Consider the following 57671-nt stretch of genomic DNA (forward strand, 5'->3'; position numbering starts at 1 on the left):
TGGACATGCTGGAATTGCTGCGCCTGCAGTCCCAACCTGCGCGCTTTGTCTTCAGCGGCAGCATTGCCGTGTATGGCGCGCCGCTGCCTGACGTGGTGGACGACGCCACGCCCATGCGCCCCACGCTCAGCTATGGCGCGCACAAGCTGATCGATGAAATCCTCATCAAGGATTACAGCCGGCGCGGCTGGATCGATGGCCGCATCCTGCGCCTGCCCGGCATCGTGGCCCGTCCGCCGGCGCCGTCCGGCCTGCTGTCGGCTTACATGAGCGATATCTTCTGGCGCCTGGCGCAGGGGCAGCCGTTCGTCTGCCCCGTTTCGGCGGAAGCGGTGTCGTGGTGGATGTCGGCGCCCTGCTGCGTCGACAACTTGCTGCATGCGGCCGCGCTGGACCCGGAACAGGTGGCGGCGCGCCGCGATTTCACGTTGCCCGTGTTGCGCCTGACCATGGCGCAACTGGTCGACGGCCTGGCGCGGGAATATGGGCAAGACCGGCGCGCACTGGTGTCGTACCAGCCCGACGCCGCGCTGCAAGCCGCATTTGGCAGCTACCCGCCGCTCGACGCGGCGGCCGCCGAGGCGGCCGGCTTCCGGCATGATGGCGGCGTGGCGGAGTTGATCCGCAACGCGCTGTCGCCATCGCACTGACACGCTGATGTGACCTGGCGGCCGGCGGGCCGCCATCTGTCAACTGAAGCAACTTTGAGTTTTGGGCGTCCAAGCTCAAGCGCCGGGTGACGCTGTCTCACCCGTTCCAAGTCAGGCTTTGGACGCTGCTTGAAAGCAGTTCCCGGGTGCTGAGCTATTGCGAGCGTCCGGCGTACTGGCGCCACGCCGATAGTCGGCAGCTGGCCGACTTTTGGGTCAAGGTCGGGCCGCGCGAAATATGCTGGATCGTCATGGCCGAGCCGCAGCCGGCCAGGGCCGGCGTTCTGAGTGGTGACGGCGATATCGTCGTGCGGTATGTTCACAGCCAAAGTCTGGCCTCGCACGGTATTTGGATCGACAACTGGATGCGCATCTTGCCCTATCTCTGCTCCAATGAGCGCTTTGTCAGCCCAAGGGTGCTGGCCGATGTCGAGCGGGCAAATCGAACGCGACTTTCAGCCGCATGACACGGTGCTGGTCCCCACCGCTGTATTCATGCTGCTGCACAAAGGGCGAATCAAGGCCGGGGCCTTGCGCGATCAGCCGCTGGGGCCTGCGATTGTATTGAGGAGGACGGCCACATGACTACCCGCCGCAGCGACGGCGCGACGGATCGCGCCGACCCCACGTTGTGGCCGACCGTGGCCTGCGCCCGAGCTCACCGACGCGCAACAAAAATCTTCCGGACCCGTGAAGAAGCCACGCTGCGGTAGTGCCGGCGCGAGACGCTGCGCTCCATCGAGGCTGCCACCGGGGTACCGTTCAGCGCCATGCGGCGACTGTATGAACGCTGCCTGCAACCCCATGCCGACGGGCGTTTGCAGGGTTTGCGCGCATTGATTCCATACAAACGCGTCAAGTTGTACCGGCGCTCGGCCAAGGTGGCTCGAGCGGGTGGTGTCGGCAAGGCTGGCGCATTTCAGCAACTGCTGGACCGTCATCCCGAGCTGGAAGCCTTGATCGTCACTGAACTGCGGGCGCACCATGTTGTGTTGAAGGAGGGCTCCCAGGGCCTGGTTGTTGGTGGACTGAGCGCATTGCACAAACGCTTTCGGCAACGCTGTCTTGAACTTGGACTGACCGAGCGAGACTATCCGTTGGTTCAGGCCGAGCAAGGTATCCGCAGCCTGGCGGTGGCGGTCAAATCCATCGCCGCGCGCTCATTCGAACAGGCGGCACGCGCCGCGCTTGCGCAGAAACGATCCGGCGGCGTACGGCCGGACGCCGCTGGGCTGCCATTGGTGGCGGCGATTCCGTTCGACGCCGTCGTCGAGGAATCGTTCGAAATCGAACGCGTGTGGCTGCTCACCATCATCGACATCTGCAGCCGGGCGGTGTTGGGTTGCCACATCGTGCTCGATCCGGAATACAGCCGCTTCGACGTGCTCAAGACGGTCGAGCGTGCCCTGGTTCCGTGGCGCCCTCCCGCGTTGACCATTCCAGGTCTGCCCTATACCACGGGCGCAGGCATGCCGTCCGAACGCCTTCCGGAACTTGGTTATGCCGTCTGGAATTGGTTCCGCTTCGACAACGCCAAGGCCAATCTGGCGGCGGATACCTTGCGGGTGCTCACCGAAATTGTCGGCTGCGGCGCCCATGCCGGCCCGGCCTATCGTCCCAACGAGCGGCCCCATATTGAATGCTTTTTCGGCACACTGGCATCGGTCCTCTCGCACCGGTTGCCTGGCACCACCGGCGCTGGCGCCAGCGATCCCCGGCGACGCATCGCGGAACTGACGGCCACTTCGGCGGCCGTGGTGCGACTCGATGAGTTGATGGAACTGACCGCGGTGGCGATCGCCAACTACAATGCCGCGTCGCATACCGGCTTGGGCGGTCGTTCACCGCTGGAAATGCTGGGCTATTACGTCCGCGAAAAACAGATTGCGCTACGCTGGCTGGCCGAGCCCATGCAGCGTAACCTGTGCCTGCTCCAGCACGAGCATGAAGGACACGTGCGAGGCAGTGTCGCCGAGGGCGTGCGGCCCTATATTCACTTCTTCGGCACGAACTACATCAGCCACAGCCTGGCCGGGCGGGCGGACTTGATCGGCAAGCCGGTGCGGCTTTACTTCGACGCCGAGGATATTCGCGCGCTGCGCGTGTTCGACACGGCCGGACGGGAACTGTGTGTGGTGGAGGTCCAGGCGGCTTGGCGCTATACCGCCCATACCCTGCGCATGCGCAGGGAAATCCTAGCCCTGGTGCGTGCGCGCAAGTTGCGCATCCAGCACAATGAGGATCCGGTGCAGTGCTATCTCGACTTCCTGCGCGACGGCGCGGCCAGCCGACGTCGTTCCGCCAGCAAAGCGGAGCTGGCGCGCCGTGCGATGAAGGACGCCACACCAGCGCCCACGGCGCCGCCCGGCCCGGCCGGAAATACGCCGGCCGAGCATGCCGAAGTCCCCCCAGGTCCCTGCTGAGAAAAGCACAATATCCCAAGGTCCGGTCAAGGGAAAGCGGCCCACCATCGGCGCCGGCCAGGTATTCTCGCGTTAGCCATATGACCAAGGAAAAATCAAACGCGGCGAACGATGGGAAGGCGATCGCGCGCCCCATCGCAATCGACCGCCACCCCTTGAACAACCGCACCTACCGCGTCGCCACGACGGCCATCGAGGACTGCTGGGAGCTGGTGTCCAGGTGCCTGCACTACCGGATTCCCGGTGCACTGATCTATGGCGAGACCCGCTTCCGGTTAATTTGATTAAGCGTATTGGTGAATATTGTAATATTAATAATTTAGTTGCCGCGTATACTCCGACGCATCTCGGCGCCCGTTATACGTGCTGCCCGGAGCTCTGTGGTAGAACGCCGACGTTGCGGTAACCGATAACGATTTTTCTTCGTCATTGCGCAAATCCGTTTCGGGTCGCGCCATCTGTTTTGCCGCCTGACTCCCGGGAGTTCGTATATCGCGCTCTTCGGTCCCTCCGTTTCCATCATCGATGAAAAATAATCGACGGGTTTGTTGCCCGTGGCCGACTTATGTCGTGGTGATCCGGTTCCATGAAAAGGAAGTCTCGTGTTCAAAAAAATAGTGTATGTAACAGGATTTTTATTCCTGGCTCAAATCACGCATGCAATCGCCTCCGATGAGGTGCAGGCGGCGCCCCCCCAGACGTTGCGTGACCTCTTCGCCGCGACCCCGCAAGTGGAATGGGAAAAATGTTTTGCCCTGCCCGACGCCAAGCCAAAGGAGTGCGCCGCCGATCCGGATACGGATGAGTGCAAGGCGGCCGAGCAGAAGCCCAAGGATGGGACGGAATTCAAGTATGTGCGTCGAGGAACCTGCATCAAGCAGGGCGGAAAGTCGATGATGGCTCAACGGCATGAACCGCAGAAGTGACCGATGACCTGAGTGTCCATCAAATCCGTCCGCCATTTAATCCGCAGGCCCGATGCGACCTTGTGATGGTCCCATCGATGCGAAATCCGATCAGGGATATGAAAAAAATAATGAAACGCCGTCCGTGCGTGCGCGCCGCCGCAATCGCCGTTGTTTTAATTTGCTCGAACCTTACTGCGTCCGCTGACGAGGTCAGTTTGAACCCATTAACCCCCCAAAAAGTTGAGGTAACGGGAGAGCGACCAAAGAAGGACGCAGGATCGGACAGCGATGCGCTGTTGGCGTATGCGATTCAGATTGCCCCAGGCTGGGCCACCAACAACTCGCAGTATGTTTACAGCGTACCGCAATACAATAGCTCCCTGGAACCGCCGTCTTGTCCGGTCGCGGGGCAACAGACTGTTCCGAGCACCAATCCGAGCACGACGCGTCCAGTGGTCATTGCTACCGGCGAAAAGTTCAAGCTCGAACGGGATTTCGTGGCGGGGACATCGTCCGGGCTGTCGATGGAGCGCACCTATCGAAGCAAGTCCAAAGGGGGCAAGATGTTCGGGCCCAATTGGGTAGCGGGGATCGAGTACCCGGACCTGATATTGGGTACCAACTCGATCACAGCCACCGATCAGATGGGGGCGCAGTACGTCCTGAACAAGCAAGCACCGCCGCCCGGCGGCTTCCCTGGGGGAATTAGTGTCTATTCCGGTTCGTACGGCGACATAGTCGCGTACCCGAACTCGGGTGGTTACATCCTCACCAAGGGTGACTACAAGTATTATTATGATTCAAACGGCCTGATTAACAGACTTGCCACAGCAAACGGCACTGTACTACTCAATTTCGGCGGGAATGTGATCGTCAATGGCGCCGGGCAAGCCATGCAGCTCACCTGGTCGAACGGCCGGGTGACGCAGATAACCGATCCTAATGGACGGGTCTGGCAATACGCCTACAACGCCAACAAGATGCTCGTGAAGGTCACCGCCCCGGTGGACCCGGCGAGTGGCGCACCCGCCGATTACCGGGAGTATTTTTATGAGGACGCCGACCCGACACTGCTCACCGGCATTGCAATCAATGGGGTACGCTACAGTACCTACCGGTATGATGCCAACAAGCGGGTCATCGACAGCGCCCTGGCCGGCCGCAATGAATTCGAAACCTTCGTCTATGGTACGAATTACACGGACGTTACCGATGCCCGTGGCCAAACGACGCGCTACACCTACAACGACTTCAACGGCTCCAAGCGCCTCGCATCGCAATCGCGCAGCCAGACCGCCAACTGCCCGGCGGCGGCGTCGCAGATTTTCTATAACGCATCGGGAGACGTCGACTATTCCCTCGATTGGGAAGGCAACAAGACGCAGTTCCAATTCGGCTACAACAAAGCGCTGGTCAGCGTCACGACGGCGGCCGGCACGGCCAACGCGCTGACGACTTACAACACCTGGAATGGCGTCTTACTCGCCTCGACGGACTATCGTGACGCCAACGGCGCCATTTACCGGCGCATCGACTACACCTATAAAGATTCGGGACTGGAGTATGGCCTCTTCGACACCGTGACCGACGCGGACCCGGCCAACTCGACGCAGAGGAAGATCGGCTATACCCGGACGTTTTATCCCGACGGGTCGCCCGCGACGCTCACCACGACGTATTACCTGTCGAGCGGTAACGAGACGGAGAAGGTCACCTATGACGCGTTCGGCAACGTGACGAGCCGCACCAACCGGCTGGGACAGTCGGTGACGTACAGTGGCCACGACAGGCTGGGCTATCCGGCGCAGATGGTGGACGAGAACGGCATCACCCACCTCTACGTGTACAACCCGAACACGACGCTGAAGTCGGTGACCGACAAGTTGCCGACCGGCGACCGGATCACGACCTACAGCTATGACGGCGACCGCCGGCTGAAGGACATCGTCTATGCCAATGGCACGGCCACGCGATATCGCTATGATGCGAGCGGACGGCTAATGCAGGTCGGCGACGCCCAGAACCGCTTCCAGACGATCTCCTATACGGCGTCGACCGGCACCACGGGCACGACGTCCGCCCGGTTCACGCCAGGTCTGAGCGGCAGCACGCCGACGGCGGTGGCCGCCACGGCTTTCACCTCGACGTCGAAAGCCGACACGCTCGGCCGCACCTATACGGTCACGGGCAACAACGGCCAGAGCACCAATCTGCGCTACGACCGGAACGGCAATCTGAAATCGATCAGCGATGCCAACGGCAACTCGACCACGTTCGAATACGACGCCCAGAAGCGCCAGACCAAGGTGACGGTGCTGCCGGAGGGCAGCGTGACGCAGCGGCATTTCAATGCGGCCGGCAATCTCGACTGGGTGCGCGACGCCCGCGGCCTGCAGACGAACTACGCGTACAACGGCTACGGCGAGGTGACCAGTGTGACCAGCCCGGACACCGGCGTGACCACGTACACCTATGACGACATTGGCCGCCTGTCCACGGAGTCGCGCGCGAACGGCGTGGCGATCACCTATACCTGGGACGCGCAGGGCCGGATCAAGACCCGCGCCAGCGGCGGCGTCACGGAGACCTTCAACTATGACGAAGGAACATACGGCAAGGGGCGTCTGACCAGCATCGCCGACGCCAGCGGCTCGACCAGCTACACCTATACCGCCGCGGGAGAACTCGCGACGCAAAGCACGGTGATCGGCGCGCAAACTTACGCGACCAGCTGGACCTATGACGCGGTCGGGCGGACGCAGACCATGACGTACCCGTCGGGCTTCAAGCTGACCTATGCGTATGATGCCTATGGCCAGTTGAGCAATATAACCAGTAGCCTGGCCACCTGGCCCACGATTGCCGACGGCTTCCTGTACCAGCCGGTGTCGGGCGCGCGTTACGCCTGGCGCTTCGGCAACAACAAGGCGCGCCTGCTGACCCAGGACACGGATGGCCGCCTGACCAAGATCGACAGCCAGAGCGTGCACCAGCTCACGCTGGGTTACGATCCCGCCGACCGTCTTAAAACCCGCACCGACGGCGTGGACGCGAGCAAATCCGACACGTTCGGCTACGACAGCGCCAGCCGCGTGACGTCGGCCTCGCGCACGCCAAGCGGCAGCGAGAGCTTCAGCTGGGACCTGGTGGGCAACCGCAGTTCGCACACCGGGCCCCTCGGCAGCTTCAACTACACCAGCGACACGGCCAGCAACCGTTTGACCTACTGGGCCAGCACCACCGGCGACCGCTACCGTAATTTCGCCTATGACAGCGTGGGCAACCTGTCCTCGGAACAGCGCAAGAACGGCGCCGTGCTGTCGACCGTCGGCTATGATTACGACGTGTTCGGCCGGCTGAGCGCGTTCAAGCAGAACGGCGCCACCGTTGGCGGCTACAAGTACAACGCGTTCAACTTGCGCGCCGAGAAAACCACGGCGGCCGGCACGGTGCAGTATGTGTACAGCCTCACCGGCAAATTACTGGCCGAGACGGGCGCTGCGGCCACAGAGTATGTCTGGCTGGGCGGGGAACTGCTGGGCATTGTGCGCGGCGGGCAGTTCTATGCCAGCCACAACGACCAGGTTGGGCGTCCGGAAGCGCTGACCAACAGCGCCGGTGCGGTGGTGTGGCGGGCCAACAATACCGCGTTCGACCGCACCGTCACGGTGAATACCGTGCCGCTGAATATCGGTTTCCCGGGGCAGTATATCGATGCGGAATCGGGGCTGTGGTATAACTGGAACCGGTATTATGATGCGTCGCTGGGAAGGTATATCCAATCTGACCCAATTGGACTCGACGGTGGGATGAATACCTATGCATACGTAAGTGGAAATCCTATTACACGAATTGATAGATTCGGTTTGGAAGAAGCATCAACAATCGCATGTAACGGGAGTGGTGGTTATATGATCATAAATAATGATCACGGAGTGAGTCGACCATGCACTGAAATTCATGAGCAATCCCATATTAATGACTGGAAAAGGCGATATGGGGACGATTCTTGCAAAGGGAAGCCTAAAGGTTTCATTCCTACCGATTCAGTTAACGGTGATAATTATCGAGATTTCTTACGCGACTCCGAGTGCAGGGCATATGCAGCGGAAAAAACGTGCGACCAAAAATGCAATGACGGTGGAAAAGCCATGACACAGCAAAGGCAAGGGACAGCGAAGAACTATTGCGAAACCTACGATTCTTGGAAAAAGCCTTGAATTTAAATTGGCAATGTTTTCAGTGTGGGGCAAGGAAGCTGTCTGTTCCGAATTTAAAGGGCGGGGAAATTGAAATGAGATTTCAACTAGTGTGTCTCTTAGTATTTTCTATGATTTCTTTCAGCTATGCGGAGCCGGCCATAAGTGAGTGTCGCGTCAATACGCTTGCTGCAGCAGAAAAGATATCGCTCATTGCATTCAAGAAGTATACGCAGAGAAAGATTAAAAACATTAAATTTAGATTGATCGAGGAAAATTCAAGTGAGTTTGTTTTTTCTTTTGAGAATATTGATGTAATTCCTCGCCCAGGGTCTGATTACTACGTTGTCGTTAAGAAGTCGACAGGGGAAGTGGAGATTAGTATGGGAAAATAGTGGTTCAAAAAGACGGTGTATCGTAACTGTGACGTGCCAAAGCACTGATGCAGTGAGCTTGTGTCGAAGATAACGGAGAGCAGTTAAAACTGGAGGCAGCCAGTCGGGCAGATTCGCAAGTTGGGACCAATTTAAAGCTATGCGAAATAAGCTCTGCAAATGTGGGCGATAATGTTACGTTTATCCATTAGCCCAAGAGGCTGGGTAATGGTTTTCGTTATATCTGTCACCGTATACTCAGTTCGCGTCCACGCAGCTGTCGTTGAGGAACAACCCATGCCCCAAGTACCAATAACGTGCCTGCTTATTGACAAGGCTTCTATTGTTATTAAGCGTTTTGAGGAACCACCATATGGACAGGCCAATGTGGGACACCAGATCGGTGTGGGTGCGAGAAATGTATTGTCCATTCGAGCGTGGGAGGACTTAGGCGAGTCAGACACGTCGCAGTTATGGAAAGCAACTCTAGAATTCGCACCTATAACTGCTGATATGCCTTTAGGTAGCGTTAAGCACGTTCCTGTGTTGCGCAGCTACTTCACGTATGGGGGACTGTTCTGGCTGAATGGAGGAGGTTACGTTTGGGGAGAAAATACTATTCGTCAAGTTGATTTAATCAGAACGAAAACAGGGCTCGAAGCGGTGATCAATGGTCCCATTACTGCCACTGCAGCGCTCAGCAGAGCCACTACACGTACGACAGGCGTATGGCGGTGTAATGTAATACGGCGAAAGGTTACTCAACTTGACCTATGGGAGGGCAAGCCGGGAACGAAATTTGAGTCTTTTCACCCAGCTAAAACGCTACGACCGGTTGACCACCTGTAATTATGCCGATGGGAATCCGTTGTCCAGCATCGATCCATGAGGCTGTTCCAATACCCAGATAAAGCTCACTCATCTCGCACATTTTCAGTTAATTGTTGCGCGCCTCGCTTGCGGCGGACAATTTACCAGTCGCCGCATCGTAAGGTTTTGAAAATAGACGCGGGAATTTCCCGCTTTGGCGTCGTCGCTTTTTCAGCCTGTGCTGGGCTTTGGTCGTAACGTCATGGCGCCGCCTGGGCAGAAGGCAGCTGCCTGCGCGGGACTTGCTGCTTGATCAGCGCCTCGTGCACCCATCGACAGCCCGCCTGCGCGGGCGTGCTTATGCCTGCCGTGCCGCCACCACGCGGCCGGTTGCCGCGGCAGCCGCGGTGGCCGCGGCAACGACGACCAGCCATCCCAGCGCCCCCATGGCCGCGCCCATCGTTCCCAATGCCTTGCCGCCCGCCAGCACGATCAGCGGGCAAACGAACTGGCCGGAAAAGAAGCTCGCCATGAACATCCCGGTACCGCGCCCGCGCTCCTCGAATTGCAACTGGCGCATCAGCCAGGTCAGCATGGTGGGCACCAGCAACCCCGAACCGTAGCCGTGCAACACCGCGCCCAGCAGCATGGCGTTGTAGCCGTCGGCACTGGCCGCCACCAGGAAACCCGCGCCCAGCGCGGCAAAGGCGATCGCCAGGCTGGCCGGCACGCCGCGCGCCGACAGGCGGCGGAACGATACCGCGCCCGCTACGTTGGCGACGCTGCCCAGCGCCGCCGCCATGCCGATGCTGGCCGGCGACACGATCCCGATGCCATTCATCAGGAAGCCCAGGTGCACCGGCAGCGTGTAAAACGCGATGGCGCCGCCAAACGTGATGGCGCAGATGCCGGCCACGGCCCTGGCCGGGAATGGCCGTCCGGCGCCGTCAGGATGGCCGGAACCGCCCTGCCCGTGCGCCGCGTCATCCGCTTGCGGCTCCCACAGCATCAGCGCCATCACGGGCAGCAGCAACAGCCCGGCAAAATACAGCCAGAACGGCGCGCGCCATCCCATTTCGCCCAACGCGCCGCCGACGCCGAAGAATAACGTGGCGGAAATCGACGCCCAGATGGTTTGCTGGGCCAGGTAGCGTTCCCGCAGCGCGCCGCTGAAATAATCGGCAATCAGCGACGTGCATACCGTCATGATGACGGCTTCCGCGATCCCCACGCCGACCCGGCTGGCGATCACCGCCGCCAGTGATTCCACATACAGCGGCGCCGTGCCGCAGGCCGAATACAGCACCAGGCCCGCCAGCAGCAGGCGCTTGCGCCCCGTGCGGTCGACAATGGAACCGGCAAACGGGCTGGCCAGCCCGACCACCAGCGCGGGCACCGTCAGCGCCAGCGGCACCAGCACGTCGGCATGGGCCACGCCGGCAAACTGGCGCATGATTTGCGGCAGCACCGGCGCGATCAGCACGGCCGCCATGATGGGCAGGCAACTGCCCAGCAGCAGCACCAGCGCGTGGCGGTAGGTGGCGGCCGATTTGGCCGGAGATGCGGTGGCTTCGCCAGCCACCTTGGCGTCAGATATCGTGCAAGGATTCATGGGGTTTCCTCATCGTGATTGCCCGTTCCTGCGGGCCGGTCTTGAAAATGCGCACCGCGTACGCCAGCGATTCCGAATGCGCCTGCAATTGCGCGGACGATGCCGCAGCCTGTTCCACCAGCGCCGCGTTTTGCCGCGTCACGGTATCCATGTCCGACATGGCGCGGCTCACATGCGCGATGCCGCTGTTCTGTTCACGGCTGGCCGCGCCGATGTCGGCCATGATGCCGGCCACCCGCCCGACGCCGTCGACGATGGCTTGCATGGCGTCGCCCGCCTCGTCCGCCAGACGCGTGCCCAGCGCGACCGTGTCCACGGATTCGCTGATCAGTTCCTTGATTTCCCTGGCCGCGCCCGCGGAACGCTGTGCCAGCGCCCGTACTTCGGATGCCACCACAGCAAACCCGCGCCCCTGCTCGCCGGCGCGGGCCGCCTCCACCGCCGCGTTCAGCGCCAGGATGTTGGTCTGGAACGCGATGCCGTCGATGACCGCGATGATGTCGGCGATTTTCGCCGCCGACGCGCTGATGTCGCCCATGGTGCCGACCACGCGCGACACCACTTCGCCGCCCTTGCCCGCCGCCTCCGCCGCTGCGCCGACCATGCCGTCGGCCAGCCCCGCATTGTCGGCATTGCGCTGCACGGTGGCCGTCAGCTGCGCCATCATCGAGGCGGTCCGCTGCAACGCGCCGGACTGCTCGTCGGTGCGGGTCGACAAATCCTGGTTGCCGGCAGCGATGGCGCCCGACGCTTCGGCAATCAGGTCGGTGCCCTGGCGCACATTCGTCACGATCTGCGCCAGGTTGTCGCGCATGGATTTCATGGCCGCCAGCAGGCTGGCGTCGTCGCCGGGCAGGGTGCGCACATCCACCGTCAAATCGCCGGCCGCGATGCCTTCGGCAATCGTCATCGCGTAATGCAGTTCGCCGCCCAGTTGCCTGAGCATGCTGCGCGACAGCACCAGCGACACCGCCAGTGCGGCCGCCACGGCGGCGGCGCCGATGGACAGCATCAGCACCCGGGCGTGTTCGAACGCCGCCTGCGCATCGGCCGTGGCCTGCGCGTTATCCGCCTCTTCCTGCGCGATCAGTTCGTCGAGCGCCTGCATCCATTGCGCCTGGACCGGCGCCAGTTCGTTTGACAGCACCGTTACCACCTGGTCGATCTGCATCGCCATCGCCAGCGCCGCCGCCCGCTCCATCACCGGCAAGGCGGCGGCGCTGTGGCGGTTGATCCGCGCCAGCAACGCGCGTTCGCGGTCCGTGACATTGTCCGCTTGCGCGAACAGCTCCGCCAGCCGGGCGCCCGCCTGCGCATACTTGCCGCGCTGCCGCCGGATGCGCTCCTGCTCCTTCTGCATGGCGGCGACGTCGTTGACCAGCGCCATGTCGCGCATCGCCACCATGCGTTCGTAGACCGTGTCGCGCATGGCGGCCGCCAGTTTCACCTTGACGTTGTTGCCGCCGGTGATACCGTCCATGCGCTGCTGGTTTTGCGCCATGCTGGCCAGGCCGACCACCGACAGCACCACCATCAGCAGCACCATCAGCGCAAAGCCCAGCCGCAGGCGCGTAGCGATTTTCATCCGTTCCAGTTTCATACGTCCCCCGTCACCCAGATCCCGCCACCGCCATCGATCGCCAGCGCCACCCTGGCCAGCGCCTGCCCGAGGCAGGGACCCAGCGTGCACGCGCCGCTGGCAATATCGAATTGCGCGCCGTGCGCGCTGCACACGATGCGGCTGCCGTCGCCGTTCAGGTAAGCATCCTTGCGCCACGCCATCGGCGCGCCCGCCACGTGCGGGCAGTCGTCGCGGTAGGCATGCAGCCGCATGCCCTGCCGCACCACGAATACCGTGTCCCGGCCGTCCCCGCGCGGGTCAAAGCCGCGCGCGCCGCCATCGGCGATATCGTGCAAGCGGCACAGGTACATTCCGGGCCCGGTCATGGCAATGGCGCCGTCAGTGCTTGCCGCCGGCCGGTGGCGGGCCGCCCGGCGCCCACTTTTCCCGGTGTTGCAACAGGAACACCTGGGATGCGTCCGCCCCCATCGGCACTTCGCGCGCGGTCCACCGGTCGTCGTGCAAGTCCATGTCCGCGTCGTATTCCACGTGGCAGCCCAGCGGGCTGTTGAAATACCAGAACCAGTTGGAACCGAACTTGTGGCGGCCCGGTCCCCAGAACGACTGGTAACCCTTTTCCACCATGCGGGTGCCGGCCTGCACCACCTCTGTCGGCCCTCCCATGTGGAAGGTGAAGTGCTCGCACCCCTTCATGAAGGGCGGGGTCTGGATCATGAACAGCGTGTGGTGGTCCTGCGTGCCGGCCGGACGCAGGAAGGGACCGACGCCGGTGAAGCGGTCGGTACAAACAAAGCCCAGGCGTTCCACGTAAAACGCTTCAGCGCGGGCCGCGTCGGGTACGAAGAGCACCACGTGCGACAAGGTGCGCGGCTTGATGACGGCGTGTTCATCGACCGCGACCGCGTTAGCCGGCCGCTGCGGCGCCGCGCCGGGCGCGTTGACGGTTTCCGCCGGCAATTCCAGCTGGCGGCGCACGGTGACCTGGAAACCCAAGGTAAAGCCCATGTCGTCGACCGTTTCCAGCGAACCGTCCGGCAACGTAGTGACGGTGCGGTCCCGTCCCAGCTCGTCCGCAATGGCGTGTAAAGTGGCCTGGTCGGCCACACCGTACACGGTCTTGCGCAGCATGCTGGCAGTGCCCAGCGCCGGCGGCAGTTGTGCATCGTCCTGCCGCGCCAGCACGATGGCGGTGCCGTCCAGCGCTTCGAAGCGGCCGCCGGCGGCCGTCACGCCATACGGTTCCAGGCCATAGTCGGTCAGGTATTGGGCGCAGGCCGCGACGTCGTCGACGCCAAAGACCAGCGTATCGGGTCCGATAATATTCATTGTAAGTTGCTCCTTGCAGGTTCAGGCGGTGCGTCCGCCCAGGGTTTCGGCCACCCAGTCAGCGATGTAGTGGCCGGCATTGATGCTGTTGTCGAAACTGGCATGCTGCGCGCCGCCTTCGCGGTCGGTGAAGATCTTCAGTTCGCGTTTCGGGCTGTTGACCAGCTGGTCATAGGTGCGCTGCGCCCACTTGAGGGGGATTTGCGTATCCTTTTCGCCATGCGTGACGAGGAACGGCACCCTGATGCGCTCGACCACGCCGTCGAGGTGCACGTTTTCCGCGATGCGCATGAATTCATTGACGTCCTGTGCGCCCCACACCCAGCACACGTGCGCCCAGTAGTGCGGCACGGGAAAATCGCCCTCTTTTTCCAGGCGGCGCTTTTGCACGTCGCGCCAGTCGTGGTTGGCGCCCCACGCCACGCCGCACGCAAAACGCGGTTCGAACGCCACCGCGCGCGGGCAGTAATAACCGCCCAGCGACACGCCTTCGCAGCCGATGCGTTTCGGGTCGACATCGGCGCGCGTTTCCAGCCAGTCCACCACGCGGCTGGCCCAGTGTTCACTGTCGTAGCGCGCCGTCATGCCGTGCAGCCGCAGCGCTTCGCCGGTGCCGGGCTGGTCGACGATGAGCGACGACACGCCCCGTTTGGCCAGCCAGCCCGGCAGCCCGACCAGGTATTTCATTTCCTTGGTACTGTCCAGGCCATTGACCTGCACCAGCACGGGCGCCGGCCCCTGCACGCCTTCGGCGCGCACGAACAGGCCGGACAAATGGCCGCCTTCATACGGGATGTCCACCCGTTCGCAATGGTCGCCGCCCAGCGCGATGCCCCGGGCGAACAGGCCGAGAAAATCCTCGTACAACGCCAGCCGCCCCGGCGCGCCGTGCGCCTGCAGGCGCTCGCACGTCAGCAGGTAGCTGGCCGCGCGCTTGTATTTTTCACCGGCCGACAGGCGCCGGCCGGCCGCTTCATCCTCTTCGGCCAGCGTGCACAGCTTGCGCGCCATTTGCGCCCAGGTGGCGCGGAACGCCGCCGTGCCGGCGGCATCGGGCTGCCTGGCCGCTTCCTGCAACGGTGCGCACATTTCTTCGATCTCGCCGATGCGCGCGCCCATCTCGATGGCCAGGTCGACCGACAGGTTCCAGACGTAATTGGTGGGGAAATACTTGAACATGGAATCAATTCCTCATTGTCATTGGTTGGGAAGTTACGGGTGGCTGCGCGGTGGCTGACTGCTCGGTGGCTGACTGCGCGGCGGCGCCCTGCCGGCGCGGCAACAGGAAATAGGCCAGCGCCGGCAGCAAGACCAGCGCGCCCAGCATGTTCCACAAGAACATGAACGCCAGCAGCAGCCCCATGTCGGCCTGGAACTTGATGGGCGACAGCACCCACGTGGCGACACCGATGGCCAGCGTGACGCCGGTCAGCAGCACGACCTTGCCGGTGAATTGCAACGCCTGGTAATAGGCGTCGGACAGGCTGTCTCCCGCCCGCATGCGCGCCAGCATGATGCTCATCACGTATAGCGCGTAATCGATGCCGATACCCACGCCCAGCGCGATCACGGGCAACGTCGCCACCTTGACGCCGATGCCCAGCGCCACCATCAGCGCTTCGCACAGGATGGACGTCAGCACCAGCGGCACCACCGCGCACACCACGGCGCGCCAGGAGCGGAAGGTCACCAGGCACAGCAGCACGACCGCCGCATAGACCCAGTACAGCATCTGGTGGCTGGCATCCTTGACCACGATATTGGTGGCCGCTTCGATGCCCGCGCTGCCGGCCGCCAGCTGGAATTGCACGTCTTGCGTATCGTTGTCGGCGGCAAAGCGCTCGACGGTGGCCACCAGACGGGACAAGGTGTCGGCCTTGTGGTCGCGCAGGTAGGCATACATGGTCAGCAGGTTGCACGGATCGTTGTACAGGCCGCGCGGCGCGCCCGCCGTGATCATGTTGGCCGAGCTCTGGTTCTGCAGCAGGTCATACCATTTCAGGCTGCCCTCGTTCATGCCGGTAATGACGCGGCGGTTCAGCAGCGCCAGCGAATTGGTCAGCTCGACGCCGGGCAGCTGCGCCAGTTCCCATTCCAGCGCATCGGCTTTCTGCAGGATGTCGAGGCGGGAACAGGCGCCGTCCGGGGTTTTCACCATCACGGCAAACACGTCGCTGCTGGCCGCGTAGTGGCGCACCACGAATGCGTTGTCACGGTTGTAGCGCGAATCGGCGCGCAATTCCGGTGCACCGGGGTCGAGGTCGCCGATCTTCAGTTGCAGGCTGGCCGCATAGCCGGCCGCTCCCAGCACGGCGGCCACCGCCAGCGCCAGCGCTGCCCAGCGCTTGTGCGTGAACAGGTCGAGGAAGCGCCACAGCGGGTGGCGCAAGCCGTCCACCGTGGCGTCCCGCAATTCGTCGCGCAGGCTGCGCTGGGCCGCCTGCGCGCTGACGCCGACGTAGGACAGCAGGATGGGCAGCAGGATCAGGTTGGTGAAGATCAGCGCCGCGACGCCGATGCTGGCGACGATGGCCAGGTCCTGGATGGCCTTGATGTCGATGATCATCAGCACCGCGAAACCCACGGCGTCGCACAGCAACGCGGTCAGGCCGGCCAGGAACAGGCGGCGGAACGTATAGCGCGCCGCGATCACCTTGTGCGCGCCGCGGCCGATGTCCTGCATGATGCCATTCATCTTTTGCGCGCCATGGCTCATGCCGATGGCGAACACCAGGAACGGCACCAGCACGGAATACGGGTCGAGGCCATAGCCCAGCGCAGGCAGGATGCCGAGCTGCCACACCACCGCCACCACGGAACACGCCACCACCAGCAACGTGCTGCGGCTGCAGCGGGTATACCAGTACAGCGTGGCGGCGGCGATCACGATCGCCGCGCCGAAAAACAGCAAGACTTGCTTCAGGCCGTCGATCAGGTCGCCGACCACCTTGGCGAATCCGGTGATGTACAGGTTCACGCCTTCGCCTTGATATTTGGCGCGCAACTGTTCCAGCCGGCCGGCAAACACCGTGTAATCGAGCGGCTGGCCCGTCTGCGGGTCGCGCGCCAGCAGCGGCACATAGAGGATGCTGGAACGGCCATCGAGCGACACCAGCTGGCCGATTTCACCGGAACGCTCGGTATTCATGCGCACCACGGCGACGCTGGCGGCGGAACCGTCGTAATCGTTGGGGATCACGGGGCCGCCTTCCATGCCTTCCTCGGTCACGCCGACCCAGCGCGTGGACGGCGTCCACAGCGACTTCATGTAGGCGCGGTCGACGCCAGGCAGCAGGAACACGTCGTCGCTGATTTTTTGCAGCGTGGCCAGGTAAGCCGGGTCGTAAATGGTATTGCCCTTGGTTTCCACGGCGATGCGCACCGCGTTGCCCAAGCCGCTCAATTCACTGCGGTTTTTCAGGTAATGCGCGATGTACGGGTGGCTGGCCGGGATCATGTCCTCGAAGCTGGCGTTGAGCCGCAGCTTCGTGGCTTGCCAGCCCAGCAGCACGGTCAGCAGCGCGCACGCGATCACCACCACCAGGCGGTTGTTGAACAGCACGCGTTCGACCAGGCTGCCGGACTGGCGGTCGAACGCCGCCAGGTCGTGCGGCGCCAGCTGGCCGTCCACGTTGGAGGTATCGATACTCATGGCTTGGCTCCGGATACGGTATGGGACGACGGTGAAGGCGCGGCAGCAAGCGCGCCGGCCGGGATGGCGACGACACCGCGCACGCCGGCCACGATGAGGTCGCCGTTGGCGGCCTGCGCCAGCGCGGCCAGCGGCGCCGGATGGAGTTGCGGCACCATGCGCGCATCCTGTCCCTGCGGACCGGCGATGAACAGCTGGCCGGCCTGGTTGGCGAACGCAATGCGGCCGTCGGCCAGCACGGCCGACGCGCTCAGCGACAGGGGCGGATAGCCGTCCAGCCGTTCGAAGCCGCCGCTGTTACTGCGAAATGCATTGCCTTTCAGGCCGCCCAGCACGATGCCGCCGTCCGGCAAGCCGCCCAGGGTGAAATACGTGCCACGATACGGCGCCGCCACCTTGCCGAACGTCTTGCCGCCATCGGCCGAATGCGCCAGCAAGCCCTGCTCGCCGGCCAGCCAGATGCCGTCGCCACGGGCCCGGATCGCATAGATGTGCAAGCCCTTGGGATTGTCGACGCGGTCCATCAGCGGCGCCCAGGTCTTGCCGCCGTCGCCGGTGCGCAGGATCAGGCCATAGGCGCCCGCCACGATGCCGTTGCGCGGGTCCTGGAACACCACGTCGAGGAACGGCTTGTCCGGTCCGTCCGCGATGAACTGTTGCGCCAGCGCCGCCTGGCCCGGCGCGGCGGCCAGCAAACGGCCGACCGCATTGCCGTCCAGCTGGCGCACCCAGGTTTCACCACCGTCTTCGGTGTGCAGCACGGTGCCTGCATGGCCGGTCGCCCAGCCCGATTGCGGCGTGGGGAAGCTGGCCGCCGTCAAGGTCACGGCCACCGGCACGCGCGCCTGGCGCCACGAGCGGCCATGGTCGTCCGACAGCAGCACGAGACCGCGTTCGCCCACCGCGACCAGCCGGTCGCCGGCGCGGGCCAGGCCGAGCAGCACGCGGCCCTGGGCCTGGACGGCTGGCGGCGCGGCGCGCTGCAGCGGGTTGGCGACCGGCGCGGCGCAGCCGGAAGAAGGCAATAGGATTGCCAGCGGGATGGCGGCGGCCACCGCGCCCGCAAGGCGTAGCAACTTGGAACACATGTTATTTCCTGCTCAGAGATTCAGTGAGGGGCGGCCCCGCCGTATAACCGGGGAGCCGCCCATGCCCCATGCCCGTAAAGCGCGGGCGGAGTCCGGGCGGATGGCCGGCGGTCAGCGCAAACCGCCGCCGGACAGCGATTCCGGCGTGAAGGTGGCGTCGGAATAGCGCGGCATGATCTTGTATTGCGACGCTTTTTCATTCATCACGTTTTGCGTGTACCACGCGCCGGACACCAGGTCGTAGAAGCCGAAGGTGGGGGCCACCACGCCAGGCAGGTCGGGCATGACGACGGGCAGCGACCACATGGTCTTCCACAGCTGCCCCTTGGCATCCCAGCGGTCGCCCAGCACCGCCTTCCAGCTATCCTCGTCGACGTAATACAGGCTCTTGGCCGCGAGGTGGCGCTGGCCGGCCTTGAGGTCGGCCTGCACCACCCACACGCGGTGCAATTCCCAGCGCACGTGGTCCGGATTGAGATGGTTGGCGCCGATCAGGTCGGTATCCTTGGCCGGCTTGAACGACTTGTTGGTGTTATACGGCACCAGCATTTCCTTCTTGCCCACCAGCTTCCAGTCGAAGCGGTCCAGGCGGCCGGAAAACACGTCCAGCTCATCGAAACTCATGACACCGGCGGTGGCCGGCGTCGGCGTGTCGCAGCAGGCGTTGGGCAGCTTGCGCGTGCGGCGCTGGCCGGCCAGGTACACGTAGGTCTGGTCCTTGTCGCCGTCGAGATTCAAACGCCCCAGGATGGCTTCGCCGGCACGGATCGGCGGCCCGGCGTTGACCAGGCGGATTTGCCAGTATTCGCCGTCGAACTTGTCGGCGCCATCCTTGTGGTAGTACGGCATGGCCTGGTCGGCCAGGCCGTCGACCGTCATCACGGCCTTGCCGTCCGCCGTCACCAGCACACCGTGCGCGTCGAACTGCCAGCTGTCGCCGCGCCAGTGCAGCAAGTGGTTCCACATGACTTCCGCGCCGGATTTCGGCACGGGGAACGGGATGCCGCCATACGCGTCGGCCGGGATCATCTTCGCGTTGAGCTTGGCGCGGGTGGCGTTTTTTGCCGTGTTGTCATAGACCCACTGCGGCGCGGCGGCCGTGCGGTGGGTGGGATAGACGTCGAGCCGGTAGCCGGGGTATTTCTTCAGCATGGCCTTGGTGCCATCGGTCAGCTTGTCGGCATACTGGTCCAGGTTTTTCGCCGTCACCGTGTACAGCGGCTTTTCGCCGGCGAAGGGATCGCCATCGCGCCGGCCGCCGTTTTTAAAACCCGCCACCGGCGTGGTCTGGCCGCCGCTCCAGGCCGGAATGCTGCCATCCTTGTTGGCGGCCTTTTCCGCGCCCAGCGGCGTCAGCGTGGTTTTCAGTTGCGCCGCCTCGTCGGCGGAAACCGCCGCCGCCGCGATCGATGGACAAACCAGGGTGCCGGCCGCCGCGGCCAGCGTCGTCATGGTTGCCAGGTTGGCGAATGTGAATTTCATGATGTCTCCGTCTTGGTATTTTGATTAGAAGGTCCTGCGAACCGACAACGAAATGAAGTCGCGGTCCTTGAAGTTCTGCTTGAAGGTGAATACCGAGCCCTGGCCGTGCAGGGCGGTGGCATTGCCGGCCGCGCCATAGAAATGCGTGACATTGAGGCCGAAGTTCCACGTGCTCATGTACTCGCCGCTGATGCCGACGCTGACGTCGCCACCCTTGTCCGGGCCGAAAGCCGTGATCACGGACGAGCGGCCTTTCGGGAAGTAGCTCAGGCCCACCGGCACGTTCAGGTCCAGGCCCGGCAACACCTGGCGGTAGCTGGGCGTATACACCATGCGCATGCCCCAGGCGTCGCGGGTGGCGCCCGGGTCCAGCATGGCCGCGTTTTTCGTGATGCCGGTCAGCCGGTTCCACGCCAGTTCGCCGACCAGCGATGCTTCGCTTGCAATGACGCTGGGGCCGAACGACGCCAGCGTCGACAGGTTGAAGTGGGCCGAATTGCCGACCGGGTAAGACGGGTTGTTGCTGTTGTCGGCTGGGGCCAGCGGACCGCCGAACATGGCGGGCACCACGCCGAACAAGTCCGGTGTGCCGGCCTGCACCAGCGGCGTATTGCGCCGCACCGACGCTTCGGCGGAAAAGTTGAATTCCCCCACCGTGGTGGACACGCTGGCGCCATAGGTACGGATGTCTTCATGGTAGGCCAGCACGTAGCTGCTGGTAGCCGGGCGGATCACGATTTGCGGGCTCTTGTCGTGGTATTGCGCGGCATAGAAACCAACGTCGATACCGCTGCCCTGCGGGCTCCATTTCACTTGCAGGCCACCCTGGCCACTGTTTTTTGCGCGCAAATCGCTGCCGCGCAGGTCGGCCGACGCGGGGCCGGTGAACAGGCGCTCGCCGCCCGCGTCGAAAAAGTCGGCGCCGGCAAAATAGCTGCCCACGCCAGGCATCACGTTCTTTTCCCAGCGGTACTGGTAATAGCCTCCCAGCGTGAGGTTGGGCTGCACCTGCAACTGCCCCGATACCTGGCCCACCGGACGGATCAGTTCCTTGAATTGCGTGTTCGGCACCGACAACAGCTTGACCACATCGATCGGCTGTTGCGCGGCCGCGATGCCGTTGTTACCGAAGAACAGGGTTTCGCCGTAGACCAGCGCGTGGCGGCCGATGCGCACCGAACCGGGCATGCCGCCCACGTCGCCTTTGGCAAACACGAAGGCGTCCAGCAATTCACCCTTGCTGCCATGCAGGTCGCGGGTGGCGGCCGGGAACGCGCTGGCCGTCACCGACATGGCGTTGTAGGTGAACGGGAAGTTGTTGTCGGTGGCGCGGTGATAGACGCTGTCGTACCAGGCGGCGCCCGAGACGCGGGCGCCGAGGTTCTTGTACGTCAGGTCGAATTCGGACAGCAGATCGACGCGGTTCGACACCATGCCCTTGCCGAAGTTGCGGTTGCCGTCATCCTGGTTGGCGTCATTGGTCAAGGCTGCGGCGCGGTCCTTCAGGCGGAACGCCGTGCTGTACTTGACGGTGTTATCCCAGCGCAGCTTGACGTCGGAATCGCCGGTCTCGATTTCCACGGCGTGGGTATGCGATACCGCAGCGAATGACGCAAGCGCCAACAGTACCTGGCTATTTCTTTTCATGTCTCCTCCTGGTTGTAAGTGCCCGTGGGCTTTTTTGATATGAATCAAGGTTAAGTTCAGGCCATGTATTTGAGAAATGGTTTATACCGATGCGTATCATCGGAAATTCCGATGCATGGGCGGGGCCGGCGCGGCACGGCGCCGCACCTGGTATCACCGGCGCATTGCCATGTCATCGAATGGGTGGGCGCCGCGCAGTCCGGCCGCGCGGTTCGGCCACGCGTAGGGCCGGTCAGATCGGCGCCAGCAGCGCCGCCATCGATTGCGTCATCAATTTGGCGTGTTCTTCGCGTGCCTCCGGTGTGCCGGCATTTTCCAGCTGGCCCAGGCGCACGGAGTTTTCCACCACCATCCGGCAGCGCTCATAGCGCCGCGCCACGTAGGCCTCCAGCGCCTGCGGCAAGGTCGCGGCGCGCTGCAATTCCTCGGCCAGCACGATGGCGCCTTCGACCGCGATGCCGGCGCCGGACGCCAGGTGCGGCGTGGTCGCGTGCACCGCGTCGCCCAGCAACAGCACGCGCCCTTTGTACCAGGGTTGCGGCAACAACAGCTTGTGCAGCGGACGGTAGACAATGCGCGATTCGGCATTGAGGTTGTCGCGGATATCGCCCACCACGCCGCCAAAGCCTTGCAGCACGTGCGCCAGGCGCGCCGGCCAGGTTTCCGGCGCAATGAAATCGTCGGTGGCCTGGTTTTCCAGCACAAACAGATACATCTCGTCTTTGGACACCGGGTTCAGGCCGGCCTTGGTGGTCTTCGACAGCACCATCATGGGCCCGGTGACCTGCTCCGGCCGGGGCACCACGGCACGCCAGCAACCCTGGCCCGTATAGCTGGGGCGCGCGGCGGCGGGGAAAATCGCTTGCCGGGTTTTCGAATGGACACCGTCGGCGCCGATCACCAGGTCATAACTGGCATGCGTCCCGTCGGTGAACGCCACGCGGACCTGGTCGGCATCCTGTTCGATCGTATCGAACGACACGCCCAACCGCACGTGGACGCCGGCCGCGCGGGTGGCGTTGGCCAGGATGCGCGCCAGCACCGGGCGCATGATGCCGCCGCCACCGGGCACGTCCGGCCCCGCCACGCGCGGCGTCGTATATTCCGCCACCACCGTGCCATCCGGCAGGGCCACCTTGAAGCCGTCCGCGCACCAGCCGTGCGCCATGATCTCGTCCAGCACGCCGATTTCCCGGAAGGCACGCAGCGTCGGTCCGCTGATCGTGATGCCGGCGCCGTAGACGCGCCAGTCGGGATCGATTTCCACCAGGTCGACTTCCACACCCTGCTTGCGCAACTGGATCGCACTGCACATTCCGCCGATACCGCCGCCGATCACCAGCACCTTGTTCACCATGGCCATCTCCACTTTCTTATTCGCTTGGATCCCCCGCCCGATGCGGGAGTTGCGGCTCAGTATAGGGAGACGACTTGTATCTGTAACATGGATTTTTCCAATCCAACCTATCGCCATTTCCGATAGGTCGCGCTATCCAAAATGCCGATGGCTGCTATCCAAACTTTGGATTTCACGTGCGGTGGCTCGGCCCCTTATCATCGGGCCATGAACACTGTCGAAGAATTGCTCGCCTGCGAAGCGGCGCGCGCCCGCGCCCTGGTGGAGCGCGATTACGGGACATTGGCAGCGCTGCTGGCCGACGACCTGCTGCATGTGCATTCGACCGGCCAGGTGCACTGCAAGGACGCCTACCTGGCCTACGTGCGCGGCCCGCTGGCGTTCCTGTCGGTCGAGCGGCACGGCCTGAAAGTCACGATGCTGGGCAAGGCTGCCCTGATGACGGGCGCCATGTCGAACGTGATGCAGCCGCCCGGCCCGGTGGCGCCCGTCACCGTGCAGTCGCACGTGGTGCAGCTGTGGACCGCGTCAAGCACGGGCTGGCGGCTCGCCGTGTTCCAGGCGACCCGCCTGCCGCCGATGGCTCAGTAGCCTTCGACGTATTCCGAGTCGGTGGCCGCCACCTGACTCAGCAGGTTGCGGAACCACACGTGGGCAGGATCCTTGTCGAAGAATTTATGCCACTGCATTTTCATGACCACGGACGGCATGCCTGGCGGCGCCGCCAGTAGGCGCACCGGGTAATAGCGGGCGAACATGCGCGCCAGCCGGGTATGCATCGTGGCCACGCGGTTGGTGCCGATCACCAGCTGCGGCAAGGTATTGAAATTGCCGACCGAAACTTCGATGTTGCGCGACATGCCCGCATTCTTGAGGAACCATTCTTCCAGCCCGGGCAGGCGGCGGCTGCCCCACAGCGTGGCCACATGGCCCAGCGCCATGTACTGCTCGATCGTGACGCTGTCGCCCACCACCGAATTGCTGGCCCAGACCATGCAACTGAAGCTGTCTTCGAACAGCACCGCGCTCGGATGTTCGGACAACATGTATTTCTCGGGAAGGATAATCAGGTCCACTTCGCCCCGCTCCACCTGTTCCTGCGGTTCTTCGGCGGGCGCGATGATTTCCACGGTGATCCTGGGGGCCAGCACGCCAAGCTGGCGCGTGACCTCCGCCAGCAGCACGGAAGTCGGATAGTCGGATGCGATGACGCGGAAGTGGCGCACCGATTCGGCCGGAATGAATTCCGGCCGGGTTTCGATGGTCGACTGGATTTGCAGCAGCACGCTGCGCACCGGGTCCAGCAAGCTCTCGGCCAGCGGCGTCGGCACCATGTTGCGCCCCACTTGCGTCAGCAGGTCGTCTTCGAAATAGTCGCGCAGGCGGGCCAGCACGCCGCTGGTGGCGGACTGGCTCAGGTTCAGCTGTTTGGCCGCGCGGGTAATGCTGCGTTCGGCCAGCAGCACGTCCAGCGCCACCAGCAAATTGAGGTCGAGTTTCTTGAACCGCATGTCGTCTCCATGTATCTCGTAATCCGATTTATCCAATCATTAAAATCGATTTTACGGATGAAACGCAAGCAACTAAGCTGGGGCCGTGCAATCAACCAAGGACAACAATGAAACTGGCAACCCTGAAAAATGGCACGCGCGACGGCCGCCTGGTGGTGGTGTCCCGCGACCTGCGCAAGGCGGTGGTGGCGGACGGCATTGCCACTACCCTGCAGCAGGCGCTCGACGACTGGGACGCTTGCGCCCCGCGCCTGCGCGCCTTATCCGAACGCCTGGACGCGGGCCGGATCGACGCCCTGGACTTCGATCCCGCGCAGGCGGCGGCGCCGCTGCCGCGCGCGCCGCAGTGGTGCGACGCGTCGGCCTTCCTCAACCACGGCAGCCTGATGGAAGTCGCGTTCAAGACCACGCCGATTCCCGACGCCGACACCATCCCGCTGATGTACCAGGGCGCGTCCGACGATTTCCTCGGCCCGTGCGACGACGTGCCGTTGCCGGATGAGGCGCACGGCATCGATTTCGAAGGCGAATTCGGCGTCATCGTCGACGAGGTGCCGATGGGATGCACGGCCGACGACGCCATGGCGCATATCAAGCTGGTGGTGCAGCTCAACGACGTCAGCCTGCGCGCGCTGGGCTTCCGTGAAATCCGCACCGGCTTCGGCTTTTTCACGGCCAAGCCGTCTTCCAGCTTTGCGCCGGTGGCGGTGACACAAGATGAACTGGGCGACGCCTGGCGCGACGGCCGCGTGCACCTGCCGCTGCACATCCAGTGGAACGACGCCTGGTTCGGCAACCCGCACGGCGGTGAAATGAATTTCGGCTTCCACCAGTTGATCGCCCACGCGGCCCAGACCCGCAAGCTGTCGGCCGGCACCATCATCGGTTCGGGCACCGTGTCCAACCGCGACCGCGCCGCCGGTTCGGCCTGCATTTCCGAACGACGCGCCATCGAACTGGTGGACGACGGCGCCATCAAGACCGGTTTCATGCGCTTCGGCGACACCGTGCGCATGGAAGCGCGCAACCCCGATGGCGGGCCATTGTTCGGCCCGATTGCCCAACGCGTGGTGCAGCAACGCTATCATGGCACCAACACCAACTCAACCAAGGAATCCTGATGCCACGCCGCTTTGTCGATATCTCCATCTACCTGGAAAACGATGTCCTGTCCGACCCGCCGCTGATGGCGCCGAAAATCACGTACCAGAAGCACGCCGACACGCTGCCTGAATTCATGACCCTGCTGCCCGGCACCAAGCCGGAAGATTATCCGGACGGCGAAGCGGCCGCCGCCGAATGGGTGACCTTAACGACGCACAACGGCACCCACCTGGATGCGCCTTACCACTTCCATTCGACCATGGACGCCAAGCTGGGTGAAAGCAAGCCGTCGACCACCATCGACGAAGTACCGCTGGAGTGGTGCTTCCAGCCCGCCGTGAAACTGGATTTCCGCCACTTCGCGGATGGCTACGTGGTGACGGCGGCCGACGTGGAAGCGGAACTGCAACGCATTGGCCACGCATTGAAACCGCTGGAAATCGTGCTGGTCAACACGCGCGCCGGTTCGCGCTACGGCCACCCGGATTTCCTCAAGGCCGGCTGCGGCATGGGTTACGAAGCCACCATGTACCTGCTGGAACGCGGCGTGCGCCTGACCGGCACCGATGCGTGGAGCTGGGATGCGCCGTTTTCCTATACCGCGCAAAAGATCGCGGAAACCGGCGACGTCAGCCTGATCTGGGAAGGCCACAAGGCCGGCCGCGATATCGGTTACTGCCACCTGGAGAAGCTGCACAACCTGGAAGCGCTGCCGCCGCACGGTTTCACGGTCAGCTGCTTCCCGCACAAGATCCGCGGCGCATCGGCGGGCTGGACGCGGGCGGTGGCGATTTTCGAGGAGTGACGGCGGCGATGCCATCACAATAAGCCTCACGCTTCCGGAAGCGGCGGATCGACGATCAAATCCGGATTCAGCGCACGGATGCGTTGTTCCGTGTAATAGCCGCCGGCTTCCGTGTAGCGCAGGTAAGCACGTCCGCATGAAGTGCATTGCGCCAGCTCGCAGCGGTTATACGGAAAATAGCGCAACGCGATGGGCGCATCGGCCGACCAGTACCCTGTGCCGGCCGGATGATATTCCGCGTAGGAAGGCTCCGCATACGGATCCGGGAGCAGGCTGCCGACCCGGCGCAGCAGCTCCACCGGGAAGGTTGGCGACAGGCGCTCCCACCCGGCCACGGCTGCCGAGGCGCAAGCACAGGGCTGCGTCGTGCTGTTTGCCCGGGCAGCCAGTTCCCTCACCTCGGCCGGCGTCATCACGTTTTCGCTATTCATCTTCCCGCTTCACTCGATATAAATGCCACAGCCAACAATCAAGTCCTCGTACCGCTCGATGTACATGGACTTTTTCTGCATCTGCTTGCTGATCGGATCCAGCCACCGGTAGCGATGCCAGCCCGCCCCCTTGTTTTTTGCCAGGGCGGTCCGCTCGCGCATGAAAAATACCCCGTCGGCATCCCGGATGTCAATCACGTTCTTCCCGGCCAGTTTGGGGTTGCTGCCATTCGCCACCGACACGCCGTCAAGGGTGCCGATCACGATGTAAAGGTCGCGGTCCCTGTAACGGGCAGCCTGATTCTGCACGTCCTGGATGATTTTTTCCCGCCCATGTTTTCGCAGGTCGGCAACCACCGTCTTCACCAGGGCGACCGCCTCGTCGGCGCTGCCCCGGTCGGCGGCCCTGCCACAGGTGCAGGCCAGGGAAGCCAGCACGAACATCAACACGGATAATAGCGTTTTCATGGTTCCTCCTGGGTCACAGCCTGTCGGCCGCGCGCACTTTCAGCGGCTCGCTGATCGTCAAGACAATCAACACGGTCAGGCAAGAGATGGCCGCCATGAACCCGAACACATAATCCCAGCCAAAATCATCGAGCAGCATGCCGACGATCCACGGCGTGGCCGCGCCGCCCAGTTGGCCGCCCATGTTGACCACGGCGTTCGCCACCGGGAACTTTTCCTTGGCGACGAAGGGCATTGGATAGACCATGTAGGCGGAATAGCCGATGCTGAGCAGCATCCCGGTGGCGAACAGCAGTGCGCCATATTGAGTGGGGTCGGCCGGCGCGTTGATCAGCACATACATCATCATCGCCGTCGACGCCGCCGAGATCAGCATGCCGGGCTTGCGCCGCTTGTCCAGCAGCCGGTCCGCCAGCAAGCCGCCCAGCAGGTTGCCCACCACCGCGCCGACCCACGGCGCCGCCGCGACAAAGCCCATGTTCATGATGGAGAATTTTTTCACCGTCAGCAGGTACGTGGGTATCCAGGCCAGCAGCACGCTCGAGATGCCCAGCTGGCAGCAATAGCCCAGCGCGCAGCCGATGATGTTCCACGATTTCATCACTTCGCCCGTGGTCGTCAGCACCTTTTCTTCCCGCACCCGGATCAGGCGGTCCAGCCGTGGCATCGGGCGGGACGGCGCAACGTGGTGGCCCCCGCCTTTGCCGGCGGCGCCCTCGCCGATGCAATCGAGTTCCGCCGCATTGACGAAGCGGCTCTCCGACGGTTGATTCGCCACCAGCAGGTACCAGAACACGGACAGCAGGATCCCCGGGACGGCGAACCACAGGAACACTTCCTTCCATCCCCATGCGGCAATGATGGCGGCCCCGAGGATGGGCGTGATGACGGGACCAAACTTCACCGACGACAGGAAAATACCGGACGCCGTACCCTTTTCGCGGGAGGGAAACCAGTTATTGATGGTGGTGGTGACGCCGATCGGCAGCGGTCCCTCGGCGAAACCCAGGGCAATCCGGCACAGCTTCAGCGACAGCAGCGACCCCACCAGCCCTGTCAGGCCGGTCGCGATCGACGTGAAAATCATCGACAGCGTGAACACTTTCCTGACGCCGAAGCGCGACAGCAGCCACGCGGAAGGCAGCTGGGCCAGTGCGTAGGCCACCAGGAACAGGCTGACCAGGCCGCCCGCTTCCGTGTTGGTCATGGCAAATTCCTTGCGCAGGAAAGGCAGCACCACGCCCAGGTTGGCACGGTCGGCCGCCGCAATCGTATAGATGACGAAAAACAGCGCCGCGACGAACCAGCGGTAACGGGTCGGCCGCCCCGCCTTGGCGGTGTTTTCGGCTGGCATGGCCGCAGCGGTGGCGGCATGGTGGGTTTGCATGACGAGTCTCCTTTGTTATGAATGCGGCGGGGTTCAGGCGAGATTGAAGCGCCGCAGCTGGTCCGCCAGGCCGAGCAGTTCGACCGTGGTGGCGCCATTCCTGATGCGCGCGCGGTATTCGCTCTCTTTTTCTTCCCGCTCCAGGCTTTGCCGCAGCACGGTTTCCACTTCATCGCGGCTGACCACCACCAGGCCATCCTGGTCGCCGACAATGATGTCGCCGGGGTGGATGCGCACGTCGCCGATGGTGATGGGCACGTTGACCTGCCCCGGCTGGTTCTTGCCGGTGCCCTTGATCGACAGGCCCCGGCTGAACACGGGGAATCCGGTTTCCGTGATGGACGCCGCATCGCGCACGGCGCCGTTGATGACCAGCCCCGCCAGGCCCATCTTCAACGCCTGTTCGGTGAAGACATCGCCCCAGGGACCGGCTTCGGTATAGCCCTTGGCGTCGACCACCAGCACGTCGCCCGGACGGGCTTTCAGCATCGCGTAATGCAGCATGAGGTTGTCGGCGGGCCGGGTATCGACCGTGAACGCGGGACCGGCGATGCGCATGGTGCTGGCGATCGGCTTGATGCCGCTGTCGAGCGCGCCACGCGCGCCCTGGGCTTCATAGATGGTGGCGGCGCCAAGCCTGGCCAGCGCGGCCAGCACGTGGGGTGCGACAGTGTTTTGCATGATGTGATCCCCCATGGTGCTCAGCCGGGCTTGCGCTGCAGCGTGTGGTAGCCGAACTGGCGGCGCGCGTCGGACAGCGTCATGCCGTCGAGCGCGGCGGCCACGATGCGCTGCTCCACCGCCTGCATGGACAGGGCGCGCCGCAACACCTCTTCCGTGCGCGCGGCGGGGACCACGACCACGCCATCCAGGTCGGCGATCACGAAGTCGCCGGCGCAAACGCGTACGCCGGCCAGGGTGACCGGCTCGCCAATGGCGTCCACCTGTACCCGGTCCTTGCCGGTGCGCATGAACCGGCCGGCCGCATACAGCGGATAGCCCGCCTCGTCCGCTTCCGCGGTGTCCCGGCACACGCCGTTGACCACCGTGCCGCCCAGGCCGCGCCGCGCGGCGAGCCGGCTCATGATGCCGCCCCAGACCGTGCAATCGATGCGGCCCGCGTTGTCGAGCACGGCGACGGCGCCGGCCGGGATGTCGTCCAGGTAATCGCCCACGGTGCCGGGCTTTGCCGTATCCACTGGCGCGAAGCGCACCGTGAAGGCTGGTCCGCACAGCTTGCGCGGACCGGCGATGGGCCGGATGCCCGGCGCGCTGCCTGGCAGGCCGAAGTAATCGAGGGCGTCGGATACTTCCGCCGTGCTCAGGCCGGCCGCCTGATCGATGAAGATTTGATCCACTTTCATGCTGTCTCCCGTTGTTGATGCAGGGAGTTTCGTACAAAGAAAAACAAACATCAAACATCGAATTTTGATCGTTGATTCAATATTTTTGAACTAATAGAACATATTGCGATCAACTTGCCTTGGCCTGACGGCAAGTCCGATGATGTCGGATGCAGAGGGAATCGACTGAATCGGGCTTGAGTTAACGCCCCCCTCCATATAATATTTTCCAAATTAATCGTCTCTTTTTCAGCCTTGGTTCAGGAAAAATGAATTTCAGACAGCTGCGGTATTTTTGCGAAGTGGTGGAAGCGGGCAGCGCCGTGCATGCGGCGGAGCGGCTGCACGTGGCGCCGACGGCGATCAGCATGCAGTTGGCCCAGCTCGAGGCGCACCTGGGCGGAGAATTGTTCGACCGCACCCGGCGGCCGATGGAGCCTACTGCGTTGGGTAAGTTTTTTTATCCCAGGGCTAAAGAATTGCTGCTGCAGGCGGCCCGCCTGGACGGCGAAGCCCAGGGCATCGCCAGCGGCAGCCGGGGCTGGCTGGGCATCGGATTTACCCGCTCGGCCACGTTTTCCCTGCTGCCGCGCGCCATCCGGCGCTTCCGGGCAGCCTATCCCGAAGTGCAACTGGACCTGGTGGAAGCGCTGTCCGAATACCAGCCCGCGCAATTGCGGCAGGGACGCATCGATATCGGGATTTCGCGCTTCATCGGCGACTACCATGCGCCGGCCGACCTGGACTACGCCGTGACGCTGGACGACCCGCTGGTGGCCGCCCTGCCCGCCGGGCATCCTCTGGCCAGGCAGGCGTCGGTCAGCGCCGGCGAGCTGGCCAGGGAACCGTTCATCCTGTATCCCAAGGACCCCATCAGCCCCTTCGGCCAGCAGATCGTCGCGGTATTGAAAGCAACCGGTGTCGAACCGGTGGTGGCTTATTCAGCCGTGGAAATCCATACCGCGCTGGCGCTGGTCGGCGCCGGGCTGGGCGTGACCTTGGTGGGCCGCTCCATCGCGGAAAACAACCGCAGCGATGTCTGTTTCCTCCCTGTGCGCAATGTCGACAGCACCACCACCGTGGTGGGGATCACGCGGGCGAATGAGGACAGCAAGCTGGTCAGGGCATTCCTGGACGTGCTGGCAAACGGTTGAAGGCGCCGCCAAAAGCCGGCACCCGCATCGCGCACCCTCAGCGGTTTTGCACCCCGCCAAACGCCGCCACCGGACTCCACGCGGGCGACACGGCCGGCGGCTGGGGCGCCAGCGACGCATAGGGTCCGGCGCCATACACCACCTTGCCGTTCACGACCGTCAGCACGCTTTCCAGGCGCTTGATTCTTTCAGCGTCGACCGTGAAATAATCTTCCGGCAGCACCACGAAGTCCGCATATTGGCCGCGCCGGATCGTGCCTTTGACTTTTTCCTCGCCGCTCATCCAGGCCGAACCGGTGGTCATCAGTTTCAGCGCTTCATAGCGGCCCAGCACGTCCCTGCCCTGCCAGATCTGCAGGCCGCCGGCAGTCTTGCCGGTCACCGTCCAATACAGCGACGGCCACGGGTTGTAGCTCGAGACGCGCGTGCCGTCGGTGCCCAGGCCGACCGGCACCTTCATGTCCAGCATCTTGCGGATCGGCGGCATCTGGCGCGTCTGCGCGCCATAGCGCTTCCAGTACGCTTCCCCCTGGAAGTGGATGCGATCCTGCACCGCGACGCCGCCACCGAGCTTTTTGATACGCGCCAGTTGCGCGTCCGTGATGGTTTCGCCGTGGTCGATGATGAAGCGCAGGCCGTTCAGCGGCGTCTTCGCGTTGACTTTCTCGATCACCGCCAGGTCGCGGTCGATGCTTTCGCCATAGGTGGCGTGCAAACGGAACGGCCAGCGGTTTTTCACCAGCAGCTCAACGACCTGTTCCAGTTCGCCCTCCATCGAATCCGGCAAGTCCGGGCGCGGCTCCAGGAAATTTTCGAAGTCGGCCGCGCTGGCCACCAGGTTTTCGCCTGCCCCTTCGGCGGAAAAGCCGTTCGGGTAGAACATGTGGTCGTTCTTCTTCGGGTGGGTCATGCCCTGCCAGCGCTGGAAGTCGTCCAGTTCCTTACCAGGGCGCTGGGCGAACAGGTAATAGGACGTCCGCACCGTCAATTTGCCGTTGCGGGCCAGTTCCAGCGAGACGCCGTAGTCATCCGGGTAATTCTGGAAGCCGCCGCCCGCATCGATGGCGCTGGTCACGCCCAGACGGTTCAACTCGCGATAGAAATGCAGGGTTGAATTGACCTGGTCGTCGCGGTTCAGCTTGTTGGTCTTGGCCAGGGTCGAATACAGGATCAGCGCGTTCGGCTTGGCGATCAGCTTGCCGGTCGGCTTGCCGTCGGCATCGAGTTCGACTTCGCCATCCTTGTAGCGCGTATCCTTGCTGTAGCCCAGCGTCTGGACGCCTTTCTGGTTCAGGAAGCCCAGGCCATACAGGTACAGGATGAAGACCGGCTTGTCCGGCACCGCCGCATTGATTTCCTCCAGCGTCGGCAGGCGCTTTTCCTCGAACTGGTATTCGTTCCAGCCGCCGACGACTTTCACCCACTCGCCGTCCGGCGTGCGCGCGGCCTGCTCCTTGAGCATCTCGAGGGCGCGCTTGAGCGACGTGACGCCATCCCAGCGCAACTCCATGTTGTAGTTCAGGCCTTCCCGGATCACGTGCAGGTGCGAATCGACCAGGCCCGGGATCACGGTGCGCCCGCCGGCGTCGATCACCTGCGTGTGCCCCCGCTTCAGCTTGAGGATACTGGCATTGCTGCCCGTGGCCAGCACTTTGCCGTCCTTCACGGCCAGCGCCTGCACAAACTCGCCTTCTTTTGCCATGGTCGCGATCTTGCCGTTGGTGACGACCAGGTCGGCTTGCGCATGGGCGAATCCGGCGGCAAACAGGCCGGCGAGCAATACATTTATCGATGTGGCTTTCATGATTTTTTATCCTTTGTTGGGGGCTTGACGCATGAACTCAATGGCATCCTGGATCTGGGCGCGGGTCAGGTCGGCGCGCCCGCCTTTCGGCGGCATCGCGCCGAATCCTTCCACCGCATGGTCGGTCAGCTGGCGCAGGCCCGCGGCATCCGTTCCTGCCCGCCGCGCCCACTCCTTGACGTCGCCGGCCTTGGGCGCACTGACCATGACGTTTTCAGGCGCGTGACAGGCAATGCAGACAGCCTGGTAGACCGCCCGTCCTTTGACGGCGTCCTGGGCCTGTGCGGCGGGCAGCCAGTGCGCCAGCAGGGCAACGGCCAGCATCGGTATGTTCGTGCGCATCGTCATCTCCTGAAAAAGGCCGGCGTCACGCGCCGGCCTGGTCTGGTCATGTGGATTTATTTGCCTTCCTTGGCCTTGAACATGTCGCTGGCATAGATGATGCCCAACCCATAGCCGCCACCATGCTGTTTGGCGATGTTCGTCACCGGACCATAGGTTTCGCCACGCGCCCAGTCACGCTGCAACTCCAGCATGTATTGCAGCCACGTGACCGGATGGGCGCCGGCTTGCACCATGCGCTGCACGGCCATGTCGTGGGCTTCCTTGGCGACGCCGCCCGAGGCGTCGGTGACGATGTACACCTCATAACCCTGGTCGATCGCCGACAGCGCCGGCTCCAGCAGGCAAACTTCGGTCCACAGGGCAGCCATCACGATTTTTTTCTTGCCGTACTTGTTGATCTGGTCCACCACGCGCTTGTCTTCCCAGGTATTCATCGTGGTGCGGTCGATCGGGGTCTGCTCCGGGAACACGGCCTGCAATTCCGGGAAAATCGGGCCGCTGAACGATTTTGCCGCCACCGTCGTCAGGATCGTCGGCACCTTGAACGTCGCCGCCGCCTTGGCCAGGCCCGTCACGTTGTTGCGCAATTCGGCCACATCGATCGAACGGGTGGCGAACGCCATTTGCGGCTGGTGGTCGATCAGCAGCAGCGTATGGTTGTCCGGCGCCAGCAACTTTTGCGACGGTTGCGCGCTGGGCTGTGCCGCGTGCGACGGTGCGGCGGCTGCGAAAGCCATTACGATAGGCATGGCCAGTTTGGCGAGGGTTTTGAAGTTCATGTTCGTTCTTCCCATAATCGATTTTTTTGACAGGAACCTGCCACCCGGCAGATCCCCACATATTGGCCAGCACAGCGGTCGTTTGTTGTACTGCGCGCTCCAATGACGGTATTATGCGAAACGAAGCAGCGATTGAAAAACGGAAAAGTTCTTTTACTATCATCGAAAAAATCGAATGTTAAAAATCAGCCTGGATGCCCTGATCACTGTCGACGCCATTGCCCGCCGGGGCTCGTTCTCCGCCGCCGCGAAAGAGTTGTTCCGCGTGCCATCGACGATTTCCTACACCGTGTCGAAGCTGGAAGAGGATCTCGGCGTCCAGCTGTTCGAGCGCTTCGGCCCCCGCGTCACCTTGACGCAGGCGGGCGAAGAGTTGCTGAAGGAAGGACGTTATCTGCTGAAAGCGGCAAGCGACCTGGAAAGCCGGGTGCGCCGCGTCGCGTCAGGCTGGGAAACCGAGTTTGCCATCGCGATGGATTCGATGCTGTCTCCAATCGGGCTGGTCAGCGACGTCGAAGCGTTCTACCAGACGACCGACCAGACCCGGCTCCGTTTTATCAAGGAACAATTGTCGGGAACGTGGGAAGCGCTGCTGGACAGGCGGGCCGACTTGCTCGTCGGCGCCGCCGGCGAAGGCCCCTCGGGCGGCGGCTACACGACCGAACTGATCGGCAAAGTCTCGTTCGTCTTCGTGGTAGCGCCCGGCCACCCGCTGGCGGGCGCGACACATCCCCTCAGCAAGGGCGACCTGATGGCCTATCGGGCCGTATCGGTTGCCGACTCCGCCCGCCTGTTGCAAGCCCGCACCGTTGGCCTGCTGTTTGGCCAGAACACGCTGTCGGTGCCGGACATGCAAACCAAGTATCGCCTGCAACTGGCCGGGCTGGGCTTTGGCTTTCTTCCCGAATCCTGGGTCAAGGCCGACATCGACGCCGGCACGCTGCTGCTGAAGGAAGTGGAGGAACCCAAGCCGGACGAAAACCTGTACCTTGCGTGGCGCACGGGCGAGGAAGGCGCGGCGCTCAACTGGTGGCGCCAGCGCGTCAGGGCAACGTCGCCGATCAGCGGCATGCTGCTGCATGGCAAGTCAGCGTAAGCGGCCCGGACACTACGCCAGCGTTAGCACGCGAACATAGCCGTACGCGGTTTGCGTCCAAAATGGCGGCAGGAGGAGCCGCCATGCCCGAAGGACCATCGATCGTGATGTTGCGCGAAGAAGCCCAGCGCTTCGCCGGCAAGACCATCGCGCGCGCCGAAGGCAACACCAAGGCCGTGGACCTGGCCAGCCTGGAGGGCCAACGCATCGACGCCGTGCGCAGCTTTGGCAAGCAATTCCTGATTGCCCTGCCCCGCACGGCGCTGCGCATCCATTTCCTGCTGTTCGGCAGCTACCGCATCGACGAGCGCAAGGACAGCAAGGCGCGCCTGTCGCTGCAATTCAAGGGCGGCGGCGAAATCAATTTCTACGCCTGTTCGGTGCGGCAGATCGACGCCGATCTCGATGCCGCTTACGACTGGAGCGCCGACGTGATGTCGCCGGACTGGGATGCGGCCAAAGCGCGCAAGAAACTCCGCAGCGCCCCCGACATGCTGGTGTGCGACGCCTTGCTCGACCAGGACATCTTTGCCGGCGTGGGTAACATCATCAAGAACGAAGTGCTGTTCCGCATCCGCCTGCATCCCTTGTCCACGGTGGGCGCGCTGCCCGCCGCCAAGCTGCGCCAACTGGTGGAACAGGCGCGCCAGTACAGCTTTGACTTTCTTGAGTGGAAGAAGCAGTACGTGCTCAAGAAGCACTGGCTGGCCCATGCCAAGACCACCTGTCCCCGCTGCCACCTGCCCTACACCAAAGGCAAGCTGGGGCGTACGCAGCGGCGTGCATTCTATTGCGAACGGTGCCAGCGTCTGTATCAATGACGCCGACGGCGGCACTTCGCTCCGCAACGAAAAAGCCATATCATTGCGTCTGGCGCATATAAAAAATTCACATCATGGACATCCGGCACATGGAGCATTTGCTGGCCCTGGCGGATACGGGGCGCTTCGTCACGGCGGCCAACAGGGTGCACCTGAGCCAGGCCGCGTTCAGCCGCAGTATCCAGGCGCTGGAAGACGACCTGGGACTCAAGCTGTTCGACCGGGGACGGCACGGCGCGGCGCCCACGCAGGCCGGGCGCGCCGTCATCGAACGGGTGCGTCAGGTGATGTTCGACCTGGGCTGCCTGAAGCATGACGTCAACCTGATCAGGACCGGCGGAGCCGGCTCGCTGCGCATCGGCGCCGGCCCGATTCCAGCACAGATCTTGGTGCCCGAGGTGCTGATCGCCATGCGCCGCCAGCATCCCGCGCTGCAAATCAGCGTCACCGTGGAAAGCCCGGACCGGCTGCTGGCGCAACTGGAAGAAGATGCGCTGGATGTCGTGCTGGCCGATCCCAAACTCGTCACGCGCGCCACGGCGACCGCTTGCACCCCGCTGGGGCGCCTGCAACTCACACTGCATTGCCACAAGGCGCATCCATTGACGAAAAAGAAACACGTCACCATGGCGGACTTGCACACCTATGGCGTGGCGTCCGGCAAGGGCCCCCGTGGCTTCCTGCAAGCGGTCGCCACCTCCATGGGCTTGAACGACTTCGCTGAATTTCCACGCATACTGGAATCGGACGACTTCGCCATCATGGCGCGCGTGGTGGCCATGACCGACACGCTGGCGATCCTCCCCCGCCAGCATCCGGACACGCCCTATGGCCGCCTGCTGCGCCCCCTGCACTGCCCCGACCTGCCGCCGATTCCCATCGACGTGCACGCGATCCTGCTCAAAGGCCGCACGCCGTCGCCGTCGGTCACGGAATTCATCGGCCTGGCGGGACAGGTGGCCACCGCGTGGTAGCCGCGCTCAGCCGACGGACTTCGCGCAGCGCACGCCGGCGTGCGACGTGCCGCTGTCGGCCGCCGCGCCCTGGCGCGCGGCCGGACGGTATCGGTTGCAATAACTGGCGTGGCACAGGAACGATCCGCCACGCTGTGATTTTCTGCGCAATGCGTCCAGCGGATGCGGCGCGCCTTGCGGATCGGTGGTCTCGCGCTTCGACAATCCGGCATAGGCTTGCCGGTCGTACCAGTCCGCCGTCCACTCCCAGGCATTGCCCGCCATGTCATACAGGCCGTAGGGATTGGCCCGGTACGATTTCACGGGCGCGGTGAACACATAGCCGTCCTGGCCCGTGTTATGCACCGGGAAAAGTCCCTGCCAGATATTGGCGAACCAACTTGCCTTCGGCGCCGCCTCATTGGGCGCCTCGCTGCCCCACACATAATCCAGGCCGTCGGCACCGCCCCTGGCGGCGCGTTCCCATTCGGCCTCGGTCGGCAAGCGCTTGCCGGCCCAGCGGCAATAACGGTCGGCATCGCCCCAGGCCAGGTGCACGACCGGATGCGCCGCGCGCCGGCGGATGTCGCTGCCCGGCCCTTCCGGATGCCGCCAGTTCGCGCCGGGCGTCCAGCGCCACCAATGCGACACGTCGCGCAGATCCACTGGCCCGGCCGGCATCGTGAACACCAGCGAGCCGGGTTGCAGCATGTCACGGGGTGGGGGCGGCGAGCCGGGCGGCAATTGCGCCATGATGTCCGCCAGGCGCACCGGGCGTTCCGCCACGGTGCGGTAGCCGGTGGCTTGCACGAAGCGGGCGAATTGCGCATTGGTGACTTCCGTTTCATCCATCAGGTACGCGCGCGTCAGCACGACCCGGTGTGCCGGCCCCTCTTCCGGCCACGCGATGTCCGCGTTGCTGCCCATCTCGAAACGGCCGGCGGGGATCAGGCGCATGCCGTCCGGGACCGCCGGGACCGCCGATAGGGCCGTGGCGGTGCTGAACAGCAGCGCGATGACCGAGGTCTTCATTGCACCGCCTCCCCGTTGCGCGACCGTCGCCACCGACGCCATCCAAACCCCAGTCCCGCGAGCACCAACACCAGCGCCAGGGCGGCGGCCGCCAGCATCGGCGCCAGTTGCCGCGCCAGGATCGGCCAGTTGTTGATCAAGACCTGGCGCGGCCCGTTGAAGCCGGGCGGCGGCCGGATCACGCCGTTCTGCAGCACGTATTGCGCCATCTCCGCTTGCATGTCCCGCAGCACTTCCGGTTTGCCGGCGGACAGGTCGTTCGCCTCCAGCGGATCGGCCGCCAGGTCGATCAACCGGGGCTTGCCATCGCCAAAGGGCGCTGTATTGCGCACCAGTTTGTATTTGCCCTTGAACAGGGCTTCCGCGCCGGTCGCCTCGAAACCGATCGCTTCGCCGCCCCCGTGGAAGGCGGGCCGAAATCCCGCCAGGTGCGCCATCAGGCTGGTCCCGGTGGGCGCGTGCAGCCGCTGTCCACGATAGTCCGCTCCCGGCAGGGGAATCCCCGCCAGGTCCAGCATCGTCGGCAGAAAATCCGTCGCATAGGCGAAGCCATGGCTGATTTGGCCGGGCTGGATGCGGGCCGGATAGCTCAGCATGAATGGCACGCGCATGCCGCCCTCGCCCGCCGTCCCCTTGAACAGCGCAAACGGCGTATTGGACACTTCCGCCCAATCCTGGCCATAGTGCGCATAGCTGCCCTTTTGCCCCAGCGTTTCCGGGTCGAGGTTGAACCGCACGTTGTACCACAGCTTGAACGGCAGGTTCAGGCGGTTCAATTCATACGGATCGGCGCCATTGTCGGACATGACGACAAAGGCCGTGTTATCCAGCTGGCCGATTTGCTTCAAATACGCGCGCAGGCGGCCGACGTTCTGGTCCAGGTTGTCCAGCATCGCGGCGAAGACCGCCATTTTCCGGGCATAGCCACGCCGTTCTTCCGCGCTCAATCGATCCCAGTCGCGCGCGCCGGGCGCACGGGTCAGTTGCAGGCCTGCCGGCAGCAAGCCCATTTCCACCTGGCGCCGGTAGCGTTCCTGCCGGATGGGCACCCAGCCGCCGTGGTAGCGATGCAGGTATTTCGCGATGTCGGCATCGGGCGCCTGCAGCGGCGAGTGAACGGCTTGCGGGGCCAGCATCGCGAAGAACGGTTGATGGTTGCCGCGCCCCTCGTCGATATACCGGATCAGCCGATCCATATAGTGGTTGCTCGAAAAGAAACCGGCCGGCAGCGCCGCCTGTTTGCCATCTTCCCAGCGCACCGCCTTCAGGTTCAGCGGCGCATACATCTTGCCGTCTTCGAAATTATCGGCCCCCGTCTGTTCCAGCGCGATATAGCGGCTCCAGCCCCGTGCGCCGGGCGAGCGCGCAATGCCGTCGCCCAGGTTCCACTTGCCCGCATAGAAAGTGGCGTAGCCGCCATCCTTCAACAACGTCCCCAGGCTGTGCGCCTGGTCGCTCAGGTACCCTTCATAGCCGGGCTTGCCGCGCTGGTTTTCCGCCTGCACGACCTTCAGCGTGCCCGCGCCCGCCCGGTGATTGTCGATCCCGCTCATCAGCATGGCGCGCGACGCTTCGCAGGTTGATGCGGTGTGAAAATTCGTCAGCCGCACGCCGGACGCGGCGATCTGGTCGAGGTTGGGCGTGGCGATCTCGCCGCCGTAGGCCCCGAAATCGCTGAAGCCCGCGTCGTCGACCAGGATGAATACGATATTGGGGCGCTGCGCCGCGCCGTTCGCGGTTTGCGCATGGGCCGCGGGCGCCGCCAGCGATATCCCCAGCCAGACGCAGACGATTCCCGCAAGGTAGCGCATGGAACGGGGAGGCCACGCGGGCCGTATGACTGTCATGATGAATTCTCCGGTGGCCAAGGCCCGCCGGAAATCAGGAGCCTGTGCATGCCGGGCATTCTCGGACGGCAGCTATGTTGTGTCCAATGCAAAATATGTGCAATTACGTTGCGTTTAGCGCATGGAACTCGGGACTTCGCAGGTAAATGAACGCACCTGCGCCACCTATAAGTTTGCTACAATGTGTTATCGATATCAATTCACAACAAGCGAACATTTCAACATGTCCCCACTTACACGAAAAATGCTGTGCGCATCGCTGCTGGCCTTCACTTTATCGAGCGTCCAGGCCGCCGACGCCTACCTGTTCACCTATTTCGTCCAGAATGGCGAAGACGGCCTGCACCTGGCCGCCAGCAGCGACGGCTACACGTGGGAAAAACTGGGCGATGGCAAGAGCTACCTGGCGCCGACGGTTGGCAAATCCAGGCTGATGCGCGACCCGTGCATCGTGCGCGGCCCGGACGGCACCTACCACATGGTCTGGACGTCCGGATGGAATGAAAACAACATCGGCTACGCTTCGTCGACGGACCTGGTGCACTGGTCCGAACAGAAGGAATTGCCGGTGATGGCGCACGAGGCAGGCGTGCTCAATGCGTGGGCGCCGGAAATCATCTACGACGACGCGAAGCGTGAATTCGTGATTTTCTGGGCGTCCACCGTGCCCGGAAAATTCACTGAAACCGACGGCACCTCCGAGGAAAAGTACAACCACCGCATGTATGCCACGACGACCAAAGACTTCAAGACCTTCACGCCAACCAGGTTGTTCTATGATCCCGGCTTCAGCGTGATCGACGCCACCTTCGTCAAGTTCAACGGCAAGAACCACCTGCTGGTCAAGGATGAAACCGTCAAGCCGCCGCGCAAATACCTGCAGGTGGCGCCGGCCGCCAGTGTGTCCGGCCCCTTCGGCAAACCGGGCAAGCCGGTCACGCCGCCCGGCCTGTGGGTGGAGGGACCGACCGGGGTACAGGTCGGCAAGGACCTGGTCGTCTATTACGATGCCTACGCCACCCGGCGCTACGGCGCCATGCGCACGCGCGACCTGGTGCACTGGGAAGACGTGAGCGACAAAATGCACTTCCCCGACGAAGGCACGCCACAGCGAGTGCGTCACGGGACCGTGATCCAGGTGCCCGCGGAGTTGATCGCCAACCTGCGCCGGGCCAATTCCAACAAGAATTAACACTGCGTGGCCCGGAAACAGTTACTCCCAATCAACTCAGCTCCGGGCCGATTCCTATGCTCTTTTCATATAGATTAGTAATAAAAAGTCATTAGTTCCTTTCTATATCTGTCCCTACCATGCGTTGGCAGTTACACAAAAATCAATAACGACATGGAGACAACGATGGCAATGAGCACGAATGGCATGCGTAAATCCGTATTGGCAGCACTGATCGCCGAACTGCTGGCAACCGGCGCCGTGGCGCAGACCACAGACAACACCACCGACAACACGGCGACCGTGGTGGTCAGCGGCATCCGCGCGTCGCTGGCGTCGTCGGTATCGACCAAGCGCCTGCAGGAAGGCGTGGTGGACGCGGTATCGGCCGAGGACGCCGGCAAATTTCCGGACACGAATATCGCGGAATCGCTGCAGCGCGTGACCGGCGTGCAAATCCAGCGCAACAACGGCGAAGGCCGCTATATTTCCGTGCGCGGCCTGGGGCCCGAATTCAACAACGTGCTGGTCAACGGCCGCACCCTCACCAGCGATACGGGCGGACGCGAATTCTCGTTCGACCTGCTGTCGTCCGACCTGATTTCCAAGGCGCTGGTCTATAAAACGTCGCAACCGTTCCTGCCGGAAGGCGGCATTGGTTCGACCGTGGACATCCAGACCGCGCGGCCATTGTCGGGCAAGGCCGGCCACACGTCGGTGGTCAACGTCTCCGATTCGTGGGATTCCAATTCGCGCAAGAACACGCCGAACCTGAGCGGCATGTACACCTTTGCCAACGACCGCAAAGACTTCGGCGTGACCGGTTCGCTGTCGTACACCGACCGCGCGTCCAAGCAGAACAAGGCCATCACCGACGCGTGGAATTACCGCGATGTCGCCATCATCAACGGCGACGCCAATTCCAAAGGACTGACGATGGCCGACGTCACCACCAAAAAATTGTACATGCCGCAAAGCTTCGGCTACCAGCAGGAAGACGAGACCCGCAAGCGCCTGGTGGCCAACCTGACGGTGCAATACAACCCGTCCGATAACTGGAAACTCACCGCCGACGCGCTGTACTCCCGCCTCAACCAGCGCAACAGCGTGATCGCCATCAGCGACTGGAACAATCCGGTGCAGGTGGCCGTGAAGTCCGACGGCAGCGGCCAGGTCACCAGTTTCATCCGGCCCGGCGCGAATTTTTACGCCAACAATCCGGCCCTGGTCGGCGATGGCAAGGCCCTCACCGACGCCAACTCGAACGACATGATCGTCAAGGGCGGCGACCGCCTGTCGATCACCAAGGCCGGCGGCCTGAACTCGAAATGGAAACTGTCGGATGATTTGAAACTCGAGGGCGATGTGTCCGCATCGCGCACCACGTCAAAATCGCCCGACATGTGGGTGGTGGCCGGCATGGTGCCGAAAAACAGCGATGTGCTGACCTTCGGCGCGACGCCGTCCCTGGTGTTCGGCGACGGCATTGCCGACCCGGGCCTGGTGCGCGCGCATGCGGTGTCGAATAACGATGTGCGCTTTTCCGATGCGGTGCAGGAAGGCCGCTTGCACCTGTCGTGGCGCCATGAGTTGGGCGCCTTCAAGGGACTCGATTCCGGCGCCGGCTACCAGCAGCGCAAGGTGGGACGCAGCAGTTGGGGCAGCGATTCGTGGAATGCCTTCAGCGGCTACCACCTGCCGCTGCCGGCCAGCCTGTTTACCGTCACGCCGCTGGGCAATCCGTTCGGCGGCGGCGTGCAGGTGCCGGCCTCGTACCTGAGCTTCGATCCCAACGCGTACATGGCCTACCTGAACCAGCCATCATCGCTGGCGAAGTCCAACGACCCGGCCTATTACCTCGACAAGACCCGCTTCCCGGACGGCCCGATGGCGATCGACTACACCAAGCCGAACATGTGGCGCGTGCTGGAAAAAGTATCCAGCTTCTTCGTCGACACCAAGTGGGAGGGCGAACGCTGGTCCGCCAACGCCGGGGTGCGGGTGGTGCACGTCAATTCCACGTCGACCGGCATCAGCCGCACCTTGCTGTCGGCCACGAAAAGCCCGAACGACACCACCTACATCCTGAACTGGGGGCCGTCGGCGGTGACGTCGGTCGGGAACAGCTACAACAGCGTGCTGCCGTCGGCAAACTTCAAGTATGACCTCACGGAAGACACCATGCTGCGCCTGGGCGCCTCGAAGACCGAGACCCGTCCGACGCTGAACCAGATGGGTGTCGACAACTGGTACGGCGGCCGCTTCGGCGACGTCCAGACCGGCGGCGGCAATCCATACCTGAAGCCGATGGAATCGAAAAACCTGGACTTGTCGTATGAATGGTACCTGTCGAAGACCAGCTACGTCAGCGCGGCCGTGTTCCACAAACGGGTGTCGAACTTCCTGGAACAGCAACTGGTCGATATCCGCATCCCGCAATACAGTGAAGTGGTGCACGATACCCGCATCCGCAATGGCCAGAGCGGCAAGATCAAGGGCCTGGAAATCGCCGGCCAGTACGCGTTCGACCGCGCCGTCAGCTGGCTGCGCGGCTATGGCGTGGCCGCCAACTACACCTTCGTCGACGCCAGCGCGGAACGCAACGGCGGCGCCACGGCCAATGCGTGCGGCTACCCGGGCCTGTCCAAGCAATCGTATAACGCGTCGCTGTTCTACGAGAACGAGAAATTCCAGGCGCGCGTCAGCTACAACTGGCGCAACCACTTCGCGGTCGATTGCGGCGGCGGCAGCACCCTGCCCCGCACCCGCTCCGCCTATGGCCAGACCGACGCCAGCCTGCGCTACAACCTGACGCCGACCGCATCGGTTTATGCGGACGTCATCAACCTGGGCAATTCGAAGATGCACGAGTATGCCGATACTGAAAGCATGTTCCTGACCATGGAAAGCGTGGGACGCCGGATCAATGCCGGCTTGCGGATGGCGTTCTAAGGTCCCAGTCGTACCGCGACCGCCCGGCCCATGGCCGGGTTTTTGCGTTTTATTTTCACGCCTGGGTAGGAAAAATTCTCTTCATCCGTCTACCTCTACGACAGCAACATATTGGGAAAACATATGGGCGATGACATCGTCGAATGGGTGACGTCGAATTTCCTGCCGTTCGAAGCCGAACTGCGCAGGATGCTGCGGCGCGTCTGCAGCGGACCGGCCGAAGTGGACGACGTGATCCAGGAGACTTACTACAAGGTGCTGGAACAGGGCAAGCTCGATCATGTGCTTGAACCCAAAGGCTTCCTGGTACGCATAGCGCGCAATATCGTGTTCGACCGGATGCGGCGCGACGCCGTCGTCAGCATTGAATCCGTGGCCAACCTGGAAGAGCTCGACATGGCGGACAGCGCGCCCTCGACCGAGCGGGTAGCCCTCGCCCGGGCCGAGCTGCGCTGGGTATTCGGCCTGATTGCCAACCTGCCGGAACGCTGCAAGGAAGTGTTTACGGCCAGGCGGATCTATGGCCTGTCGCAAGCCGAGACCGCCGAGTCGCTGCAAGTGTCGGAAGGTGTGGTGGAGCAGGAAAGCATGCGGGGCATGCGCCTGATCTCCGACATGATCGCCCGCGTCGGCGTCCAGGAAACGCCTGCCAGGAAGCAACCCACCGCCAGGAAACGCCATGTCCATGATCGATGATGAAGCCCTGCGATGGGTAACGCGCCAGTCGCGGCAGGAACTCGATCCGGCCGAACGCGCGGCATTGGACGCGTGGCTGGCGGCGGACAGGCGCCACCAGGGCGCTTACTTGCGGGCGCGCGCCATCGACCACGCGCTGGGCCGCGCCATGGTGCCGCAAACGCTGCGCCCGAAACGCGAACGCCTCGAGGTGGAATGGGCCGCCGCGCCCTGGAAGCAAACCGCTTCGCGCCGCAAATGGATCACAACCGGCGCGATCGCGGCCGGCGCCGCCGTGCTGGCCACCGCCGGCCTGCTGCCCGCCGCGGCGGACACGCTCGTGCTCAGCACGGCCAAGGGCGAATTCCGCAAAGTACCGCTGGCGGACAAGTCCGTGGCGGACATCAACAGCGGCAGCCAGCTGGAGTGGAAGCAAACGCCAAACCGCCGGCAGATGACATTGCGGCGCGGCGAAGTGTGGCTGCAGGTGGCCAGGGACAAAACCAAACCCTTCATCGTCGAAGCGGGCCAGGTGCGCGTGCGCGCGGTCGGCACGGCCTTCGGCGTGCGGCGCTATGGCAATGGCGCCGAAGTGCTGGTCACGGAAGGCTCGGTGGAAGTGTGGAGCGGCGATGGCGCGGCGCCGGTGCGTTTGCTGAAGGCGGGCGACAGGGCATTTGTGCCGGACCGGGCCGCCGACATCAACGTGGCGCGCCAGCCGGCGGAAGTCGAACGGAAACTCGCGTGGAGGGAGGGCAAGGTGGTCTTTCAAAACCAGACGCTGAGCGAAGCGGTGGCGGACTTCAACCGCTACAGCCAGAAGAAGATCATCATCGTCGACCCCGCGCTGGGTAAAAGGAAACTGGTCGGCCAGTACCAGATCGACGCGCCGGAATTGTTTGCGCGCGACGTCAGCAGCATGCTGGGCGTGTCGGTCCACGTCACTGCCGATCAGATCATCATAGGCGAACCGCTTCGCGCCGGGTGACCGGCATGGTTGAAAAATAAGTGCAGGAACCGCTAGGAAAAAATCCCGCCATCCGTCGTTATCGATAACGGAGCAACATAGTTCCGGCGATATCGAGGTTAGTCCGAGAGGAGATGCGCATGGTGCACACACATCATGTACGTAGTACAGCCGCTGTTGTCCTGTGCGTGGGCATTGCCGCCCTGCCGCAGGCAGCCCAGGCCCAGGAAGTGCGGAAGCCGTTTCACATCCCGTCCGGTCCGGCGGTGAACTCGATCACCGAGTTTGCCCGCCAGGCCGGCGTCAACGTACTGGCGTCCGGCGAGAACCTCGCCGGCGTCGAGACACCGGAAGTGCATGGCAACCTCACTGTGTCCGAAGCGCTGGCAAAGCTGTTGTCCGGAACCACCCTGACGAGTCGCGTGAATACCAGCGGCGCCATTTTTATTTTGTCGATGGCCCGCAAACACGATGCAGACAAAGACTCAATTAGGAATAATACAATGACAGCAACAATTCCAATGCAACGGCGCGCCACTTGCTGTGCCGTGATGCTGGCGCTGGGCAGCGCCGGCGCGGCCTATGCACAGGGCGACGAGACGCCGCCCGATGCCGCTTTGAAGAATGACGAGCCGGCCGTGGTGGTGGTGACCGGCATGCGCGCCAGCCTGGAAAATGCGCGCAACCGCAAGCGCAACGGCGAGTCGATTTCCGATTCCATCGTCGCCGACGATATCGGCAAGCTGCCCGACCAGAATATCGCGGAAGCGGCGCAACGCATCCCCGGCGTGCAACTCAGCCGAAACAAGGGCGAAGGCTCGGGGATCCAGATCCGCGGCCTGGGCCAGAACAAGATTGTGCTGAACGGGCTGGAAATGTTCGGCGCGGGTGGCGAATACAATGGCCGTAGCTTCGGACTGGAAGATTTGCCGGCCGACGTGCTGGCCGGCATCGACGTCAACAAAACCTCGTCGGCCGATGAAATTGAAGGCGGCCTGGGTGGCTACGTGAATATCCGCACCCGCATGCCGTTCGACTTCAAGGGCCGGAACGCGACGCTGTCCGCCAAAGCCACGGATTACAAGATGGACGGTGGCGCCGGGAACAAGACCAAAGGGCAAGTGTCGGCCTTGTTCAGCGACCGCTGGCAAACCGGTGTCGGCGAAATGGGCTTGCTGGTCAATGTCGCGCATGCGGAGAGCGTGTACGGCCTGACTGAAAACCAGGTCGAGCGCACCGAAGCGGTGTCGAACTTTGCCGGTTCCGGCAAGACCGTTACCCTGCCGATCGGCATGTTTACCGGTAATGGCCACCACGGCGACCGCCAGCGCGACACCCTGGTCGCGTCGTTCCAGTGGCGCCCCAACGCCGACCTGAACCTGTTCGCCAACTATATCCATATCGATTACCTGCTGCGTAACAACTTCCAGACCGCGCGCGTGTACCACGGTACCGCGGCCGCCCCGTTCACGCTGTGGGGCGACAGTAACAGCGACGGCAGCGACAATTTGCGGAGCGGGACGTTTATCAACAACTCGATGACCGATACGTCCGTGGTCGGCGATGAACACCGCAAATCGAGGCTGTTCGACATCGGCGGCAAGTGGAACAACCGGGGCCCGCTGACCATCAAGGGACGCCTGGCGCACAATGAAACCGCCGTGGTGAACAGCTTGTACGAATGGGGCATCAACGCCACCATTCCCGGCATGAAAATGACGCTGAACGATGGCGCGCCTTACGGCCTGTCGGTCAGCGGCGTCGACCTCAACAACCTGGCGAATTACCATCCGAACTACTTGCTGGCCATCCAGCTGGACGGCACGCAACGCAACACGTCGGCGACGCTCGATGCGAACTACCGGCTGGACGGCGGCATGCTCCAGTCGATCGACTTCGGCGTGCGCGCCAATGACTACACCCGCCATTCGTTCGGCTTCGTGAATTTCTATTGCATCGCCAGTTGCGGCGGCACTGCCAGCATGGCCAATGTGGATCCCGCGCTGCTGCACCAGGTGCCTGCGGCCGAATCGCGGCAAATCGGCCCGTACTGGACGTTCGCCACCTCGGCGGTGCGCAGCCAGGCCGCGCTGCGCTCGCTGTATGGTTTGCCGGCATCCGAGCAATTCACGCAAGACCAGGACCAGCTGAACAATGAAAAGACGCTGGCGGCGTACGCCAGGATCAATTACGAGGTTGACGTTGCCGGGATGCCGCTGACGGGCAATCTCGGTGTGCGCGCCATCGAGACCCGCCTGTATGGCGAATCGTATGGCGCCAACGCCGCCGGTACGCTGGTGCTGCAAACGAGCAAGTCCACCCGCCACGACTTCCTGCCTTCGTATAACGGCAACCTGGCCTTGCGGAACGACCTCAACCTCCGCCTTGGCGCGTCGAAAACGCTGGCGCCGGTCAACTTCGGTCTGATGAGCGCCGCCACCACCATCACCAACCAGGTTCAGCATGATGCCCGCGCCGGCAACCCCGCGCTGCAGCCATTCACGTCGAAGAACCTCGACCTGTCGCTGGAACATTACTTCGGCCGCAACGGCGTGGCGTACCTGGGCGCGTTCCACAAAAAGGTCGATGGCTTTATCCAGACGGTGGCCGAGCAGCGCATGATCAACGGCGAGCAGTATAACGTGTCGACCTTCAAATCCTCCGGCACCTCCCGGATCAAGGGATTGGAAGCCGGCTACCAGCAATTCTTCGACATGCTGCCGGCGCCGTTCGATGGCCTTGGCATGCAGGCCAACTACACCTATGTCGAGTCGCAGGCCGCGACGGCGGTGGCCGGCAAGACCGTGCCGCTGGAAGGACTGTCGAAGAACAGCTACAACCTGATCGCCATGTATGAAAAGGACAAGTTCAAGGCGCGCCTGGCCTATAACTGGCGCAACGGCTACGTGGCGTCGACCACGTCGTCCGGCGCCCAGGGTGTGCCGATTTTTGCCAAGGCATCGGGCACGCTGGACTTCTCGATCGGCTATGACGTCACCAAACAGCTGTCGGTGGTGCTGGATGCGGTCAACCTGAATGGCGCGGTGGGGGAAACGTATTACGGCAATCCCCACAACCAGGCCAATTACCAGCCGCTGAATAAGCGCGTTGGCGTCCAGGCGCGCTACACGTTCTGAACTGCGGGCCTCCCTCTCCGCGGTATTTCGCACTCCGGCCGCAAGGCCGGGGTGTTTTTTTAATACTTCCATGCGAATCACATGCAACGACGCGATTTTCTCCACCTCGGCGCCGCCGGCCTGGGATACGCCGGCTTGAGGCCGCTGCACGCCATGCCGGCGCCGGCGCCGGCGGATTTTTCCTGGCTCGATGCGCGCCTGCACGAGCACGTGCGGCGCGGCTGGTTCGACGGCATGACGCTGGTCGTCGGACGCGGCGAACACATCCTGCATCAAGCCTGCTTCGGCAACGGCGCGCCGGACCTGGCGCTGCACGTGGCATCGACCGGCAAGTGGACCGCGGCTGCCGCCATTGCCGCCCTGGTCGATGAAGGAAAACTGTCGTGGGATGACCCGGTGCGCAAATACCTGCCGCAGTTTGACGATATCAAGGGCGACGCGCGCCTGCGCCAGTTGCTGTCCCATACGGCCGGCTATCCCGACTACCAGCCGGCGGACCGGCGGCGCGACGATTACCAGAGATTGGAGGACGCCGTCAGCCACATCGCCGCGCTGCCGGCGGTGGCGGCGCCTGGCGCGCGGTTCCAGTATGGCGGCCTGGCAATGCAGGTGGCGGGCCGCATGGCGGAAATCGCGGCGAATCAGCCGTTCGACGCGATCTTCCAGTCGCGCCTCGCGCAGCCGCTGGGCATGACACACAGCGGCTACACGCCGGTGTCAAGCGAACCCGGTTTCAGTCCCATGCTGGGCGGTGGACTGTTCACGACGGCACGCGATTACGCGCGCTTCCTGATGATGATGTCGCAGCAGGGGCGCTATCGCGGCCGGCGCATATTGAGCCGGAACGCCATCCGCGCATTGCAGGCGGACCAGGTGCGCGGCGCCGCGGTGCGGGATGGCGAATACACGCAGTCGGCGCGACAGCAGCGGCGCAATGACATTTACGGCCTGGGGCAGTGGCGTGAGGAAGTGGACAGCGGCGGCCATCCCCTGCTGCTGTCGTCGCCCGGCTGGGCCGGCGCTTATGCGTGGATCGACAAGGTGGCCAACGTGTGGGGCGTCGTCATCGCCAAGGCCAACGTGGAACAGGCGCTGCGCGATGGCTACAGCACTTTCCTTGGTTCGACGATCTATGCGCCGATGGTGCGCGACGCCATCGCCGACGCGCCGGACCGCGCCACCAGGCGCACCGTGGTCTCCGTCAGCGGCGCCAAGCTGTACGCCGAGGAAAGCGGCCACGGCGAACCGCTGATATTCCTGCATGGCCACAGCTTCGACCGGCGCCAGTGGCAACCCCAGGTTGCCGCGTTCGCGCGCCGCCACCGCGTGATCCGCTATGACTTGCGCGGCTATGGGCGCTCCAGCGATCCCGCCGAGGGCCAGGCATTCCTGCATGCGGAAGATTTGCGCCAGCTGATGGATGCACTGGGCATCCGCCGCGCGCACCTGGCGGGATTGTCGCTGGGCGGGTTTGTCGTCACTGATTTCATCGCCCTGTACCCGGAGCGGGTACTGAGCGCCACCATGGCCGGCGGCGACTTCTTTGACGTGCCGGGGCCTGACGAGCCCTGGACCGCGGCGGGGCTGGAGCAGCGGCAGGCCGAAATTGCATCCATCCGTAAACAAGGCATCGTCCAATTCAAGCAGCAATGGCTGGACGGCCTGGTCAATCGCAGCGGAAGCGGACGCGACGCCCTGCGCCAGCCGCTGTGGCGCATGATCGACGAATGGCGGGCATGGCAGCCATTGCATGTGGAACCCCGGCTGCTGCTGGGTCGGTCGGTACGGCAACGGCTGGCCGACGTCAGGCCCGCGATGCCGGTACTGATCGTGCGCGGCGACCGGGAAGATACCGCTTTTGCATTGCGCGAACAGTTGCCGCAAGCGCAGGTAGCGGTCTTGCAGGACTGCGGCCACGTATCCAGTCTGGAGCGGCCGGAGCAATTCTCAGCCGCGCTGGCGGCATTGATCCGCCGCACCGGCAGGAGCTGACTCGCCGCTGTAACGCCCCGCCTCCGGCCGCATGATTACCTCCCATTTGGTAGATGACCGCCCCCAGCCACGTCCCTAGACTGGCTCCGGCAGTTATCACCAAACCAAAACAGGGAGAGATCATGCAGCAAAACAAGCATGTACGGCCGCTGGCGGCCCGCATCGGCGCCGTGCTGCTGCCGTGGCTGATGGCCATGGCAGCAATACCCGCGACGGGCGCGCCAGCGGTGCCGGCGGAACTCATCGTCCGCAACGGCAGTATCTATACCGTCCAGGGCAACAAACCCTGGGCCGAGGCGTTCGCCGTGCGGGGCGGCCGCTACGTCGCCGTCGGCGGCAACGCCGACGTCGCCGCGCTGGCGGGCCCGCAGACCCGCGTCATCGATTTGCACGGCGCCATGGCGATGCCAGGCATTAACGATGTGCATGGCCATCCACTGGACGGCGCCTACGAAGACTTATATGCCTGTAACTTCGCGCCATCGGCCACGCCCGCCCAGGTGCTGGCACGGGTGGCCGAATGCGCCGCCAGGGCGGAACCGGGCGACTGGGTCGTGGGCGGCGCCTGGAGCAGCACGCTGATGGCGGACATCTCGACGCCGGCCATGCTGGCGGCGCTGGACCGCGCCAGCGCCGGCCACCCGGTCTTGCTGCGTGACGAAACCTTCCACAACCGCTGGGCCAACAGCGAAGCCATGCAACGCGCCGGTATCGGCGCATCCAGCGCCAATCCGGCCGGCGGTATCATCGCCAGGGATGCGGACAGCGGACAGCCAACCGGGCTGTTCAAGGAATTCCCGGCGTTCCTGGCGCTGGAACGGCAGATCCCGCCACGCACGCAAGCGCGCCAGCTGAACGCGGCCAGGGCCGCCGGCGCCACCCTCAATGCGGTGGGCATCACGGGCGTGCAGGACGCCTTCACCTCGGAGGGAACGCTGCGCATCTGGAGCCAGGTCGACCGTGGCCCGGGCCTGCCGCTGCACCTGGTCGCGTCGCTGTCCACCATGCCCGCAGCCGATCCGGCAGAGCGCACCGGCCTGGCGCTGGCGGACGGGCGCGACACCTATCGCGGCTCCAACCTGCGGCCGGACTTTGCCAAGATCTTCCTTGACGGCATACCGCCGGCCCGCACCGCCGAATTCCTGGCTCCTTACCTGCCCGATGCGGAACACGGCGCGCATTTCCACGGCCAGAGCAACTACACGCGTGCGCAACTGGTGGACTTGCTGGCGGCATTCGACCGGCGTGGCATACCGGTCAAGATCCACGCCACCGGCGATGGTTCGGTGCGGCTGGCGCTGGACGCGGTCGAGGCGGTGCGCCAGCGCAACGGCATGCCCGGCCAGCGCCACCAGATCGCCCACGCCAGCTTCATCGCCGGCAGCGATCTCGCGCGCTTCCGCCAGCTGGGCGTCAGCGCCGACATCTCGCCGATGATCTGGTACCCCACGGGCATCGGCATGGCCACCGCCATGGCGATCGGACCGGAGCGCGCGGCGCACATCTTCCCGATACGGGACCTGACGCGGGCCGGCGCGCTGGTGGCGGGCGGTTCCGACTGGCCTGCCGGCCAGGCCACGCCAAATCCATGGATGGGCATCGAGGGACTGGTCACGCGGCGCGATCCGGTCGGTGCGTTCCCCGGCGCACTGTGGCCGGAGCAGGCGGTCGACCTGGCCACCGCGCTGCGCATTTACACCCTCAACAGCGCCGAAGCCATGGGACTGGGCCGCGAGACCGGATCCATCGAAGTAGGCAAATCAGCCGACTTCATCGTGCTCGACCGCAACCTGTTCAAGGTCCCCGCCACGCAAATCCACCAGGCCACCGTGAAACAGACGTTCTTCCGGGGCCGCCAGGTCTATCCGCGCGGCGAGTGAACCGCCCTTTTGCCAATTCCCACACCCATCTCATAGGTATCCACATGAACACCCGTAAATTCTGCGCGGCATCCCTGCTGCTTCCCCTGCTGTGCCTGGCCGGTTCGGCCGCCGCGGTCGAAGGCGGTGCACCCATCACGCCGTTCGGCGTCACCGATTTTGGCGCCGGCATCATGCCGCCGCCGTCCGACGTGGCGGCGGTCGGCGTGCGCAGCACCTTCTACCACGCCAGCCAGTTACGCGACAACAGCGGCAACCGCTCACCGGTGACAACCGACCTGGACGTCAACAGCGTCGGCGTGGCCATCATTAAAATGACCCGCCATGAATTCCTCGGCGCGCAATATGGTTACGCGGCGGTGCTGCCGCTGCTGGACATGAAACTCGGTCTCGGCGTCCCGACGCCGGCCGGCCGGCTCGACCTCGCTGGCAGCAAGACAGCCCTGGGCGACGTCAGCCTGGTGCCGGTGATCCTGCAATGGGCCGGTGCGGGCTGGTTCCAGTATGCGGCGCTGCAAGTGCAGGCGCCCACCGGGAGCTATGACAAGAACCGCCTGGCCAATCCGGGCAATCACCACTGGACCTGGTCGCCCACCTACGCATTCACCCGTATCGGATCAAGCGGCTTTGAAGTGTCATCGACCATCCAGGTCAACTTCAATACCCGCAACCACGCCACCGGCTACCGCTCGGGCGCCGAGTGGCAGCACGAGTTCGCGCTGGGACAGCACGTCGGCGCGTATACGGCCGGCCTGGGCGGCTACCATTACCGCCAGTTGAGCGACGATGATGCGACCGGGCTGGCCAACGGCAACCGCGCCCGCGTCACGGCTCTCGGTCCCGCCCTCAACTTCTTCGATCCCCGCTCGGGCCTGCCCAACGTGTGGATCCATGCCTACAAGGAGTTCGGCGCCAGGAACCGCTCCCAGGGCACGCAGTTGGCGTTGCGCGCGGCCTGGGTGTTCTAGGGCCTGGCCACGCCGGCCAGGGAAGGCCACGGGATAGCGGGCGCCTGCGCGGCGGCCGACGCCAGCACCATGCGCACCAGTTCCGCCTGCCGCGCGGCGCCCGTCTTGGCTTGCACCTGCTTCAGTTGACCGCGCACCGTGCCCAGCGTCACACCCCTCCGCTGCGCATATTGCTCCAGGGTGTCGCCGGCCACCAGGCCGGCGACCAGGCTCGCTTCCGCCTGCGTCAGGCCGAACAGCGCGGCAATGGCGGCGGCAGGCACCTGGACATCGGCCGCCGCCGCGGTCACCCACAGGAAGACCGGCGCGGCGCCGGAGGGGGCCCACTCCCGATCCGCGGCCTGCAGCGCAAGGTGCAGGCCATCCCTGCCCTGCCCCAGCGCCAGGTAACGGCTGCCGCCGGCGCCGGCCGCCAGCTCGGCCAGGTCGCGTTGCAGGCGCACGGCGGCCGCACCGGGTGCGTGCAGGCGGCCATCGCGCAATTGCAGGCCGGAGAACACCTGCAACAGCCACCGGGCGCGCTGGTTCATCCATTGCACCTGCCCAGTGCCGTCGCAAACGATCAAGCCATCGCGCATACGGTCGACATGGCGGCGCAGCCGGCGGTCCAACTCGTCCTCCGCCCGTCGCCTCCATTGCAAGGCCAGCGCCTGACCAAAATGCGGCGCCAGCATGGCCAGGTGCCCGGCCTGGGCGGCGGAAAAATCTTCGCTGTCATCGATGGCGCGATGCAGCGCCAGTCCCAGGTACGTATCGGCATCGAGCTGCAGCAAGCTGCCCATGAAGCGTCCCATCCTGCGCTGCGCCAGTTGCTGGTGCAGCCGGCGCCGGGCCGGATCGTCACGGTCGAACAAGTCTTCGTCGCGGGCGACCCGGTCCAGGCCGCGCGCAATGCGGCGCACATCCAGCCGGGGATTGTCTTCATCGCCGATGCCGGCCGGCGGCACCGCATCACGCCCCAGCGTATAGGAATCGGCGGCGGTCCAAGCGATCGCCAGCCGCGCGCCGCGCCGTTTAAGGCTCTGCAACACGGCGGACCGCGCGCCTGTTTCCCGGCAAAGCTGGTTCAGCACCATGGTCCATTGCGCCGCGTCGTCCTGGCAACCATACAATTTGTACAGCAACGTGTCGCTACCGTTCACCGCAATGGCCGGCGCTGGCGTGTGCATTCCTGGCTCGATGTGCATGGATTATCCCCTGGCATTTTTTCCATTCTATGTGAAATTTTCTGCTACAGGCGAAGGGCCGCAGGCGCAGCAGGATATTCGCGACATGGTGGAGGCCCGCCGCTCTCTGGAAGCCGGCAACCAGTTCGGCAAGATAGTCGTTACCGTGTAACCGTGCAAGCGGCTCAGGCCGCGCGGCGGGCCGGGACGGTTGCGTCGTTACCGGCGGCGGACGGCAACTGCCGCGCCCTGGCGGGGAAAGCCAGCACTTGCGTTGCACCTTCACTGGCGACGAGTCCGTCGTCCGCCAGGCTGAACACGCTGACCACCCGCGCCAGGCTGCCCGCCTGTTCGTGCAGCGCTTCGGCCGCTGCCGTCACCTGCTCCACCAGCGCGGCATTGCGCTGCGTGGCGTCGTCGATGTCCGTCACTTGCCGGTTCACCTGCCCGATGCCGTCCCGCTGTTCCTGGCTGGCTTGTGCGATTTCCGCCATGATGCCGGTGACGCGGCCGATGCTGGCCACCACGTCGTCCATGGTGGCGCCGGCCGCATCGACTTGTTTGCTGCCGCTGTCGACTTTTTCCATGGAATCGACGATCAGCGCCTTGATTTCCTTCGCCGCCGACGCGCTGCGCTGCGCCAGGCTGCGCACTTCGGACGCCACCACGGCGAAGCCCCTGCCCTGCTCGCCGGCACGCGCCGCTTCCACCGCCGCATTGAGCGCGAGAATATTGGTCTGGAACGCGATGCCGTCGATGACGCCGATGATGTCGACGATTTTTTGCGCCGAGGCGTTGATCGCATTCATCGTACCGACCACTTGCGCCACCACGTCGCCACCGCGCGCCGCCACGTCCGATGCCGCTGCCGCCAGTTCATTGCCCCGGCTGGCGCTGTCCGCGTTGCGTTGCACGGTGGCGGTAATGCGCTCCATGAACGTGACGGTCTCTTCCAGCGCCGCCGCCTGCTCTTGCGTGCGGTCCGACAAATCCTTGTTGCCGGAAGCGATCTGGCCGGAAGCGGACGCGATGGCGTCGGTGCCGCCGCGCACTTGCACGACGATGGCGGCCAGGCTGTCGCGCATGGTCTTCATGGCCGCCAGCAGGCTGTCCTCGTCGCGCGGCGCCGTCGCCACCTCGACACCCAGGTCGCCCGCCGCGATGCTGCGCGCCACCTGTGCCGCGTACGCCGGTTCGCCGCCCAGTTGCCGCAGCAAGCCGCGCGAAATCACCACCGCCGCCGCGATGCAGGCCGCCAGCGCCGCCGCGCCCAGTGCCAGCAGCAGCGTGCGGTTGCGCCGGTAGCTTGCCGCGGCCTCATCGGCCATGGCACGGTTGCGCTGGTCGACGAGCGCCAGCAAGTCGATCAGCGCTTCGCGCCATTTCACTTGCACGGGATCGAGGTCCAGCATCAGGACGCGCGCCGCTTCGTCCGTCTTCAGCGACAGCGCCAGTTGCGATGCCTTGTCGATCAGCGGCAGGGCCGCCTGCTCGCGGCTGCGGATGGTGTTCAATACGGTTTGTTCCGCCGCCCCCTGGTCCGCGTGCGTGGCGAACAGCCGTTCCAGTTTGTCCTGCGCCGCCGCATATTTTGCCGCCTGCTGCTGCAGCGAAGCTTTCTCCGCTTGCAGCACGGCCGGTTCACTGGTCAGCGCGAGATTGCGCAGCGAGATCATGCGGGCGCTCAGCGTGGTCCGCATGTCCAGCGCCAACTGGCTTTCCACGTTGTTGACATGGACGATCCGGTCCAGGCTGGCCTGGGCCTGCCCCATGTTGTGCAAGCCCAGCGCGGAGATGGCCAGCAACAGCGCGAACACCAGGCCGAAACCCAGGGCCATGCGGGTGCGTACTTTCAGGGTGGGGTGGAACATCGTATTTTCCTCATAGAAACGACTTCGGAAAGTGTAGTTTCTGCGAGGAAAATAAAAAACGAATCCTTTGCTGTTTCGATATGCGCAATTTGCATGAGGGATCAATAGACCGGCAGGCGTGCGGCCCGTTGCGGCGCCGTATCGTCAGCGGCCTCGCTCATTACGGCGGGCCCCTGGTGCAAGGTCAGTCGCGGGGCGGACTCCCCGGCCTCGCCGGTTTTAAAGAACCGCACCACTTCCCCCAGTTTGCCGGCCTGTTCGCGCAAGCTGTGCGACGCCGCGGCCGCCTGTTCCACCAGCGCAGCGTTTTGCTGCGTCATGCCATCCAGTTGTGCGATGGCCTGGTTGATCTGGCCGATGCCGTGCGTCTGCCCGGCGCTGGCCGCCGTGATGTCGCCCATGATGCCCGCCACGCGGCCGATGCCGCCGACGATGTCGCCCATGGTCTGGCCTGCCGCCGTGACCAGTTTGGCGCCCGCCTCCACATTGGCGACCGACGCCCCGATCAATTCCTTGATTTCGCGCGCCGCGCCCGCCGAACGCTGCGCCAGGTTGCGCACTTCGGCCGCCACCACGGCAAAGCCCCGGCCCTGTTCGCCCGCGCGCGCCGCTTCCACGGCCGCGTTCAACGCCAGGATATTGGTCTGGAACGCAATCCCGTCGATGACGCCGATGATGTCGACGATGCGGCGCGACGAGGCGTGGATGGCGCCCATGGTGTCGACCACCTGCGACACGATGGCGCCCCCTTTGGCCGCCACGCCGGACGCGGATTGCGCCAGGCGGTCGGCCTGCTGCGCGTGGCCGGCATTGCGTTCGACGGTGGACGTCAGCGCCTGCATGGCGGCCACGGTTTCTTCCAGCGATGCGGCCTGCTGCTCCGTGCGCGCCGATAAATCCAT

General features: G+C 63.9%; 47 protein-coding genes (2 of these 47 cut by a window edge). 23 read left to right on the forward strand and 24 right to left on the reverse strand.

The genetic code is table 11. The annotated features are described in order from the left end of the window. The 7 genes from GJ700_RS18775 to GJ700_RS35015 form a co-directional block, all read left to right on the forward strand. On the forward strand, positions 1-650 hold the 3' portion of the coding sequence (locus GJ700_RS18775; protein WP_154376635.1) for an NAD-dependent epimerase/dehydratase family protein. 313 nt of this gene lie to the left of the window's left edge; the window shows 650 of its 963 coding nt (coding positions 314-963); its start codon lies off the left edge, out of view; it ends in the stop codon at positions 648-650. Between the two features lie 86 nt (positions 651-736). Beyond that, the gene (locus GJ700_RS18780; protein WP_195763938.1) at positions 737-1117 is read left to right on the forward strand and encodes a hypothetical protein; all 381 of its coding nucleotides are present in this window, start codon (positions 737-739) and stop codon (positions 1115-1117) included. Between the two features lie 303 nt (positions 1118-1420). Continuing rightward, positions 1421-3073, forward strand: a complete 1653-nt coding sequence (locus GJ700_RS18785) for a TnsB C-terminal domain-containing protein (protein ID WP_154376637.1) — start codon at positions 1421-1423, stop codon at positions 3071-3073. A gap of 80 nt (positions 3074-3153) precedes the next feature. Next, positions 3154-3357: a hypothetical protein gene (locus GJ700_RS35010; protein WP_195763939.1), complete on the forward strand. Its 204-nt coding sequence runs from the start codon at positions 3154-3156 to the stop codon at positions 3355-3357. A gap of 318 nt (positions 3358-3675) precedes the next feature. Continuing rightward, positions 3676-3999, forward strand: a complete 324-nt coding sequence (gene bufA1 / locus GJ700_RS18795; protein ID WP_154376639.1) for a BufA1 family periplasmic bufferin-type metallophore — start codon at positions 3676-3678, stop codon at positions 3997-3999. Continuing rightward, complete coding sequence (locus GJ700_RS18800) at positions 3996-8201, forward strand: RHS repeat-associated core domain-containing protein (protein ID WP_154376641.1); 4206 nt, start codon at positions 3996-3998, stop codon at positions 8199-8201. Before bufA1 ends, GJ700_RS18800 begins: the two co-directional genes overlap by 4 nt. Before the next feature lie 650 nt (positions 8202-8851). Continuing rightward, positions 8852-9403 (forward strand): hypothetical protein, encoded by a 552-nt coding sequence (locus GJ700_RS35015; protein ID WP_195763940.1) that lies wholly within the window; start codon positions 8852-8854, stop codon positions 9401-9403. Between the two features lie 319 nt (positions 9404-9722). On the opposite strand, the gene GJ700_RS18805 is transcribed toward GJ700_RS35015, so the two are convergent. The 10 genes from GJ700_RS18805 to GJ700_RS18850 form a co-directional block, all read right to left on the reverse strand. Beyond that, positions 9723-10976: an MFS transporter gene (locus GJ700_RS18805; RefSeq protein ID WP_154376643.1), complete on the reverse strand. Its 1254-nt coding sequence runs from the start codon at positions 10974-10976 to the stop codon at positions 9723-9725. Then, the gene (locus GJ700_RS18810) at positions 10954-12576 is read right to left on the reverse strand and encodes a methyl-accepting chemotaxis protein (RefSeq protein ID WP_154376645.1); all 1623 of its coding nucleotides are present in this window, start codon (positions 12574-12576) and stop codon (positions 10954-10956) included. Before GJ700_RS18810 ends, GJ700_RS18805 begins: the two co-directional genes overlap by 23 nt. Then, complete coding sequence (locus GJ700_RS18815) at positions 12573-12923, reverse strand: Rieske (2Fe-2S) protein (protein WP_154376647.1); 351 nt, start codon at positions 12921-12923, stop codon at positions 12573-12575. The genes GJ700_RS18810 and GJ700_RS18815 overlap by 4 nt, the downstream gene beginning before the upstream one ends. Before the next feature lie 13 nt (positions 12924-12936). Next, on the reverse strand, positions 12937-13884 hold the full coding sequence (locus tag GJ700_RS18820; protein ID WP_154376649.1) for a VOC family protein: 948 nt from the start codon (positions 13882-13884) through the stop codon (positions 12937-12939). Between the two features lie 21 nt (positions 13885-13905). Continuing rightward, positions 13906-15063 carry an alpha/beta hydrolase family protein gene (locus GJ700_RS18825; RefSeq protein WP_154376651.1) on the reverse strand — a complete coding sequence of 386 codons (1158 nt, stop codon included), beginning with the start codon at positions 15061-15063 and terminating at the stop codon, positions 13906-13908. Positions 15064-15067: 4 nt separating this feature from the next. After that, positions 15068-17536, reverse strand: a complete 2469-nt coding sequence (locus tag GJ700_RS18830) for an efflux RND transporter permease subunit (RefSeq protein WP_154376653.1) — start codon at positions 17534-17536, stop codon at positions 15068-15070. Continuing rightward, a complete protein-coding gene (locus GJ700_RS18835) occupies positions 17533-18624 on the reverse strand; it encodes a WD40/YVTN/BNR-like repeat-containing protein (protein ID WP_154376655.1) in 1092 nt (363 codons plus the stop codon). Before GJ700_RS18835 ends, GJ700_RS18830 begins: the two co-directional genes overlap by 4 nt. A 111-nt stretch (positions 18625-18735) precedes the next feature. Then, positions 18736-20106: a DUF1329 domain-containing protein gene (locus tag GJ700_RS18840; RefSeq protein ID WP_154376657.1), complete on the reverse strand. Its 1371-nt coding sequence runs from the start codon at positions 20104-20106 to the stop codon at positions 18736-18738. Between the two features lie 24 nt (positions 20107-20130). Further along, the gene (locus GJ700_RS18845) at positions 20131-21753 is read right to left on the reverse strand and encodes a DUF1302 domain-containing protein (protein ID WP_154376659.1); all 1623 of its coding nucleotides are present in this window, start codon (positions 21751-21753) and stop codon (positions 20131-20133) included. Between the two features lie 232 nt (positions 21754-21985). Beyond that, entirely contained in the window at positions 21986-23110 is a 1125-nt protein-coding gene (locus tag GJ700_RS18850; RefSeq protein WP_371868028.1) for an FAD-dependent oxidoreductase, read from the reverse strand. 207 nt (positions 23111-23317) lie between these two features. On the opposite strand from GJ700_RS18850, the gene GJ700_RS18855 reads away from it, so the two are divergent. Next, the gene (locus GJ700_RS18855) at positions 23318-23701 is read left to right on the forward strand and encodes a nuclear transport factor 2 family protein (protein ID WP_195763941.1); all 384 of its coding nucleotides are present in this window, start codon (positions 23318-23320) and stop codon (positions 23699-23701) included. Here the strand turns inward: GJ700_RS18855 and GJ700_RS18860 are convergent. Continuing rightward, positions 23695-24621 carry a LysR family transcriptional regulator gene (locus GJ700_RS18860; protein WP_154376665.1) on the reverse strand — a complete coding sequence of 309 codons (927 nt, stop codon included), beginning with the start codon at positions 24619-24621 and terminating at the stop codon, positions 23695-23697. The two genes, GJ700_RS18855 and GJ700_RS18860, sit on opposite strands and share 7 nt — an antisense overlap. A gap of 107 nt (positions 24622-24728) precedes the next feature. On the opposite strand from GJ700_RS18860, the gene GJ700_RS18865 reads away from it, so the two are divergent. Next, positions 24729-25742, forward strand: coding sequence for a fumarylacetoacetate hydrolase family protein (locus GJ700_RS18865; protein ID WP_154376667.1), 1014 nt, complete (start codon positions 24729-24731; stop codon positions 25740-25742). Beyond that, the gene (locus GJ700_RS18870; RefSeq protein ID WP_371868029.1) at positions 25742-26530 is read left to right on the forward strand and encodes a cyclase family protein; all 789 of its coding nucleotides are present in this window, start codon (positions 25742-25744) and stop codon (positions 26528-26530) included. The genes GJ700_RS18865 and GJ700_RS18870 overlap by 1 nt, the downstream gene beginning before the upstream one ends. A 26-nt stretch (positions 26531-26556) precedes the next feature. On the opposite strand, the gene GJ700_RS18875 is transcribed toward GJ700_RS18870, so the two are convergent. The 5 genes from GJ700_RS18875 to GJ700_RS18895 are packed head-to-tail and all read right to left on the reverse strand — an operon-like array spanning position 26557 to position 30180. Continuing rightward, a complete protein-coding gene (locus GJ700_RS18875) occupies positions 26557-26961 on the reverse strand; it encodes a hypothetical protein (RefSeq protein ID WP_154376671.1) in 405 nt (134 codons plus the stop codon). Between the two features lie 9 nt (positions 26962-26970). Next, positions 26971-27429 (reverse strand): cache domain-containing protein, encoded by a 459-nt coding sequence (locus GJ700_RS18880; RefSeq protein ID WP_154376672.1) that lies wholly within the window; start codon positions 27427-27429, stop codon positions 26971-26973. 13 nt (positions 27430-27442) lie between these two features. Further along, positions 27443-28816 (reverse strand): MFS transporter, encoded by a 1374-nt coding sequence (locus GJ700_RS18885; protein WP_229507097.1) that lies wholly within the window; start codon positions 28814-28816, stop codon positions 27443-27445. A 33-nt stretch (positions 28817-28849) separates the two neighbouring features. Then, positions 28850-29497, reverse strand: a complete 648-nt coding sequence (locus tag GJ700_RS18890; protein WP_154376675.1) for a 4-carboxy-4-hydroxy-2-oxoadipate aldolase/oxaloacetate decarboxylase — start codon at positions 29495-29497, stop codon at positions 28850-28852. A 20-nt stretch (positions 29498-29517) separates the two neighbouring features. Beyond that, entirely contained in the window at positions 29518-30180 is a 663-nt protein-coding gene (locus tag GJ700_RS18895; RefSeq protein ID WP_154376676.1) for an RraA family protein, read from the reverse strand. 248 nt (positions 30181-30428) lie between these two features. On the opposite strand from GJ700_RS18895, the gene GJ700_RS18900 reads away from it, so the two are divergent. Then, positions 30429-31313, forward strand: a complete 885-nt coding sequence (locus tag GJ700_RS18900; protein WP_154376678.1) for a LysR family transcriptional regulator — start codon at positions 30429-30431, stop codon at positions 31311-31313. A 37-nt stretch (positions 31314-31350) separates the two neighbouring features. Here GJ700_RS18900 and GJ700_RS18905 read toward each other — a convergent pair whose 3' ends face one another. The 3 genes from GJ700_RS18905 to GJ700_RS18915 are packed head-to-tail and all read right to left on the reverse strand — an operon-like array spanning position 31351 to position 34199. Beyond that, the gene (locus tag GJ700_RS18905) at positions 31351-33117 is read right to left on the reverse strand and encodes an amidohydrolase (protein ID WP_154376680.1); all 1767 of its coding nucleotides are present in this window, start codon (positions 33115-33117) and stop codon (positions 31351-31353) included. A gap of 6 nt (positions 33118-33123) precedes the next feature. After that, complete coding sequence (locus tag GJ700_RS18910; RefSeq protein ID WP_195763942.1) at positions 33124-33459, reverse strand: c-type cytochrome; 336 nt, start codon at positions 33457-33459, stop codon at positions 33124-33126. Positions 33460-33515: 56 nt separating this feature from the next. Beyond that, on the reverse strand, positions 33516-34199 hold the full coding sequence (locus tag GJ700_RS18915) for a hydrolase (RefSeq protein WP_229507110.1): 684 nt from the start codon (positions 34197-34199) through the stop codon (positions 33516-33518). Positions 34200-34416: 217 nt separating this feature from the next. On the opposite strand from GJ700_RS18915, the gene GJ700_RS18920 reads away from it, so the two are divergent. The 3 genes from GJ700_RS18920 to GJ700_RS18930 all read left to right on the forward strand — a co-directional run bounded on the left by GJ700_RS18920 (position 34417) and on the right by GJ700_RS18930 (position 37132). Continuing rightward, complete coding sequence (locus tag GJ700_RS18920) at positions 34417-35337, forward strand: LysR substrate-binding domain-containing protein (RefSeq protein ID WP_154376686.1); 921 nt, start codon at positions 34417-34419, stop codon at positions 35335-35337. Between the two features lie 83 nt (positions 35338-35420). Further along, positions 35421-36158, forward strand: a complete 738-nt coding sequence (locus GJ700_RS18925; protein WP_154376688.1) for a DNA-formamidopyrimidine glycosylase family protein — start codon at positions 35421-35423, stop codon at positions 36156-36158. A gap of 74 nt (positions 36159-36232) precedes the next feature. Beyond that, positions 36233-37132 (forward strand): LysR family transcriptional regulator, encoded by a 900-nt coding sequence (locus GJ700_RS18930; protein ID WP_154376690.1) that lies wholly within the window; start codon positions 36233-36235, stop codon positions 37130-37132. Positions 37133-37138: 6 nt separating this feature from the next. Here GJ700_RS18930 and GJ700_RS18935 read toward each other — a convergent pair whose 3' ends face one another. Both GJ700_RS18935 and GJ700_RS18940 read right to left on the reverse strand, forming a co-directional pair. Further along, positions 37139-38143 (reverse strand): formylglycine-generating enzyme family protein, encoded by a 1005-nt coding sequence (locus tag GJ700_RS18935; protein WP_195763943.1) that lies wholly within the window; start codon positions 38141-38143, stop codon positions 37139-37141. Further along, positions 38140-39990: an arylsulfatase gene (locus tag GJ700_RS18940; protein WP_154376694.1), complete on the reverse strand. Its 1851-nt coding sequence runs from the start codon at positions 39988-39990 to the stop codon at positions 38140-38142. The genes GJ700_RS18935 and GJ700_RS18940 overlap by 4 nt, the downstream gene beginning before the upstream one ends. 223 nt (positions 39991-40213) lie before the next feature. Here GJ700_RS18940 and GJ700_RS18945 point away from each other — a divergent pair, with 223 nt between their 5' ends. The 8 genes from GJ700_RS18945 to GJ700_RS18980 all read left to right on the forward strand — a co-directional run bounded on the left by GJ700_RS18945 (position 40214) and on the right by GJ700_RS18980 (position 53732). Next, positions 40214-41182 carry a glycoside hydrolase family 43 protein gene (locus tag GJ700_RS18945; protein WP_154376696.1) on the forward strand — a complete coding sequence of 323 codons (969 nt, stop codon included), beginning with the start codon at positions 40214-40216 and terminating at the stop codon, positions 41180-41182. A 165-nt stretch (positions 41183-41347) separates the two neighbouring features. Next, positions 41348-44113 carry a TonB-dependent receptor gene (locus GJ700_RS18950; RefSeq protein WP_154376697.1) on the forward strand — a complete coding sequence of 922 codons (2766 nt, stop codon included), beginning with the start codon at positions 41348-41350 and terminating at the stop codon, positions 44111-44113. A 123-nt stretch (positions 44114-44236) separates the two neighbouring features. Continuing rightward, positions 44237-44809 carry an RNA polymerase sigma factor gene (locus tag GJ700_RS18955; RefSeq protein WP_229507098.1) on the forward strand — a complete coding sequence of 191 codons (573 nt, stop codon included), beginning with the start codon at positions 44237-44239 and terminating at the stop codon, positions 44807-44809. Beyond that, the gene (locus tag GJ700_RS18960) at positions 44793-45776 is read left to right on the forward strand and encodes a FecR family protein (protein WP_154376699.1); all 984 of its coding nucleotides are present in this window, start codon (positions 44793-44795) and stop codon (positions 45774-45776) included. Before GJ700_RS18955 ends, GJ700_RS18960 begins: the two co-directional genes overlap by 17 nt. A 119-nt stretch (positions 45777-45895) precedes the next feature. Further along, positions 45896-48892: a TonB-dependent receptor gene (locus GJ700_RS18965; protein WP_195763944.1), complete on the forward strand. Its 2997-nt coding sequence runs from the start codon at positions 45896-45898 to the stop codon at positions 48890-48892. An 81-nt stretch (positions 48893-48973) separates the two neighbouring features. Next, entirely contained in the window at positions 48974-50884 is a 1911-nt protein-coding gene (locus GJ700_RS18970) for an alpha/beta fold hydrolase (protein WP_154376705.1), read from the forward strand. 122 nt (positions 50885-51006) lie between these two features. Further along, positions 51007-52764, forward strand: a complete 1758-nt coding sequence (locus tag GJ700_RS18975; RefSeq protein WP_154376707.1) for an amidohydrolase — start codon at positions 51007-51009, stop codon at positions 52762-52764. Between the two features lie 44 nt (positions 52765-52808). Continuing rightward, complete coding sequence (locus GJ700_RS18980) at positions 52809-53732, forward strand: SphA family protein (protein WP_154376709.1); 924 nt, start codon at positions 52809-52811, stop codon at positions 53730-53732. On the opposite strand, the gene GJ700_RS18985 is transcribed toward GJ700_RS18980, so the two are convergent. Then, on the reverse strand, positions 53729-54901 hold the full coding sequence (locus tag GJ700_RS18985) for a helix-turn-helix transcriptional regulator (protein ID WP_195763945.1): 1173 nt from the start codon (positions 54899-54901) through the stop codon (positions 53729-53731). The genes GJ700_RS18980 and GJ700_RS18985 overlap by 4 nt on opposite strands. Before the next feature lie 16 nt (positions 54902-54917). Between GJ700_RS18985 and GJ700_RS18990 the strand changes: the two genes are divergently transcribed. Further along, complete coding sequence (locus tag GJ700_RS18990; protein ID WP_154376713.1) at positions 54918-55070, forward strand: hypothetical protein; 153 nt, start codon at positions 54918-54920, stop codon at positions 55068-55070. Between the two features lie 13 nt (positions 55071-55083). Here the strand turns inward: GJ700_RS18990 and GJ700_RS36130 are convergent, their stop codons facing one another. Together GJ700_RS36130 and GJ700_RS19000 are read right to left on the reverse strand one after the other, a co-directional pair. Next, the gene (locus tag GJ700_RS36130; protein WP_154376715.1) at positions 55084-56769 is read right to left on the reverse strand and encodes a methyl-accepting chemotaxis protein; all 1686 of its coding nucleotides are present in this window, start codon (positions 56767-56769) and stop codon (positions 55084-55086) included. 101 nt (positions 56770-56870) lie between these two features. Next, positions 56871-57671, reverse strand: the 3' end of a protein-coding gene (locus tag GJ700_RS19000; protein ID WP_154376717.1) for a methyl-accepting chemotaxis protein. The gene runs 849 nt beyond the window's last position; 801 of the gene's 1650 nt are visible here — the last part of the coding sequence; its start codon lies off the right edge, out of view; it ends in the stop codon at positions 56871-56873.

The sequence above is a fragment of the Pseudoduganella rivuli genome, from assembly GCF_009674485.1.
In the GTDB taxonomy this organism is placed as follows: Bacteria; Pseudomonadota; Gammaproteobacteria; order Burkholderiales; family Burkholderiaceae_D; genus Rugamonas; species Rugamonas rivuli_B.

Coding starts and splice junctions, on each gene's coding strand:
- GJ700_RS18785 (WP_154376637.1), top strand. CDS start 1,421: ATGCGGCGACTGTATGAACGCTGCCTGCAACCCCATGCCGACGGGCGT.
- GJ700_RS35010 (WP_195763939.1), top strand. CDS start 3,154: ATGACCAAGGAAAAATCAAACGCGGCGAACGATGGGAAGGCGATCGCG.
- GJ700_RS35015 (WP_195763940.1), top strand. CDS start 8,852: ATGCCCCAAGTACCAATAACGTGCCTGCTTATTGACAAGGCTTCTATT.
- GJ700_RS18805 (WP_154376643.1), bottom strand. CDS start 10,976: ATGAATCCTTGCACGATATCTGACGCCAAGGTGGCTGGCGAAGCCACC.
- GJ700_RS18810 (WP_154376645.1), bottom strand. CDS start 12,576: ATGAAACTGGAACGGATGAAAATCGCTACGCGCCTGCGGCTGGGCTTT.
- GJ700_RS18815 (WP_154376647.1), bottom strand. CDS start 12,923: ATGACCGGGCCCGGAATGTACCTGTGCCGCTTGCACGATATCGCCGAT.
- GJ700_RS18820 (WP_154376649.1), bottom strand. CDS start 13,884: ATGAATATTATCGGACCCGATACGCTGGTCTTTGGCGTCGACGACGTC.
- GJ700_RS18825 (WP_154376651.1), bottom strand. CDS start 15,063: ATGTTCAAGTATTTCCCCACCAATTACGTCTGGAACCTGTCGGTCGAC.
- GJ700_RS18830 (WP_154376653.1), bottom strand. CDS start 17,536: ATGAGTATCGATACCTCCAACGTGGACGGCCAGCTGGCGCCGCACGAC.
- GJ700_RS18835 (WP_154376655.1), bottom strand. CDS start 18,624: ATGTGTTCCAAGTTGCTACGCCTTGCGGGCGCGGTGGCCGCCGCCATC.
- GJ700_RS18840 (WP_154376657.1), bottom strand. CDS start 20,106: ATGAAATTCACATTCGCCAACCTGGCAACCATGACGACGCTGGCCGCG.
- GJ700_RS18845 (WP_154376659.1), bottom strand. CDS start 21,753: ATGAAAAGAAATAGCCAGGTACTGTTGGCGCTTGCGTCATTCGCTGCG.
- GJ700_RS18850 (WP_371868028.1), bottom strand. CDS start 23,110: ATGGTGAACAAGGTGCTGGTGATCGGCGGCGGTATCGGCGGAATGTGC.
- GJ700_RS18855 (WP_195763941.1), top strand. CDS start 23,318: ATGAACACTGTCGAAGAATTGCTCGCCTGCGAAGCGGCGCGCGCCCGC.
- GJ700_RS18860 (WP_154376665.1), bottom strand. CDS start 24,621: ATGCGGTTCAAGAAACTCGACCTCAATTTGCTGGTGGCGCTGGACGTG.
- GJ700_RS18865 (WP_154376667.1), top strand. CDS start 24,729: ATGAAACTGGCAACCCTGAAAAATGGCACGCGCGACGGCCGCCTGGTG.
- GJ700_RS18870 (WP_371868029.1), top strand. CDS start 25,742: ATGCCACGCCGCTTTGTCGATATCTCCATCTACCTGGAAAACGATGTC.
- GJ700_RS18875 (WP_154376671.1), bottom strand. CDS start 26,961: ATGAATAGCGAAAACGTGATGACGCCGGCCGAGGTGAGGGAACTGGCT.
- GJ700_RS18880 (WP_154376672.1), bottom strand. CDS start 27,429: ATGAAAACGCTATTATCCGTGTTGATGTTCGTGCTGGCTTCCCTGGCC.
- GJ700_RS18885 (WP_229507097.1), bottom strand. CDS start 28,816: ATGCAAACCCACCATGCCGCCACCGCTGCGGCCATGCCAGCCGAAAAC.
- GJ700_RS18890 (WP_154376675.1), bottom strand. CDS start 29,497: ATGCAAAACACTGTCGCACCCCACGTGCTGGCCGCGCTGGCCAGGCTT.
- GJ700_RS18895 (WP_154376676.1), bottom strand. CDS start 30,180: ATGAAAGTGGATCAAATCTTCATCGATCAGGCGGCCGGCCTGAGCACG.
- GJ700_RS18900 (WP_154376678.1), top strand. CDS start 30,429: ATGAATTTCAGACAGCTGCGGTATTTTTGCGAAGTGGTGGAAGCGGGC.
- GJ700_RS18905 (WP_154376680.1), bottom strand. CDS start 33,117: ATGAAAGCCACATCGATAAATGTATTGCTCGCCGGCCTGTTTGCCGCC.
- GJ700_RS18910 (WP_195763942.1), bottom strand. CDS start 33,459: ATGCGCACGAACATACCGATGCTGGCCGTTGCCCTGCTGGCGCACTGG.
- GJ700_RS18915 (WP_229507110.1), bottom strand. CDS start 34,199: ATGGCTTTCGCAGCCGCCGCACCGTCGCACGCGGCACAGCCCAGCGCG.
- GJ700_RS18920 (WP_154376686.1), top strand. CDS start 34,417: ATGTTAAAAATCAGCCTGGATGCCCTGATCACTGTCGACGCCATTGCC.
- GJ700_RS18925 (WP_154376688.1), top strand. CDS start 35,421: ATGCCCGAAGGACCATCGATCGTGATGTTGCGCGAAGAAGCCCAGCGC.
- GJ700_RS18930 (WP_154376690.1), top strand. CDS start 36,233: ATGGACATCCGGCACATGGAGCATTTGCTGGCCCTGGCGGATACGGGG.
- GJ700_RS18935 (WP_195763943.1), bottom strand. CDS start 38,143: ATGAAGACCTCGGTCATCGCGCTGCTGTTCAGCACCGCCACGGCCCTA.
- GJ700_RS18940 (WP_154376694.1), bottom strand. CDS start 39,990: ATGACAGTCATACGGCCCGCGTGGCCTCCCCGTTCCATGCGCTACCTT.
- GJ700_RS18945 (WP_154376696.1), top strand. CDS start 40,214: ATGTCCCCACTTACACGAAAAATGCTGTGCGCATCGCTGCTGGCCTTC.
- GJ700_RS18950 (WP_154376697.1), top strand. CDS start 41,348: ATGGCAATGAGCACGAATGGCATGCGTAAATCCGTATTGGCAGCACTG.
- GJ700_RS18955 (WP_229507098.1), top strand. CDS start 44,237: ATGGGCGATGACATCGTCGAATGGGTGACGTCGAATTTCCTGCCGTTC.
- GJ700_RS18960 (WP_154376699.1), top strand. CDS start 44,793: ATGTCCATGATCGATGATGAAGCCCTGCGATGGGTAACGCGCCAGTCG.
- GJ700_RS18965 (WP_195763944.1), top strand. CDS start 45,896: ATGGTGCACACACATCATGTACGTAGTACAGCCGCTGTTGTCCTGTGC.
- GJ700_RS18970 (WP_154376705.1), top strand. CDS start 48,974: ATGCAACGACGCGATTTTCTCCACCTCGGCGCCGCCGGCCTGGGATAC.
- GJ700_RS18975 (WP_154376707.1), top strand. CDS start 51,007: ATGCAGCAAAACAAGCATGTACGGCCGCTGGCGGCCCGCATCGGCGCC.
- GJ700_RS18980 (WP_154376709.1), top strand. CDS start 52,809: ATGAACACCCGTAAATTCTGCGCGGCATCCCTGCTGCTTCCCCTGCTG.
- GJ700_RS18985 (WP_195763945.1), bottom strand. CDS start 54,901: ATGCACACGCCAGCGCCGGCCATTGCGGTGAACGGTAGCGACACGTTG.
- GJ700_RS18990 (WP_154376713.1), top strand. CDS start 54,918: ATGGATTATCCCCTGGCATTTTTTCCATTCTATGTGAAATTTTCTGCT.
- GJ700_RS36130 (WP_154376715.1), bottom strand. CDS start 56,769: ATGTTCCACCCCACCCTGAAAGTACGCACCCGCATGGCCCTGGGTTTC.